55 protein-coding genes (2 of these 55 cut by a window edge) are annotated in these 56,341 nt (G+C 67.0%); 13 read left to right on the forward strand and 42 right to left on the reverse strand.

What is annotated here, in order from left to right; genetic code table 11:
* The 4 genes in view from G5B40_RS10070 to G5B40_RS10085 are tightly spaced (at most 53 nt apart) and all read right to left on the reverse strand, a layout consistent with a single transcriptional unit that may run on beyond the window.
* On the reverse strand, positions 1-275 hold the start of the coding sequence (locus G5B40_RS10070; protein WP_165098115.1) for a DNA recombination protein RmuC. 865 nt of this gene lie to the left of the window's left edge; 275 of the gene's 1,140 nt are visible here — the first part of the coding sequence; it begins with the start codon at positions 273-275; its stop codon lies off the left edge, out of view.
* Positions 272-2,152 carry a DNA mismatch repair endonuclease MutL gene (mutL, locus tag G5B40_RS10075; RefSeq protein WP_165098117.1) on the reverse strand — a complete coding sequence of 627 codons (1,881 nt, stop codon included), beginning with the start codon at positions 2,150-2,152 and terminating at the stop codon, positions 272-274. Before mutL ends, G5B40_RS10070 begins: the two co-directional genes overlap by 4 nt.
* Positions 2,153-2,205: 53 nt before the next feature.
* A complete protein-coding gene (locus tag G5B40_RS10080) occupies positions 2,206-3,345 on the reverse strand; it encodes a glycerophosphodiester phosphodiesterase family protein (RefSeq protein ID WP_165098118.1) in 1,140 nt (379 codons plus the stop codon).
* Positions 3,346-3,350: 5 nt separating this feature from the next.
* On the reverse strand, positions 3,351-3,815 hold the full coding sequence (locus tag G5B40_RS10085; protein WP_165098119.1) for an Lrp/AsnC family transcriptional regulator: 465 nt from the start codon (positions 3,813-3,815) through the stop codon (positions 3,351-3,353).
* 97 nt (positions 3,816-3,912) lie between these two features.
* On the opposite strand from G5B40_RS10085, the gene G5B40_RS10090 reads away from it, so the two are divergent.
* Positions 3,913-4,197, forward strand: coding sequence for a hypothetical protein (locus G5B40_RS10090; RefSeq protein WP_165098120.1), 285 nt, complete (start codon positions 3,913-3,915; stop codon positions 4,195-4,197).
* Positions 4,198-4,262: 65 nt separating this feature from the next.
* Here G5B40_RS10090 and dacB read toward each other — a convergent pair whose 3' ends face one another.
* Positions 4,263-5,795 carry a D-alanyl-D-alanine carboxypeptidase/D-alanyl-D-alanine endopeptidase gene (dacB, locus tag G5B40_RS10095; RefSeq protein WP_165098122.1) on the reverse strand — a complete coding sequence of 511 codons (1,533 nt, stop codon included), beginning with the start codon at positions 5,793-5,795 and terminating at the stop codon, positions 4,263-4,265.
* The gene (locus G5B40_RS10100; protein WP_165098124.1) at positions 5,792-6,388 is read right to left on the reverse strand and encodes a nicotinate-nucleotide adenylyltransferase; all 597 of its coding nucleotides are present in this window, start codon (positions 6,386-6,388) and stop codon (positions 5,792-5,794) included. The genes dacB and G5B40_RS10100 overlap by 4 nt, the downstream gene beginning before the upstream one ends.
* Positions 6,389-6,561: 173 nt before the next feature.
* Here G5B40_RS10100 and ettA point away from each other — a divergent pair, with 173 nt between their 5' ends.
* The 4 genes from ettA (at position 6,562) to G5B40_RS10120 (ending at position 11,813) form a co-directional block, all read left to right on the forward strand.
* The gene (gene ettA / locus G5B40_RS10105) at positions 6,562-8,217 is read left to right on the forward strand and encodes an energy-dependent translational throttle protein EttA (protein WP_165098126.1); all 1,656 of its coding nucleotides are present in this window, start codon (positions 6,562-6,564) and stop codon (positions 8,215-8,217) included.
* 102 nt (positions 8,218-8,319) lie between these two features.
* Positions 8,320-10,119 carry a translation elongation factor 4 gene (gene lepA, locus G5B40_RS10110; protein WP_165098128.1) on the forward strand — a complete coding sequence of 600 codons (1,800 nt, stop codon included), beginning with the start codon at positions 8,320-8,322 and terminating at the stop codon, positions 10,117-10,119.
* A 222-nt stretch (positions 10,120-10,341) separates the two neighbouring features.
* Complete coding sequence (locus G5B40_RS10115) at positions 10,342-11,196, forward strand: DUF3800 domain-containing protein (protein ID WP_165098130.1); 855 nt, start codon at positions 10,342-10,344, stop codon at positions 11,194-11,196.
* 458 nt (positions 11,197-11,654) lie between these two features.
* Positions 11,655-11,813 (forward strand): YqaE/Pmp3 family membrane protein, encoded by a 159-nt coding sequence (locus G5B40_RS10120; RefSeq protein WP_165098132.1) that lies wholly within the window; start codon positions 11,655-11,657, stop codon positions 11,811-11,813.
* Between the two features lie 182 nt (positions 11,814-11,995).
* On the opposite strand, the gene G5B40_RS10125 is transcribed toward G5B40_RS10120, so the two are convergent.
* On the reverse strand, positions 11,996-13,474 hold the full coding sequence (locus G5B40_RS10125; protein ID WP_165098134.1) for an MFS transporter: 1,479 nt from the start codon (positions 13,472-13,474) through the stop codon (positions 11,996-11,998).
* A gap of 257 nt (positions 13,475-13,731) precedes the next feature.
* Here G5B40_RS10125 and G5B40_RS10130 point away from each other — a divergent pair, with 257 nt between their 5' ends.
* Positions 13,732-14,103 (forward strand): DUF4112 domain-containing protein, encoded by a 372-nt coding sequence (locus G5B40_RS10130; RefSeq protein WP_246209796.1) that lies wholly within the window; start codon positions 13,732-13,734, stop codon positions 14,101-14,103.
* Here G5B40_RS10130 and G5B40_RS10135 read toward each other — a convergent pair.
* Both G5B40_RS10135 and G5B40_RS10140 read right to left on the reverse strand, forming a co-directional pair.
* Positions 14,087-14,503: a VOC family protein gene (locus tag G5B40_RS10135; RefSeq protein WP_165098136.1), complete on the reverse strand. Its 417-nt coding sequence runs from the start codon at positions 14,501-14,503 to the stop codon at positions 14,087-14,089. The two genes, G5B40_RS10130 and G5B40_RS10135, sit on opposite strands and share 17 nt — an antisense overlap.
* 103 nt (positions 14,504-14,606) lie before the next feature.
* The gene (locus G5B40_RS10140; protein ID WP_165098138.1) at positions 14,607-14,915 is read right to left on the reverse strand and encodes a DUF6280 family protein; all 309 of its coding nucleotides are present in this window, start codon (positions 14,913-14,915) and stop codon (positions 14,607-14,609) included.
* Between the two features lie 364 nt (positions 14,916-15,279).
* On the opposite strand from G5B40_RS10140, the gene G5B40_RS10145 reads away from it, so the two are divergent.
* Positions 15,280-16,998: a tetratricopeptide repeat protein gene (locus G5B40_RS10145; RefSeq protein WP_165098140.1), complete on the forward strand. Its 1,719-nt coding sequence runs from the start codon at positions 15,280-15,282 to the stop codon at positions 16,996-16,998.
* Positions 16,988-17,863, forward strand: coding sequence for a 4-(cytidine 5'-diphospho)-2-C-methyl-D-erythritol kinase (locus G5B40_RS10150; protein WP_165098142.1), 876 nt, complete (start codon positions 16,988-16,990; stop codon positions 17,861-17,863). The genes G5B40_RS10145 and G5B40_RS10150 overlap by 11 nt, the downstream gene beginning before the upstream one ends.
* 32 nt (positions 17,864-17,895) lie before the next feature.
* Here the strand turns inward: G5B40_RS10150 and trpA are convergent, their stop codons facing one another.
* From trpA to ihfB, 9 genes are all read right to left on the reverse strand, one after another.
* Positions 17,896-18,687 carry a tryptophan synthase subunit alpha gene (trpA, locus tag G5B40_RS10155; protein ID WP_165098146.1) on the reverse strand — a complete coding sequence of 264 codons (792 nt, stop codon included), beginning with the start codon at positions 18,685-18,687 and terminating at the stop codon, positions 17,896-17,898.
* A 45-nt stretch (positions 18,688-18,732) separates the two neighbouring features.
* Positions 18,733-19,077 (reverse strand): hypothetical protein, encoded by a 345-nt coding sequence (locus G5B40_RS10160; protein ID WP_165098149.1) that lies wholly within the window; start codon positions 19,075-19,077, stop codon positions 18,733-18,735.
* Positions 19,078-19,090: 13 nt separating this feature from the next.
* Positions 19,091-20,311 (reverse strand): tryptophan synthase subunit beta, encoded by a 1,221-nt coding sequence (gene trpB, locus G5B40_RS10165; RefSeq protein WP_165098151.1) that lies wholly within the window; start codon positions 20,309-20,311, stop codon positions 19,091-19,093.
* Positions 20,312-20,385: 74 nt separating this feature from the next.
* Entirely contained in the window at positions 20,386-20,625 is a 240-nt protein-coding gene (locus G5B40_RS10170) for a hypothetical protein (RefSeq protein ID WP_211907444.1), read from the reverse strand.
* A 30-nt stretch (positions 20,626-20,655) separates the two neighbouring features.
* Positions 20,656-21,816, reverse strand: coding sequence for a serine hydrolase domain-containing protein (locus tag G5B40_RS10175; RefSeq protein WP_165098153.1), 1,161 nt, complete (start codon positions 21,814-21,816; stop codon positions 20,656-20,658).
* 44 nt (positions 21,817-21,860) lie between these two features.
* Positions 21,861-22,313, reverse strand: coding sequence for a GNAT family N-acetyltransferase (locus tag G5B40_RS10180; RefSeq protein WP_165098155.1), 453 nt, complete (start codon positions 22,311-22,313; stop codon positions 21,861-21,863).
* Positions 22,310-22,939, reverse strand: coding sequence for a phosphoribosylanthranilate isomerase (locus G5B40_RS10185; RefSeq protein WP_165098157.1), 630 nt, complete (start codon positions 22,937-22,939; stop codon positions 22,310-22,312). The genes G5B40_RS10180 and G5B40_RS10185 overlap by 4 nt, the downstream gene beginning before the upstream one ends.
* Before the next feature lie 44 nt (positions 22,940-22,983).
* A complete protein-coding gene (locus tag G5B40_RS10190) occupies positions 22,984-23,319 on the reverse strand; it encodes a LapA family protein (RefSeq protein ID WP_165098159.1) in 336 nt (111 codons plus the stop codon).
* Between the two features lie 27 nt (positions 23,320-23,346).
* Positions 23,347-23,625, reverse strand: a complete 279-nt coding sequence (gene ihfB / locus G5B40_RS10195; RefSeq protein WP_165103504.1) for an integration host factor subunit beta — start codon at positions 23,623-23,625, stop codon at positions 23,347-23,349.
* Between the two features lie 219 nt (positions 23,626-23,844).
* Between ihfB and G5B40_RS10200 the strand changes: the two genes are divergently transcribed.
* Positions 23,845-25,404, forward strand: coding sequence for a peroxidase family protein (locus G5B40_RS10200; protein ID WP_165098161.1), 1,560 nt, complete (start codon positions 23,845-23,847; stop codon positions 25,402-25,404).
* Positions 25,405-25,422: 18 nt separating this feature from the next.
* On the opposite strand, the gene G5B40_RS10205 is transcribed toward G5B40_RS10200, so the two are convergent.
* A complete protein-coding gene (locus G5B40_RS10205) occupies positions 25,423-27,792 on the reverse strand; it encodes a transketolase (protein WP_165098163.1) in 2,370 nt (789 codons plus the stop codon).
* Positions 27,793-27,931: 139 nt separating this feature from the next.
* Here G5B40_RS10205 and G5B40_RS10210 point away from each other — a divergent pair, with 139 nt between their 5' ends.
* On the forward strand, positions 27,932-28,387 hold the full coding sequence (locus G5B40_RS10210) for an Lrp/AsnC family transcriptional regulator (protein WP_179961625.1): 456 nt from the start codon (positions 27,932-27,934) through the stop codon (positions 28,385-28,387).
* A 51-nt stretch (positions 28,388-28,438) separates the two neighbouring features.
* Here G5B40_RS10210 and G5B40_RS10215 read toward each other — a convergent pair whose 3' ends face one another.
* From G5B40_RS10215 to G5B40_RS10310, 20 genes are all read right to left on the reverse strand, one after another.
* Positions 28,439-30,007 carry an isochorismatase family protein gene (locus tag G5B40_RS10215; RefSeq protein ID WP_165098168.1) on the reverse strand — a complete coding sequence of 523 codons (1,569 nt, stop codon included), beginning with the start codon at positions 30,005-30,007 and terminating at the stop codon, positions 28,439-28,441.
* A gap of 22 nt (positions 30,008-30,029) precedes the next feature.
* Entirely contained in the window at positions 30,030-30,878 is an 849-nt protein-coding gene (locus tag G5B40_RS10220) for an N-acyl homoserine lactonase family protein (RefSeq protein WP_165098171.1), read from the reverse strand.
* A 28-nt stretch (positions 30,879-30,906) separates the two neighbouring features.
* Positions 30,907-31,782: an amidohydrolase family protein gene (locus G5B40_RS10225; protein WP_165098173.1), complete on the reverse strand. Its 876-nt coding sequence runs from the start codon at positions 31,780-31,782 to the stop codon at positions 30,907-30,909.
* A complete protein-coding gene (locus G5B40_RS10230) occupies positions 31,779-32,885 on the reverse strand; it encodes a VWA domain-containing protein (protein ID WP_165098175.1) in 1,107 nt (368 codons plus the stop codon). Before G5B40_RS10230 ends, G5B40_RS10225 begins: the two co-directional genes overlap by 4 nt.
* Positions 32,882-33,763: an AAA family ATPase gene (locus G5B40_RS10235; protein ID WP_165098177.1), complete on the reverse strand. Its 882-nt coding sequence runs from the start codon at positions 33,761-33,763 to the stop codon at positions 32,882-32,884. Before G5B40_RS10235 ends, G5B40_RS10230 begins: the two co-directional genes overlap by 4 nt.
* Complete coding sequence (locus tag G5B40_RS10240) at positions 33,764-34,786, reverse strand: xanthine dehydrogenase family protein molybdopterin-binding subunit (protein ID WP_165098179.1); 1,023 nt, start codon at positions 34,784-34,786, stop codon at positions 33,764-33,766.
* A gap of 1 nt (position 34,787) precedes the next feature.
* Positions 34,788-36,722 carry a xanthine dehydrogenase family protein molybdopterin-binding subunit gene (locus tag G5B40_RS10245; protein ID WP_165098181.1) on the reverse strand — a complete coding sequence of 645 codons (1,935 nt, stop codon included), beginning with the start codon at positions 36,720-36,722 and terminating at the stop codon, positions 34,788-34,790.
* Entirely contained in the window at positions 36,722-37,204 is a 483-nt protein-coding gene (locus G5B40_RS10250) for a (2Fe-2S)-binding protein (RefSeq protein ID WP_165098183.1), read from the reverse strand. The genes G5B40_RS10245 and G5B40_RS10250 overlap by 1 nt, the downstream gene beginning before the upstream one ends.
* On the reverse strand, positions 37,204-38,004 hold the full coding sequence (locus tag G5B40_RS10255) for an FAD binding domain-containing protein (protein WP_165098185.1): 801 nt from the start codon (positions 38,002-38,004) through the stop codon (positions 37,204-37,206). The genes G5B40_RS10250 and G5B40_RS10255 overlap by 1 nt, the downstream gene beginning before the upstream one ends.
* Positions 38,001-38,444, reverse strand: coding sequence for an SRPBCC family protein (locus G5B40_RS10260; protein ID WP_165098187.1), 444 nt, complete (start codon positions 38,442-38,444; stop codon positions 38,001-38,003). Before G5B40_RS10260 ends, G5B40_RS10255 begins: the two co-directional genes overlap by 4 nt.
* A 1-nt stretch (position 38,445) precedes the next feature.
* On the reverse strand, positions 38,446-38,883 hold the full coding sequence (locus tag G5B40_RS10265) for an SRPBCC family protein (protein ID WP_165098189.1): 438 nt from the start codon (positions 38,881-38,883) through the stop codon (positions 38,446-38,448).
* On the reverse strand, positions 38,884-42,384 hold the full coding sequence (locus tag G5B40_RS10270) for a flotillin family protein (protein ID WP_165098191.1): 3,501 nt from the start codon (positions 42,382-42,384) through the stop codon (positions 38,884-38,886).
* A 19-nt stretch (positions 42,385-42,403) separates the two neighbouring features.
* A complete protein-coding gene (locus G5B40_RS10275) occupies positions 42,404-43,228 on the reverse strand; it encodes a phosphoenolpyruvate hydrolase family protein (protein WP_165098193.1) in 825 nt (274 codons plus the stop codon).
* 1 nt (position 43,229) lies between these two features.
* On the reverse strand, positions 43,230-45,389 hold the full coding sequence (locus G5B40_RS10280) for an ABC transporter permease (protein WP_165098195.1): 2,160 nt from the start codon (positions 45,387-45,389) through the stop codon (positions 43,230-43,232).
* Positions 45,382-46,188, reverse strand: coding sequence for an ABC transporter ATP-binding protein (locus tag G5B40_RS10285; RefSeq protein ID WP_246209799.1), 807 nt, complete (start codon positions 46,186-46,188; stop codon positions 45,382-45,384). The genes G5B40_RS10280 and G5B40_RS10285 overlap by 8 nt, the downstream gene beginning before the upstream one ends.
* Entirely contained in the window at positions 46,185-47,237 is a 1,053-nt protein-coding gene (locus tag G5B40_RS10290; RefSeq protein WP_165098197.1) for a branched-chain amino acid ABC transporter permease, read from the reverse strand. Before G5B40_RS10290 ends, G5B40_RS10285 begins: the two co-directional genes overlap by 4 nt.
* Positions 47,238-48,248: a branched-chain amino acid ABC transporter permease gene (locus tag G5B40_RS10295; RefSeq protein WP_211907445.1), complete on the reverse strand. Its 1,011-nt coding sequence runs from the start codon at positions 48,246-48,248 to the stop codon at positions 47,238-47,240.
* A 197-nt stretch (positions 48,249-48,445) separates the two neighbouring features.
* Positions 48,446-49,270, reverse strand: coding sequence for a helix-turn-helix transcriptional regulator (locus G5B40_RS10300; protein ID WP_165098199.1), 825 nt, complete (start codon positions 49,268-49,270; stop codon positions 48,446-48,448).
* A gap of 169 nt (positions 49,271-49,439) precedes the next feature.
* The gene (locus G5B40_RS10305) at positions 49,440-50,579 is read right to left on the reverse strand and encodes an iron-containing alcohol dehydrogenase (RefSeq protein WP_165098201.1); all 1,140 of its coding nucleotides are present in this window, start codon (positions 50,577-50,579) and stop codon (positions 49,440-49,442) included.
* Between the two features lie 126 nt (positions 50,580-50,705).
* Positions 50,706-51,971, reverse strand: coding sequence for an ABC transporter substrate-binding protein (locus tag G5B40_RS10310; protein ID WP_165098203.1), 1,266 nt, complete (start codon positions 51,969-51,971; stop codon positions 50,706-50,708).
* A gap of 253 nt (positions 51,972-52,224) precedes the next feature.
* Between G5B40_RS10310 and G5B40_RS10315 the strand changes: the two genes are divergently transcribed.
* Positions 52,225-52,929 carry an SDR family oxidoreductase gene (locus G5B40_RS10315; RefSeq protein ID WP_165098205.1) on the forward strand — a complete coding sequence of 235 codons (705 nt, stop codon included), beginning with the start codon at positions 52,225-52,227 and terminating at the stop codon, positions 52,927-52,929.
* 60 nt (positions 52,930-52,989) lie between these two features.
* On the opposite strand, the gene G5B40_RS10320 is transcribed toward G5B40_RS10315, so the two are convergent.
* Complete coding sequence (locus tag G5B40_RS10320; RefSeq protein WP_165098207.1) at positions 52,990-53,367, reverse strand: DUF6152 family protein; 378 nt, start codon at positions 53,365-53,367, stop codon at positions 52,990-52,992.
* A 17-nt stretch (positions 53,368-53,384) separates the two neighbouring features.
* Complete coding sequence (locus G5B40_RS10325; protein ID WP_165098209.1) at positions 53,385-53,870, reverse strand: hypothetical protein; 486 nt, start codon at positions 53,868-53,870, stop codon at positions 53,385-53,387.
* Positions 53,871-54,011: 141 nt separating this feature from the next.
* Here G5B40_RS10325 and G5B40_RS10330 point away from each other — a divergent pair, with 141 nt between their 5' ends.
* Positions 54,012-55,421: a hypothetical protein gene (locus G5B40_RS10330; protein WP_165093510.1), complete on the forward strand. Its 1,410-nt coding sequence runs from the start codon at positions 54,012-54,014 to the stop codon at positions 55,419-55,421.
* A gap of 109 nt (positions 55,422-55,530) precedes the next feature.
* Positions 55,531-55,755, forward strand: a complete 225-nt coding sequence (locus G5B40_RS10335; protein WP_165098211.1) for a hypothetical protein — start codon at positions 55,531-55,533, stop codon at positions 55,753-55,755.
* 66 nt (positions 55,756-55,821) lie between these two features.
* On the opposite strand, the gene G5B40_RS10340 is transcribed toward G5B40_RS10335, so the two are convergent.
* A protein-coding gene (locus G5B40_RS10340) for a glycosyltransferase family 4 protein (protein ID WP_165098213.1) crosses the window boundary here: on the reverse strand, positions 55,822-56,341 show its 3' portion. It continues 488 nt past the right edge of the window; the window shows 520 of its 1,008 coding nt (coding positions 489-1,008); its start codon lies off the right edge, out of view; it ends in the stop codon at positions 55,822-55,824.

Consider the following 56,341-nt stretch of genomic DNA (forward strand, 5'->3'; position numbering starts at 1 on the left):
CGGCGCTCCATCGTCTCGATCATCCGGGCCTGCGCCGCCGCCTGCGCCTCCGAGACATGCTTCAGGCCGCCGGCGAGCTGATGCTGGCCCTGGTCGAGCGTCCTGACCGCGCCGCCGAGTTCGGCGATCGCCGCCGCCAGCGGCTCCGTCGCCTCGGCGCCGCGCCGCGCCGCGCGAATCGCGAAGATCAGCATCAGCAGGATGAGCAGCGTCAGCCCGGTCCCGATGACGAGGGCGAGCGCGAACGGGTCGTCGAGGGTGAGATTCGCAATCATCGCCGACCGAACAGCTTTTCGATCTCGGCGAGGCTGAGCTCGATATAGGTCGGGCGGCCATGATTGCACTGGCCGGAATGCGGCGTCGCCTCCATCTCGCGCAGGAGCGCGTTCATCTCGTCGCCGCTCAGCCGGCGGCCGGAGCGGACCGAGCCGTGACAGGCGATGCGCGACAGCACCGCCTCGATCCGGCTTCTGGCCGCGTCGCCCGCGCCGCCCTCGGCCAGCTCGTCCGCAATATCGCGCACCAGCCGCCCGGCGTCGCAGGTCCCGAGAATCGCCGGGGTCTCCCGCACGCAGATCGCGCCGCCGCCGAAGGGTTCCAGCACCAGCCCGAGCCGGGCGAGTTCCGGCGCGATGGCGAGCACCCGCTCCGCATCCTCCGGCGCGAGATCGACGATCTCGGGAAGGAGGAGCGCCTGCCCCGGACTCCCCTGCGCCGCGAGCGCGGTTTTCAGCCGCTCGTAGACCAAACGCTCATGCGCGGCGTGCTGATCGACGACAACCATGCCGGTCCGGGTCTGGGCGATGATGTAATTCTCATGCAACTGGGCGCGCGCTGCGCCGAGCGGATGCGCCTCCGCCGCCGCGTCCGTCTCCGCGGGGGCGTGCGCCGTCGGGGCGTCGAACCCCTCCGGCGCAGGGCCGTCCGGCCCCTGAAAGCGGAACCCGGCCTCCGCCAACGCGGGCGTCGCTCCTACTGAGACGGCGCGATAATCTCGCTGATAGGCGCTTGACGGCGCAGTGGGCCCGGCGCCCAGCGCGCCTGGCGCGAAAGCCCGGAGCGCGGCGGAGGAGACGGTGCTGGAGGCGCGATGCCCGGCTTCGGCGAGCGCATGGCGCAACGCCGAAACGACGAGCCCGCGCGCCAGCGCCGGCTCACGAAACCTCACTTCGGTCTTCGCCGGGTGGACGTTGACGTCGACCCGCTCCGGATCGGCGGCGAAGAAAAGCGCCGCCGCGGGGTGGCGATCGCGCGGGAGAAGATCGGCGTAGGCGGCGCGGAGCGCGCCGGTCATCAGCCGGTCGGTGACCGGACGGCCGTTGACGAAGAGGAACTGCTGGCGCGCCGAGCCGCGCGAATAGGTCGGCAGCGCCGCCCAGCCGGTCAGCCGCAGCCCCTCGCGCTCCGCGTCGATGGCGAGCGCGTTCTCCGCGAAACCCGGCCCAAGCACGCGACGGAGCCGGCCGAGGCGCGCGTCGAACAGATCGCCCGTTTCCGGCTCCGCGCGGAAAACCGCCCGCACATCGCCGGCGGAGGCGTCGTTCAACGTGAAGCCGACATCCGGCGCCGCCATGGCGAGGCGCTTGACCGCCTCGGTCACGGCCTGCGCTTCGGCCCGGTCGGTTCGGAGGAACTTGAGCCGGGCCGGCGTCACGTAGAAAAGGTCGCGAAGCTCGACCTCCGTGCCGACCGAGCGCGCGGCGGGGCGCGGGCTGGCGAGATCGCCGCCCCGCGCCTCGATCGACCAGGCTTCGGCGGCGCCCGACGCGCGGCTGGTCAGCTTCATCCGGCCGACCGCCGCCATCGAGGGGAGCGCCTCGCCGCGAAAGCCGAAAGTGCGGATCGCGAGCAGATCCGAGCCGTCGATCTTCGAGGTCGCGTGCCGCTCCAGCGCCAGCGGCAGCTCCGCCGCGCTCATGCCGTCGCCGTCGTCGCCGACCCGGATCAGCGTCTTGCCGCCATCCGCGATGTGGATGTCGATGCGCCGCGCCCCGGCGTCGAGCGCGTTCTCCACCAGCTCCTTCACCGCCGCCGCCGGCCGTTCGATCACCTCGCCGGCGGCGATCCGGTTCGCGGCGGCCTCGGAAAGCCGGCGGATGCGGGGCGGACGCGCCGCGAGGTCGGGCCGGATGTTGTGGTCAGGAGCGTTCATGGCGCAAGGGATAGCATGGCGCCGGGTGATTCCGCCATGCCCGGCGCCGCGTTTCAGTCGAGTTCCATGCAATTCGCGTAAGCGCTGACCGTCGCGGCCCAGTCCGAGAAAACCCCGATCACGCCCACCTCCCGCGCGAGCGCGTCGAGGGTCTTGTAGAGGGCGCCGGGTCGTTTCGCGGCTCCGGGAATCGAGCGATAATACCAGTTGTCCGCGCCGGGCGGCCCGCCGCGCTCCAGCGTCCAGGCGATGATCTTCAGCCCCGCCGCCTTCGCCGCCTCTGCATATGGCGCGGCGACGATGCGCCCGTCTCGCTCCGTCAGCAGCATCCAGATCGGCGGCGCGACGATGTTCACCCCCATCGACTTCAGCGCCGCCATCGAGGGGTGGAACGTCTCTGGCCGGAGCGGGTCGAGCCCGTCGCGATAGCGGCCGTCGAGATAGACCGCCTGACGGGCGAATTCGGGCGCGGCCGCGATCCAGTAGCGGATATCGTCGAGTTGGAAACTCTGCGGCCAGACGTCCCCGGGCGGAACGCCCGCCGCCCTGTATTCGTCGATCAGCGCCCCGGCCAGCGCCTGCCGCGCCGCGCCGACCACCCTCTCCGCCTTCAGCTCAGGCGTGAATTTCACGCCGAGCGGAGCGAGGAGGGCGATGCTGTCCGCATGGGTCATGAGCGCACCGCGCGCGCCGTCGTCCGCCATGTAGCCTTCGACCGTCGCCGCGCCTTTCACCACATGGGTCATCCGGCCCTTCAGGCTTCGGAACTCCGCCAGCGTCAGATCGGAGGTCCGGCATTCCGCCCCGCGCCCCGGCGCGAAGGGCCGCCGGCATTTCGCCGCGAGATCGGTCAAGAGGATGTCGGTCGTCGCCGGGAGATCGTCATCGGCGTGACGGCAGACCAGCGCGCCGTCGCGGGTGACGTTGACATCGCACTCGACGATCCCGGCCCCCATCCGGGCGGCGGCGCGATAGCCCTCGGCGCTGTGTTCGGGAAAGCTGCGCGGCGCGCCGCGATGGCCGATGGAGAAGAGCGTGCGGCGCGGCGGCTTCGCGGCGCAGGCTTCGAGCCGCGCCTTCAGCCGCCCCTCCGCCATCGCCGCGACGAGCCTCGCCGGGCGGTCGCCGAAATCGAGCGGCGCGGCGGCGGCGGGGGTCGACGCGAGAAGCAGGACGAGAAGAGCGACGCGCATCGCGCTCACTCCAGGGGCAGCGCCGTCGCGCCGAAGACCGTGCGGAGCGCGAAGCTCGAATGCATCTGCGCGACGCCCGGCAACCGGGTGAGGTGCCGGCGGTGGATCAGCGCGAAATCGTCGCTGTCGCGGGCGACCACCTTGATCAGATAGTCCGCCGTGCCCGCCATCAGATGACATTCCATGACATCGGGCACCTCGGCCACGGCCTTTTCGAACGCGTCCAGAATCTCCTCCGACTGGCCGGAAAGCGTAACCTCGACAAAGACGGTCGCCCGCCGGCCGACAGCGCGCGGATCGAGCATCGCCACATAGTCGCGGATCACGCCCGTCGCCTCCAGCCGCCTGACCCGCCGATGGCAGGCGGAAGCCGAGAGATTGACCCGAGAGGCCAATTCCGCGTTGGTCAACCGCCCCTCGCGCTGGAGAATTACGAGGATGCGCCGATCGATCGCGTCCATTTCGGCCATTGGCGGTTCCTTGCGTCCATGCGCTCATTCAGGAAACGATCTTTGATTTCTTACGCTCAGCGCAAGGAAAAACCGCGGATCTGGCCCGCGTCAGAGAATGAAGGCGGACCTTTCGAAACCGCCGGGCGGGGTGTCACCCACGCTGAACGGGGCCCACGCCGAGTTTGAAGACGACATCGGCCCCCCTCCGCTCTCCAAGGCCGACGATCCGGGCGACGTTGCCGAAATCGGAGGCCCGCCCATCGATCCGGTCGCGAACATGCTCGAAACCGGCGCCCCTGTCGCGCCGTGCCCTGCGCTCCGGAGCATCATCGCCCGGTTAGCAGAAGAGCCGGTCGCCGCCGCCGCGCCCGGGGATCAGGTCGCTCACGTCGCGACCTAAGATCGGATCGCCAGCGCTTCCACCGACAAGCGTCTCGCTGCGGTTCGCTCCACGCATGTCTCTCGTCACGGAGCGGCGAAACGGGTGATCCAGCTGCGGATCAGCGCGCGTTGCAGCGCCCGCGACCGCCCCGCCCAGGCCCGTGCGCCGGACGGAATCTCGATCTCCTTGTCAACGATGGCGTCGCGCGCCGCGAGATCGGCGGTGATGATCGCGAAGGCGAGCCGCCGGCCGTGATCGGGTTCGATATAACCAGCGAGCGCGCTGACGAAATTCAGCGTCCCGGTCTTGGCCCTGACGCTGGCCTCGACCGGAGGGGGCGTCGTTCCCTCATCCAGGTAGCGCCGCTGCGGCAAGAGCCCTTTCAGCTTCGCCGCCCGTCCGCCGTCGAGCGCCGGAAAGCCGCGCTTTTCCGCCGCAACCAGGAGTTCAACCAGGCGCCGCGCGCTCACCCGGCTGTCGGGCGAAAGCCCGGAAAAATTGACAAGCCTGAAGTCCGGGGCTCCCGGCGCAAACCCGGCGAAGCCCGCCGCCCAGGCGTTCATCGACGCGGCCGAGGCCGCCAGGGAGTCGGCGGAGCCTCCCACAGCCCTGGTCGCGGCCATCCCGACCGTCTCCGCGGTCAGATTGGTCGAATATTTCAGCATGTCGGCGAGAATATCGGCCAGCGACCGGCTCTCGACCCGCGCCAGAACGTCCGGGACGATCGGCGCGGCGCCCATTGTCGGCGGTGAAAGCGCGATCCCGGCCTCCGCCGCGCGCCCGCGCATCACCTCGCCCGCGTAGGGGCCGGGTCGGCGCACCGGCAGCCAGCGGCCGCCCGAGGCGCCGAGCGCCCCGCGCGCGACGCGCCAGATCTCCGGCCCGCCCGCATCCGCCGCGCCGAGATAGTCGAAAACGGCGCCGGAGGTGGTGGCGTCGACAATCTCGACCCGCACCGCCTCCGTGGGCGGGCTCAGCGTATTCGCGCGCGCCTCGACATTCATCACCTCGTTGCCGCCCTTGCGGCGCCATTCGGCGAAAACCCGGTTATAGTTCAGGTTCAGCGCGCCGACGGCGGGGTTATAGCCCGCAATCTCGGGCTGCGTCGCGTCGATCCGTTCGATGGCGGGGAGCAACTTGTCATCGACGAGAAATTGTCCCTCGACCTTTTTCAACCCGGCCTCGGCGGCGCGAAACGCAAGTAGATCCAGCGTATGGGTATCGGTTTCGGGATCGCCCCCGCCTTGAAGAACCAGGTCGCCATTCAGGACGCCGTTCTCGTCCAGCGGACCGAGCGCGACGAGGCGCGTCTCGAAGCGGTGATCCGGCCCGAGCGTATCGAGCGCGAAGAGCGCGGTCGCCACCTTGGCGACCGAGGCCGGCGGCAGCGGCAGGTCGATATCGCCGCCTTCGAGCGGCGCGCCCGTCTCCAGATCGACCACGATATAGGCGACCCTGCCGCTCAGCTCCGCCTCGGCGACAAGCGTCAGCGCGTCCGGCCCCGCGCGATCCGGGCGCGGCGCCGGCGGCGGGGCGACGTTCGGCGCGCCGGCGAAGCCCGGCGCCGCGAAGAGCGCCAGCAACGCCGCCAGAGCCGCGCGGCGAACAGCGCTCATGGCCAGTCGCCCCGCGCCCGGATCGCGGTGGAGGACGCCGCCGACATTGCCCCGGTCAGCAGCGCCCAGGCCGGCGCGCGGGCGTGGCTGAGCCGCCCCGCCTCCACCCGGTTGAGACGGAACCGCCTATAGCGCCGCGCCGCCGGGCAAAGCGCCGCCTTGGCCGCCGCGCCCGGGCGGGCGAGAACCCCCACCGGAAAGGTCTCCATGATCCAGCGCCAGTCCTCCCAAAGATGAAATTCCATCAGATTGTCCGCGCCCATCAGCCAACTGAAACGAACGCCGGGATGAAGCCGTTTCAACGCCGCCAGCGTCTCGGCGGTGTAGCGCGTGCCCAGATGGGCCTCAATGTCGGTCGCCTCGACCCGCGACATGTCGATCAGCGCCCGGCAGGCGTCCAGCCGCCTGTCCATATCCGCGGGACCGCGCGTCTTCAGCGGATTGCCGGGCGAGACGAGCCACCAGATCCGATTGAAGCGGAACCGCCGCAGCGCCCAGCGAGTGATGTGGAGATGGCCCTCATGCGGCGGATCGAACGAACCGCCGAGAAGCCCGATCCGAAACCCCGCGGGGGCGTCGGGCCCGATCTGCATACCGCCCCCCTCCCCGAGGTTGCGCTCTTTTCCGCACCACGCCTCGCCCGGCGCGCGAAGTCAACGGCGCGGCGCGCGAAAGACCGCGAGCGCCGCGCCGCGCGCCGATTGAACGGCGCCGCCGCTTCCGCTAACACCGCGCCGACACCCCATCACCCGGCGGAGCGATGACCATGGCCTCTTACCAGTATGTCTATCACATGGACGGCGTCTCCAAGACCTATCCGGGCGGCAAGAAATGTTTCGAGAACATCCGCCTCTCCTTTCTTCCCGGCGTGAAGATCGGCGTCGTCGGCGTCAACGGCTCGGGCAAGTCGACCCTGATGCGGATCATGGCCGGTCAGGACAAGGATTTCACCGGCGAAGCCTGGCTCGCCGAAGGCGCGCGCGTCGGCTACCTGCCGCAGGAGCCCACGCTCGACGAAGACAAGACCGTGCGTGAGAACGTAATGGAGGGCGTCACCGCGAAAAAGGCGATTCTCGACCGCTACAACGATCTGGCGATGAATTATTCCGACGAGACCGCCGACGAGATGGCGAAGCTTCAGGATGAGATCGACGCCCAGAACCTTTGGGATCTCGACAGCCAGGTCGATGTGGCGATGGAAGCCCTGCGCTGCCCGGCCGACGACAGCCCGGTGACCAATCTCTCGGGCGGCGAGCGCCGGCGCGTCGCGCTCTGCAAGCTGCTGCTGGACGCGCCCGACATGCTGCTGCTCGACGAGCCGACGAACCATCTCGACGCGGAGACGATCGCCTGGCTGCAAAAGCACCTGATCGACTACAAGGGCACGATCCTGATCGTCACCCATGACCGCTATTTCCTCGACGAGATCACCGGCTGGATCCTCGAACTCGATCGCGGAAGGGGTATTCCCTACGAGGGCAACTATTCCTCATGGATGGAACAGAAGGCCAAGCGCCTGGCGCAGGAAGCGCGCGAGGACAAGTCGAAGCAGAAGGCGATGGCGCGGGAACTGGAATGGGTTCGCCAGTCGGCCCGCGCGCGCCAGGCCAAGTCCAAGGCGCGTATCTCCGCCTATAACGAAATGGCGAGCCAGTCCGAGCGCGAGCAGGTCGGCAACGCCCAGATCATCATCCCGCACGGGCCGCGCCTCGGCCAGAAGGTGATCGAGGTCGAAGGCGTCTCGAAGGGCTATGGCGACAATTTGCTGATCTCCGATCTGACCTTCAGCCTGCCGCCCGGCGGCATCGTCGGCGTGATCGGGCCGAACGGCGCCGGCAAGTCCACCCTCTTCCGGATGATGACCGGGCAGGAAGCGCCTGACGCAGGAGAAATCACCTTCGGCGAGACAGTGAAGCTTTCCTATGTCGATCAGTCGCGCGACGCGCTCGACCCGAAAAAGACCGTCTGGGAGGAAATCTCCGACGGGCTCGATGTGGTGAAGCTGGGCGAGGCGGAGATGAACTCCCGCGCCTATTGCGGCGCCTTCAACTTCAAGGGCGGCGACCAGCAAAAGCCGGTCGGGCTGCTTTCGGGCGGCGAGCGCAACCGCGTCCACATGGCGAAACTCCTGAAGAGCGGCGGCAACGTCATCCTCCTCGACGAGCCGACCAACGATCTCGACGTGGAGACGCTGCGCGCCCTCGAGGACGCGCTCGACCGTTTCGCCGGCTGCGCCGTCATCATCTCCCATGACCGCTGGTTCCTCGACCGGCTCTGCACCCATATGCTCGCCTTCGAGGGCGACAGCCATGTCGAGTGGTTCGAGGGCAATTTCGAGGATTACGAAGCCGACAAGATCAAGCGCCTCGGCCCGGATTCGGTGGAGCCGAAGCGGATCAAGTACAAGAAGTTCACGCGTTGAGGGGCGCGGGGGGCCTCATGCCCGGCGCAGGGACGGCGACCGGAGACCTGCGCCGCATCGCGCCAGCTTGACCGCCCCCCGAAAGCCTAGCATATCCCCGCGATGACCGACCTCGCCCATATCCGCAATTTCTCCATCGTCGCCCATATCGACCATGGGAAATCGACGCTCGCCGACCGGCTGATCCATTCGACCGGCACGGTCACCGACCGCGAGATGAAGGAGCAGTTGCTCGACTCGATGGATATCGAGCGCGAGCGCGGCATCACCATCAAGGCGCAGACCGTCCGGCTGGAATACAAGGCGAAGGATGGCGAGACCTATATCCTCAACCTGATCGACACGCCCGGACATGTCGATTTCGCCTATGAGGTCTCGCGCTCCATGCGCGCCGTCGAAGGCTCGCTTCTCGTGGTGGACGCGAGCCAGGGCGTCGAGGCGCAGACCCTCGCCAATGTCTATCAGGCCATCGATGCGGACCATGAGATCGTGCCCGTTCTCAACAAGATCGACCTGCCCGCCGCCGAGCCGGACCGGGTGAAGGAGCAGATCGAGGACGTGATCGGCATCGACGCCGCGGACGCGGTGATGATCTCCGCCAAGACCGGCGTCGGCATTCCGGACGTGCTGGAGGCCATCGTCACCCGCCTCCCCGCCCCTTCGGGGAACCGCGACGCGCCGCTGAAAGCGATGCTGGTCGACAGCTGGTATGACGCCTATCTTGGCGTCGTGGTGCTGGTGCGGATCAAGGACGGCGTCCTGAAGAAGGGCGACCGGATCCGCATGATGGCGAACGGCACGGTGCATCATGTGGACCGAATCGGCGTCTTTCGCCCCGGCATGCTCACCGTCGATGAGCTTGGCCCCGGCGAGATCGGCTTCCTCACCGCCTCGATCAAACAGGTTCGCGACACGAGCGTCGGCGACACCATCACGCATGAGAAGAAGGGCTGCGAGGCGCCCCTGCCCGGCTTCAAACCCTCTCAGCCGGTGGTCTTCTGCGGGCTCTTCCCGGTGGATACCGCGGAGTTCGAGGACCTGCGCGACGCGATCGAGAAACTGGCGCTGAACGACGCCAGCTTCAGCCATGAGATGGAAACCTCCGCCGCGCTCGGCTTCGGCTTTCGTTGCGGCTTCCTCGGGCTTTTGCACCTCGAAGTGATCCGCGACCGGCTGGAGCGCGAATACGATATCGACCTGATCACCACCGCCCCCTCGGTGATCTACCAGATCCATCTGACCGACGGCACGACGATGGAGATGCACAACCCCGCCGACATGCCGGAAGCCGTCCGCGTCGATCACGTCGAGGAGCCGCGGATCAAGGCGACGATCCTCGTCCCCGACGATTATCTCGGCGATGTGCTGAAGCTTTGCCAGGACCGGCGGGGGATTCAACTCGACCTCACCTATGCCGGCTCACGCGCGCTCGTGGTCTACGACCTGCCGCTGAACGAGGTCGTCTTCGATTTCTACGACCGGCTGAAAAGCGTCACCAAGGGTTACGCCAGCTTCGACTACCAGATCACCGGCTACAGGACCGACAACCTGGTGAAGATGCAGATCCTGGTGAATGACGAGCCGGTGGACGCGCTCTCCACCATGGTCCACCGCGACCGGGCGGAGACGCGCGGCCGGGTGATGTGCGAGAAGCTGAAGGAGCTGATCCCGCAGCACATGTTCAAGGTGCCGATCCAGGCGGCGATCGGCGGGCGGATCATCGCCCGCGAGACGATCTCGGCGCTGAGAAAAGACGTGACCGCGAAATGCTATGGCGGCGATGTGAGCCGCAAGCGAAAACTTCTCGACAAGCAGAAGGCCGGCAAGAAGAAGATGCGCCAGTTCGGCAAGGTCGACATTCCGCAGGAAGCGTTCATTTCGGCGCTGAAGATGGATGGGTGAAGGGGAAGGCGCTCCGGACCCCTTATCGCGTGCGATAGAAGGGGTTATCCCATTGATAATATTCACTTATCTAAATTGATGCGTGCAATATCCTGAACTTCGGGCGGTGTTTGTCGCGCACCGACGACGTGCCAAGGAACTAGTCTGGATTTACGGGCATTCGTGATCGCGCGATGCTATGTGCGCGATGTGAGCCGGAATTAGAGGGCTCTCGATAAGCAAATGGCCGGCAAGAAGAGGATGCGACCATGTGCGGAGGTCTATATTCCGCAGCCGGTGTTTATCTCAGCGCTGAATGTGAGGTGGCCACGGAAGGAATTAATATTGTACTTGATGTACGTTGATGAAAGCGGAGATCCGGGACTGAATACAATTCAGTCTCGATATTTTATATTAACTGGCTTGGTTTTGCATGAAAGCAACTGGCACCAGCTTATCGATTCCATACTGAAATTTAGGAGAACCATGAAAGCTGTATATGGACTTCCGCTGCGCAGTGAGATTCATGCTATAGAAATGATAAGGAAGGACGTTTTCGGAATACAAAAATATCAGCGACTTGCAATCCTAAGAAATTTCCTTGATGAAATTGCCAAAATGAATTTCCTATCTATAACAAACATTGTTGTAGATAAGCTCGGAAAACCGGATGACTATGATGTATTCTCGGTCGCATGGCGAACTCTATTTCAACGGTTCGAAAACACTTTAGTGCACGGAAATTTTCCCGGCGGATACCAACGATCATATGGTCTGGTATTCACTGATTCTACATCAGGGAGAACTTTAAAGACGCTAATGCGCAAAATGGCGGTTTACAATCCTGTCCCAAATAGAAACGGCGCAGGATATCGGAATTTGCCAATCTTGCGGATTGTAGAGGACCCCTCTGAAAGAAATTCTGTGGATTCTTTTCCAGTTCAATCCTGCGACGTCGTCGCCTACTTCTTACAACAAAAGCTTAATCCGAATAGCTATGTTAGACGTCAGCGTGCGTCAAAATACTTCGATAGGGTCACTCCGGTGCTCAACAAACATGCATCAACCCGAAACCCTCTCGGTATTGTCCATATTTAGACAAAAAAGGGCGAGCGGTTTCCCGCTCGCCGGTACGATCCTACTACTAGGTTGTGCCTAGGTTCAGATCATACCCCCTATATAGGATGTCGGGACCTAAAAATCTATCAAAAATGCAAGGTGGATCGCATTGAGGATAACTCGACTCGCTCGGCAGGACTACGCTCGGTAAGCGTTCCGAAATCTGCGCCCTCGCGCTCGCGCACCTCGTAGATGATCCGCCAGTCGCGGAGGCGCATGGCGTCGTCCTGCCCGACCAGCCGCTTCGCACCTTCGGAGCGGGAATTCCCCCCGAAATCCTCCCAGTGTGTCCTCGATCCGACGCGGCAGCCTCCGGCCCCGGATCGCGCGAAGTTCTTTTCGCCGTGTCCAGAATATACCATTGATGCTCCGGATTGCGAGATTTCGGAACTTGGCTTTCGTTCGCGCGTTCCCATTCCTCACAAACAGGGGAACCCATGGACCTGCTCCGCATCATCATCGCCATCCTCCTGCCGCCGCTCGGCGTCTTTCTGCAGGAGGGCTTGGGGAAGCATTTCTGGTTCAACATCCTGCTCACACTCCTCGGCTACATCCCCGGGATCGTTCACGCCGTCTGGATCATCGCGAAGCGGTGAGCGCATACCAATCCCCCCGCCGCCCAGGTCACGCATGATCTGGCGCGGCCGGAGGCGCTCGCGCGACCGATAAACGCCCGGTTCAAGGTTCCGGCAACCCGCATCCGCCTCGACGCGCTGACCGGGCTTTCGCCCGGCGCGAATCCGCATCGGGAGGTGAGAGCGGCTGTCGCCGCCCGCTCTCAACGCAATGGGCCGGCTCTCCCCTGATTGCGCTCCCGCAGATCCTTGAGCGCGACGAGCAGCGCCAGCAGGATCACGAATGCGATCGACCCGAAGCCGACGATGATGGCGATCGACCATGACGACACCGCGAGCGTGGAGAACGTCGCCGCGGTGATGACCGCGATGCCGACCGCCGTGCCGATGCGCTGTCCGGTCTGCATGATGGCGCCTGAGCTTCCCGCATAATCCAATGGAACCTGCGCGAGCGTCAGCGTCTGGTTCGGGCTGATGACCGTCCCCTGCGCCAGGCCGAGGAACGAAAGCGAGATCATGAGCCACCAGACGCTCAGATGGCCCGCTTCGTGCATGATGACCACGGCGATGCTCAGCGCGAGTCCGAACACCGCGAGCAACAGGCCGCCGATGACCAGCTTGCGGCCTAACCGCGCGACCCGGCTTCCCGCCCAATAGGCGGCGTACGCCGAAAGCAGGGCGGCGGGGATGCCGAAGAAGCCGGATTCGAGCGCCGTCTTGCCGTCGCCTTCCTGGACGTAGAGCGCGACCAGCACCCAGATGCTGGTTATTCCCATGAAATAGAGGCTCATGATCGTGATGCCGTTGGTGTAGCTGCGCGTCGAGAATATCGACAAGTCGACCATGGGACTCAGGCCAAGACGGGCATAGCGCCGCTCCCATCCGACCCAGAGCCAGACCAGCAGAAGGCCGAAGGGCAGCAGAATCCAGAGGCGCGCGTCGCCGCTCCCCTCGACGAAGGGAAACAGGATCGCGAGCACGGCCAGACCCAGCAACAGCGCGCCCACCGGATCGAGCGAACGCAGGCCGCTACCCTTCCGGGGCAGCCGAATGATCAGCGGGCGCGGAAACCACATGAGCCCCAGAACGATGGCGATGACGCCGATCGGAACATTCACGAGGAATGTCAGACGCCAGCCCAGTTCGGGCCCGCCAAGCTGAATCAGGAACCCCCCCAAAACCGGCCCGACGGCGACCGAAAAACCGACAGCCGTGCCGAAATATCCGAACGCCTTTCCGCGCGCGTCGCCGCGGAAATAATGCTGGATCATGCCGAGACCCTGCGGATTGAGCAACCCGGAGCCAACCCCCTGCACGAAACGCGCGATATTGAGCCATCCGGCGTCGGGCGCCAGGCCCGCGGCGACAGATGCGGCGGTGAAGATGGCGGCGCCGATGAGGAACAGCCCGCCGCGCCCCATGATGTCGCCGGCCCGCCCGGCCGCGACCAGGACGACGCCGAAGGTCAGCGCATAGCCCGACAGGACCCATTGCAGATCCGACTCCGACGCGCCGAGACCCGTCCGGATCGACGGCAGCGCCACGTTGACGATGCTGACGCCGACCAGCGTCATGAAGATCGAGACCAGCAGCACGAAGAGGATGCGCCATCTTACCGGATTTGTCGTTGGATCGGCTTCCGACCGCGAGGAAGAGGCCGAATCTGTCTCCGGGGAAGTCATAAGCGATGCTTTCCATGCGCGCGGTCAATAAGGGTCGATTCCGTGGCGACGCGCGCCAGCGGGAAACAAACCGGATTTCAGCGTCGGCGCCAAGCTCTGCCGGAACAGCTTGACCGCCGCCGGGGGCGACGCCATCTCGGTGGAAAGAAATCCCATCGATCGTCGCGCCCCGCCGAATCCCCATCAAGTGGAGGCTTCATGAACCCGCCGCGCATCTCCATCGCCGCCATTCGCCCCGCCACGGCCGCGGTTCGGCGGTGAGCGCGCCCGAGTCGCTCTCCGGCTCAGTCACGGCCGAACTGGCGCGCCTCGAAAGCCTCGCGCGGCTGATGGACGCGCGTTTCCTCATCCCGGGAACCCGTATCCGCTTCGGCCTCGACGCGCTGATCGGGCTTGCGCCGGGTGTGGGCGACGCGATCGCGCTCGTTCCCGGGGCCTGGATCGTCGCCCGGGCCCATGCGCTCGGCGCGCGCCGGCGCACGCTCTTGCGCATGGTGGGGAATCTCGCCATCGACTGGTTCGCGGGCTCGGTCCCGTTGATCGGCGATATCTTCGATGTCGGCTTCCGCGCCAATCTCCGCAATGTCGCGCTCTTGCGCGCGGAGCCGAGCCTCAGACCCGTTGATTGATCTCCACGAGGTTTCCGTCCGGGTCCTCGACATAGATGTTCCAGAGGCCGGGAATCGCGAACACCCCGGCGTCGGAATAGGGAACGCCGGCCGCATCCAGCCGCTTCATCACCGCCTTCAGATCCTTGACCTCGATGGCGAAATGGCCGCCGAGGGAGGGGTTGTGCTTCAGATTGTTGCGCGCGGCGAAGTCTTCATCCGGGGCGATCAGATGCAGCCCGGTATGGCTGTCCCGGCCATCGGGAAAAAGCGCCAGCTTGTCGGGCGCGCCGGGGATGTAGCCGCGGCTCTCCGGAAAGGTCCAGGCGCCCTCCGCCATGCCGAGGACACGCGTGTAGAACGCGGCCGTGCGGCGCACGTCGCGGCTTTCCAGGTTCACATGATGGATCGACCAGCTCATCCGCTCTCCCTTCGCATTGAAGGGGATAAAAGCGGTCGCGCCCGGCCCGTGCAATGAAAAAGAACGCCCCTTGGGGGGCGTCCCTCTTCCGGCCCCGCGCGTCTTACGCGGCGACCTTGTCCTGATCGTCCTTCAGCGACAGCGCGTTGGAAACGCGCACGCCGCGTTTCACAAAGGCGACGAGACCGTCCACCGTGCGGCTGTTCACTTCGATCCCGGCGTTCATCAGCACTTCCATGCCATCGCGGGAGTTCGCCCACCGGGCGATTCCCTCCGCGCCTTTGCCGAGTCCGTAGGTTTTTTCATCCTTGATCGCGTCATCGAGCGCAGCAAGAACCACGGCCGCGAAAAGTTTCCGCGCGCGGCGTCCCTGCTCGTTCGTGAAGCTCAAAGCGTCGTCGTCGAGAGCCATCGGCTCCTCCACCGAGTCGTCATTTCGTTGTCATGTAAGGAAGCCGTATATGGCCCATCGCAGGTGCGAAATAAAGCCATTTTTTGCATGGCCGCCATGCGCGGACGCGACGTAAAGCGGTGCGCGGGGCCGAATTTCCGCCTTCCGGCGCGAAATTGGCCAGTCTTTGCAAGCGTCGGGCCGAATCCGGCGCCGCGCGGCCACCCGGCGCAAAAGTCGCAGGGCGCGCTCGGCCGGCCGCCGCGATCATCCGCGCGGCGAAGCGGGCGCCGCGAAACTGACGCGGCCCCTTGACGCGCAGGTTTTGCGGGATTTTCCGCCGCTTCACCCCTATATTGACGCCGAGCCAACGGAGAGAGCCCATATGACCTATCTGATCCGCGTCGCGAGCGGCGTCGCGTTCGCCGCCGCACTCGGTTTCGCCGGCGTCGGCGGCGCGATGGCCGGAAACACGCTCTCGGGCGCCTATCTCGCCGGCCTGCACGCCGCGAAGATCGGCGATCTCGACGCCGCGGCGAAATATTTCGGCCGCGCGCTGGACCGCGATCCGGGCGACCTCGCGCTGATGGAGCAGACGCTGCTCTACCAGGCCGCCGCCGGGCGGGTGGATCAGGCGATGGACCTCGCGGAGCGGCTCATCGTCTTCGACGCCAACAATCGCATCGCCACGCTCCTGCTCACCGCGCAAGAGCTGAAGACGGGCGAATACCGGGCCGCGCTCGACCGGATCGAGGCGGCGGGCGGCGGTTTTCATCCGCTGATCGGGTCCATGATCGGCGCCTGGGCGAAATTCGGCCTCGGCGACGCGGCCGGGGGCGAGGCGGCGCTCAACGGTCTGGGCGAGCGCCCGGTCTTTCGCGTCTTCACGCTTTATCACACCGGGTTGATGCGTCATGCGGACAACGATCCCGAAGGGGCGGTCGAAGCCTACGCCCAGCTCGGCGAGAAACTCTCGACCCCGACGGGCCGCGTCGCCAGCGCCTACGCCGCGGCGCTGATCGACGCCAGGAAAAGGGATGAAGCCCGCGCGGTCTACGAGGCCGCCGAAGCGCTCACCGTCGGCGATGGCGCGCTGGAAGCCGAGATTGCCGCTTTCGACGCCGGCGCGCAGCCGGCGCCGCTGGTGGAGACCCCGGCCGAGGGCGCGGCGGAAGCGCTCTTCGGTCTCGCGGCCGCGCTTGGCGACGATGGCGACACGCGGCTGACCCTGCTCTACGCCCGGCTTGCCACCTGGCTCCGTCCGGACCTCTACAACGCGACGCTTCTGGTCGCCGAACTGCTCGATTCCAACAACCAGAACGAGGCCGCGATCCGCGCCTACGAATCCATCCCGCCCGACAGCCCGCTCGCCCGCTCCGCCGAGATCGGCCGCGCCGAGGCGCTGCACCGGCTGGGGCGAAACGACGAGGCGGCCGAGGCGCTGAAATCGCTCACCAGGCGCGCGCCGGGCATGGCCGACGCGTTCATCGCGCTCGGCGATCTGCTGCGACGGGGAGAGAATTACAACGAGGCCGCGAAAGCCTACGCCTCGGCGATCGACCTGATGGAGGCCGCGGGCCGGCCGAACTGGGTTCTCTTTTATCAGCGCGGCATCGCCTATGAGCGCGCTGGCGAATGGGACGAGGCGGAGGCCGACTTCCTCACCGCGCTCGAGATGCAGCCCGATCAGCCGCTGGTGCTGAACTATCTCGGCTATAGCTGGCTCGAAAAGGGAATGAATATCGACGAGGCGATGGCGATGATCCGCAAGGCCGTCGATCAGCGTCCGGAAGACGGCTATATCGTCGACAGCCTCGGCTGGGGTCATTATCTCCTCGACGAATTCCCGGCCGCGGTGCGCGCGGTGGAGCTGCAACCCATCGATCCGGTCGTGAACGACCATTTCGGCGACGCGCTCTGGCGGGTCGGGCGACGGCTGGAGGCGGAATTCCAGTGGCGGCGCGCGCTGTCCTTCGATCCGGCGGAGAAGGATCGCGAGCGGATTCGCCGCAAGCTCGATATCGGGCTCGACGCGGTGCTGGAGGAGGAGGAGGCCGCCGCGGCCGCCAGGTCCGCGCCGGTCAGTTCCGCGAATGACGGCTGACGCCGGCGCCGTCGAGCCCGCACGCGCCAAGGTCAATCTTTTCCTGCATGTCGTGGGGCGGCGGGCGGATGGCTATCACGAACTGGAAAGCCTCGCGGTTTTTCCCGGCATCGGCGATCTCGTCAGGGCTGTTCCCGCTCCCCGGTTGACGCTCGACATCGAGGGGCCGTTCGCGGAGGGACTTTCCGCAGGCGAAGACAATCTCGTCCTTCGGGCCGCTTCGGCGCTCGGCGCCGCGACGCCGGGCCGGCCGGCGGCGGCGCTGAGACTGGTGAAACGCCTGCCGGTCGCCGCCGGACTCGGCGGCGGCTCGGCGGATTCGGGCGCCGTGCTGCGCGTTCTTGCGCGGATCTGGCCGGATGCGCCCGTCGCCGCCCTGCCGGAAATCGCCGCCCGGCTCGGCGCCGACGCGCCGGTCTGCCTCGCCTCGGAGCCCGCGCTGATGGCGGGCGCGGGCGAGCGGCTCACGCCAGCGCCCGGCTTTCGCGGCTTCTGGGTGGTCCTCGTCAACCCGATGCAGCCGCTCTCCACCGCCGAGGTCTTCGCGGGGCTGGAGCAGCGGGAGCGCCCCGATATGACGCCGCCGCCGGATCTCGCGGATTTCGACGCGCTGACCGGCTGGCTCGCCGGCCTTCGCAACGACCTGGAGGAACCGGCGCGCCGCCTCCGCCCGACCATCGGCGAGGCGCTGGCCGCGCTCTCCTCCGCTCCCGCCTGTCGGCTTGCGCGAATGTCAGGCTCCGGCGCCACCTGTTTCGGAATGTTCGAGACCGGAGCGCAGGCCGCCGTCGCGGCGAAACAGATCGGGGCGGCGCGGCGCGGATGGTGGGTCGTCGCCGCCCCGGTGGAACGCTGGAAAGGCTGAACGGCCGCCCTCGGAGCGCCCGCCAGGGCCGCTCAGGCGCCGTGCGCGGCGGCGGCGAGCGCGCCGACGAAACTCAGGACGCTCTCCGGGCTTTCGCCCTTCGCGATCCGCTCGACGATGGCGGTGCCGACGACGACGCCATCCGCGATCCGCCCGATCTCCGCCGCGCGCTCCGGCGTGCGGATGCCGAAGCCGACGCAGACCGGCAGCCCTGTCGCCGCGCGCACCCGCGCGACCTCGGGCGCGACCGCGGAGGCGTCCGCCTCGGCCGCGCCGGTGATGCCGGTGATCGAGACGTAATAGACAAAACCCGACGTATTGCGCGCCACCGCCGGCAAGCGCGCGTCATCCGTCGTCGGCGTCGCGAGGCGAATGAAATGAAGACCGGCTTCGGTGGCGGGAAGGCAAAGCTCGTCATCCTCCTCCGGCGGGAGGTCGACCACGATCAGCCCGTCGACGCCGGCCGCGACGGCATCGCGCAGGAACGCGTCGACCCCATGCGAGTAGATCGGATTGTAATAGCCCATCAGGACGATCGGCGTCTCCTGATCCGTCTCGCGGAACGACGCGACCATCGCCAGCACGCCCTTCAGCGTCTGCCCGGCGTCAAGCGCCCGTCCCGCCGCAAGCTGGATCGCGGGGCCGTCCGCCATCGGGTCGGTGAAGGGCAGGCCCAGCTCGATCACATCGACGCCGGCCTGCGGCAGCCCGCGCATGATCTCGAGGCTCGCCTCCGGCGAAGGGTCGCCCGCCATCGTATAAGAGACGAAGGCGGGGCGGTCCGCCGCCTTCAGGGCGGCGAAACGGTTTGTCAGTCGGCTCATCTCAATCCCTCTCGTTCGCCCCGCGCCGGGAAGGGCCGCTCACGCTCAGCTGTCCTTGCGGAAGAACTTCTTCTCGCGCGGCTTGCCGTCCCACCCGGTCTTTCCGCGCGGTTTGGACTCTCCGCCGTCCCGGTCGCCGCCGCGATAGGGCTTGCCGCCGCCTTCGCGGTCGCCGCGATAGGGCGGCTTTCCGCCCCGGTCGCCGCCGCGCGGGCCGCCATGATCTTCGCGGACCTCCCACTTCTTCAGAAGTTTCGCATCGAAGCTGTCGCGGCCGATCACGCCCTCGTTGCACCAGACGACCGAGACCCGGTCATCCTCCACCGATTCGACCGCCATGCGCATCGAGCCGGAGACGAGAACCACGAGGTCCCCAAGTTCATAAGCCATCGAATGGCCCTTTCTAGATTTCCTGGCCGAGCGCCTCGGCCACCGTGAAGATATCCTTGTCGCCGCGCCCGCACATGTTCATCACCAGGAGATGATCTTTCGGCAGGGTCGGCGCCAGCTTGGCCACATGCGCCAGCGCGTGCGCCGGTTCAAGGGCGGGAATGATTCCCTCCGTCTCGCACGAGAGCTGGAAAGCGGCGAGCGCCTCCCGGTCCGTCACCGAAACATATTCGACGCGCCCCATCTCATGCAGCCACGAATGCTCGGGGCCGATACCGGGATAGTCCAGCCCGGCGGAGATCGAGTGACCCTCGATGATCTGGCCGTCATCGTCCTGGAGAAGATAGGTGCGGTTGCCGTGAAGAACGCCGGGCCGCCCGCCGGTCAGGCTCGCGGCGTGCTCCATCCGCTCGTCGACGCCGTGGCCGCCGGCCTCCACACCGACGATCCGCACGTCCTTGTCGTCAAGGAACGGATGAAAGAGCCCCATCGCGTTCGAACCCCCGCCGATGCAGGCGACGAGGCTGTCGGGAAGACGCCCCTCGGCGGCATGCATCTGCTCGCGGACCTCTTTGCCGATGATGGACTGGAAATCGCGGACCATCGCCGGATAGGGGTGCGGGCCGGCGACCGTGCCGATGCAGTAGAACGTGTCGCGCACATTGGTCACCCAGTCGCGCAGCGCTTCGTTCATCGCGTCCTTCAGCGTCGCGCGCCCGGATTTCACGGGCACGACCTCCGCCCCGAGAAGCTTCATGCGAAAGACATTGGGCTTTTGTCGCTCGACATCGGTCGCGCCCATGAAGACGACGCATTTCAGGCCGAAGCGGGCGCAGACGGTGGCGGTAGCGACGCCATGCTGGCCAGCGCCGGTCTCGGCGATGATCCGCGTCTTGCCCATGCGGCGCGCGAGCAGGATTTGACCGAGGACGTTGTTGATCTTGTGCGCGCCGGTGTGATTGAGCTCGTCGCGCTTCAAATAGATCTTCGCGCCGCCAAGCCGTTCGGTCAGGCGCGGCGCGAAATAGAGCGGACTTGGCCGCCCGACATAATGCGTCCAGAGATCGTCCATCTCCGCCCAGAAGGCGGAGTCGTCCCTGGCGCGCTCGTATTCAGCCTCCAGCCCGAGGATGAGCGGCATCAGGGTCTCGGAGACGAAGCGCCCGCCGAACGCGCCAAATCGGCCACGCTCGTCCGGGCCGGTGCGATAGGAATTCAACATCTCTTGAGCCATGCGCGCCCCGCGCCTCCGAATGGTCAGGAAGCGGGTTGTTTACCCCCCCTCGCGGGGCGCGTCGATGGGCGATTTCAGCCCTTGAAGCCGAACTCCGTAGAAAGGATTCTCCAAAGGCTTCGCGCCGACTCTTCATCAAACTGAATCGTTTGGCTCAATTTGTTGGGGATTTGGCGATTTGCCGAGCCATATGTGTTGAGTTGGAGAACTTTGCGGCCGTCGCGTTCGCTGACAAGATAACGACAATCAACAATAGCAGGATGAACGCTCCTAAAGTCGCGCTCATCAGCAAGAATGGATTTCACCATCGCCATATTAACGCCTCTCCAATCCAGCCCGACCGCTCAGCCCAGCTCCGCGTAAACCGCCCGCTCCACCGCGTCATAGACTGCGAGGCAGTTGGCATCGACGAAGGGGAGATGCTGCATCATGATCACGCAGGCGACGCCGGCCTTCGGATCGAACCAGTAATGCGTGTTCAGCACCCCGGCCCAAGACTGGCTGCCTGCGCGGCGCTTGCCTTCGATATCCCCGGTGTTGACGAGACAGCCGAGCGAGAACTTGTTCTCCTGCTCGGGGAAGAAATCGACATCGGCCGAAAGCGGCGGCACGGTCGAGACCATCTTGCCGACCGAGAGCGCGCCGATCTGGTTGGCGGAGAACAGCGCCACGGTCTCCGGCTTCAGGATCAGCTCGCCGTCGAGCGAGCCGTTCATCAGCAGCATCCGCAGGAACCGCAGGTAATCCGGCCCGGTCGAATAGAGCGCGTGGCCCATGCCGTAGAACTCGGGATCCGACGGCGGCGCGATTTCATGCGGCCGCCAGCCGTCGGGCGTATGCATATGCGCCTGGACGAGCCGCGATCGCATGTGATCCTCGACCTCGAACCGCGTGTCGCCCATGCCGAGCGGATCGAAGATCTTCTCCTGGCAATAGACGTCGATCGTCTGGCCCGCCGCCGCCTCGATCATCTGGCCGAGCCAGTCGACGCCGACGCCGTAATCCCATCTGGTTCCCGGATCGAAGGCGAGGGGGTAGGAATGAAGCGCGGTCTTCAACCCCGAAAGGATGGTCGGCGCGCCGGTCGCCTCCATGTATTTCGCCTGGTTCGCGTTCCAGAACTCGTAGACGAGGCCGGACGTGTGCGTGGCGAGATGGCGCAGGGTCGCCCTGGTTTTCGGCGCCCGGAGTTGCGGCGCGCCATCGGCGTCGAACCCGTCGAGAACCTGCACCTCCTTCCATTCCGGCAGAACCTCTTCGACCGGCGTCTCCAGCGTCAGCAGCCCGTCCTCGATCGCCCGCGCGGCGGCGGCGGCGGCGACGGCCTTGGACATGGAGAAAGCGCGAAAAACCGAATCCACGGTCATCTTTTCGTCGCCGCCGAGCGCGCGCGCGCCGGCGGCGCCCTCGTAAACCACGCCGTCGCGGGTCGCGACGCCGACCATCACGCCGGGGGTGCGCCCCTCGGTCACGCTGGTTTCGAGAATCTTGTCCAAGGCTTTCATGGCGTCCTCCGATCCGGTTCGAAGGGAAGCTGCCCGAGGTCGGCTCAGGAGTCGAGCGTCCGCTTGAAGCCGAGATGCGTCGCCCGGTAGCCGAGCCGCGCGTAGAAGCCGTGCGCGCGCTCCCGGCTGGCGTCGGAGGTGAACTGGATCAGGGCGCAGCCGGCGGCGCGGGCCCGCGCCTCCGCCTCGGCCATCAGGAGCGCGCCGATTCCCTCGCCGCGCAGATGCGCCGCGACGCGCACCGCCTCAATCTGCGCGCGCCGCGCGCCGCCGCGGGAAAGCCCGGAGATCAGCGTGAGCTGGAGCGTGGCGACGATCTCCCCCTCCCGTTCGCCGACGATGATCGTGTTTCCCGGCTCCGCCGCCATAGCGTCGAACGCCGCGAGATAGGGGGCGAGCGCGGGCGACTCCCGGCCGCGCCCAAGCTCATCGGCGCTCAGAAGCGCGACGATGGCGGCGACATCCGCGCGCCTGGCTTCGCGAAAGCGCAGCGTCACCCCTTCGCCGCCCGGACGAAAGCGCGAATCTGCGCCTCGTCCTTCACGCCGGGCGCGGATTCGACGCCGGAAGAGACATCGACCTGCTTCGCGCCGGTAAGACGGATCGCAGCGGCGACGTTTTCAGGGGTCAGCCCGCCCGCCAGCATCCAGGGCCGCGCCCAGTCACGTCCGGCGATCAGCCGCCAGTCGAAAGAGAACCCGTTGCCGCCGGGAAGCGCGCCGTCCGCCGGCGGCTTCGCGTCAATCAGCAACTGGTCCGCGACGGCGGAATAGGCGTCGATCGCAGCGAGATCGGCCGCCGAGGCGACCCCGACCGCTTTCATCACCGGCAAGCCGGCGCGCGCGCGGACTTCACCGACGCGGGCCGGGCTTTCCTTCCCGTGAAGCTGGATCATGTCGATCGGAAGGGAGGCGATCGCGTCGAGCAGCGTGTCGTCCGGGTCGACCACAAGCGCGACTTTCATCAGCCCGGACGGCGCGGCCCCCGCCAGCGCGCCCGCCGCAGTCAGCGTCACGTTGCGCGGCGATTTCGGAAAGAAGACGAAGCCGAGATACCCGGCGCCGGCCTCCGCCGCGGCCGATACGGCCTCCGGCGTGCGCAGGCCGCAAATCTTGACGATCATGGCGCTGCTTTCATGGCGTCGCGGTCATCGCATCTCGGACGCGATCAGCGCGCGGAAAGCGCCGGCAGATCGTCATCGGTATCGTCGGAAAGCCGTTCCACCTTCATCTGCAATTGCGCCGCTTCGCGCCGCGCCTTGCGCCCCTCGCCACGCACCCGGCCTTCGCGCATCCATTCGCGCGCCGCGCCGAGCAGGAACCCGACCAGCCCGCACAGAAGACCGAAGGCGAAGAGCGGCAGCGCAATCTCCGGCGCATGGGCGACGCCATAATCCGAAAGATCGGGCCAGAGCCGGACCGTTATGTCGGCGCTATTGGCGACCGCAAGCACGCCAATGACGATGGCGACGAGCAGCGCCACGGCGAATTTCAAAGTACGCAAGAGCCTCTCCCGCCGGGGCGGCCCCGGTCAGCTATTCATCCGGTCCCGCAGGTCCTTGCCGGTCTTGAAGAAGGGCGCGCGCTTTTCCGGCACGCTCACCGCCTCTCCGGTGCGTGGGTTTCGGCCCATCCGCGCATCGCGATGCTTGACCGAGAACGCGCCGAAACCGCGCAACTCAACACGGTCGCCGCGCGCCAGCGCCTCGGTGATCTCGTCGAAAACGGAAGAGACGATGCGCTCCACGTCCCGCTGGAAGAGATGCGGGTTCTCGTCGGCGAGTTTCTGGATCAGTTCGGACTTGATCATGGTGGTTCCCGTCCGGAATCGTTCCGTAACTCCATGAGCATCGCACAAGGCGGCGGCTCCGGTCAACGCGCGGCGTCCGACGAGCGGGGTGGAAGCTGTCCAGAGACAATGTTCGAGAATGCGGCGGATTTCTGCTAGGTTCGCGAACAGACAATCAGCAGATAAATTCGCGGCGGCCGGCGCCATCGAGCCGCCCACGCTTTGTGACGGAGAATTCTCATGGCCTCCCCGATATCCGAACGGCTCATCAACTCCATTCTGAAACTGGTCGGGCGTTCGGAATGGCTCTCCGCGATCGTCAACAGGATCCTGATCGGGCGGATCATCGGGGTCGCGCGCCGGCGTCCGCACCCGTTCGGCACGGTGCATGATTACACCTCCTGGCGCTCACTGACCGACCGGACCTACAGCGCGCGCCACCTCGAATCCTATCTGCGCACGGACTATCCGCCTGTGGAGAATCTTCTCGAGCTATTCCGCCGGGGCGACGGACCGCAGCGGCACTGTCCGAAGTCCACCTGTCTTTTCCCGACCTTCGCGCAGTATCTCACCGACGGCTTCATCCGGACCGAAACCGACGAGACGATCCCCGACCGGCTGAAGCGCAACACCTCGAACCACGAGATCGACCTCTGTCCGCTCTACGGACGGACGCTGGCGCAGACCATGGCGCTCCGGCTTCGCGACGAAACGCCGGGCCGGCGCGGGCGTCTGAAAACGCAAGTCATAGACGGAGAGGAATACGCGCCCTTCCTCTTCGATGGCGACGAGATCGCGCCAGAGTTCGAGGCGCTCGACAAGCCGCTCGGCCTCTCCGACCTAACGGGCGAGCGGGCGGAGCGCCGCAAGACGCTATTCGCATTCGGCGGCGACCGGGCGAACTCGACGCCGCAGGTCGCGATGATGAACACGCTCTTCCTACGCGAACACAACCGCCTCGCGGCGATGCTGGAGGACGCGAACCCCCACTGGGACGACGACCGGGTTTTCGAAACCGCGCGCAACATCACCATCGTTGTCTTCATCAAGATCGTCGTCGAGGACTACATCAATCATATCGCGCCGTTGCCGTTCCGGCTCCGCGCCGACCCGGTCGTCGCCTGGAAGGCGCCCTGGAACCGCACGAACTGGATCACCACCGAGTTCAGCCTGCTCTATCGCTGGCATTCGCTGGTTCCCGACATGATTGAATGGAAGGGTGAGAAAACCCCGGTCGCCCGCACCTTCATGAACAACAGGTTTCTCATCGACGGCGGCCTGCGCCGCGGCTTCGCCGACATGAGCGGCCAGGCCGCCGGCGCGCTCGGCCCGTTCAACACCACCGCGGCGCTGCTTGACGTCGAAAAGGCGTCGATCCTGCAGGGGCGGGCGACGGCGCTGGCGGGCTACGCCGCCTATCGCGATTATGTCTCACTCTCGAAGCCGCGCCGTTTCGAGGATATCTCGACCAACCCCCGCGTCATCGAAATCCTGAAGCGGAACTACAAGAAACCCGAGGATATCGAGTTTTTCGTCGGCCTGTTCGCCGAGGACCGGGCGAAGAACGCGCCGCTCCCGCCGTTGATCCTGAAGATGGTGGCGCTGGACGCCTTCTCGCAGGCGATGACCAATCCGCTGCTCTCCGAGCATGTCTTCAACGACCGCACATTCAGCCGCGAGGGCATGAAGGTGATCGAGGAAACCGGCTCGCTCCGCGAACTCGTCCTGAGGAACACCCCGCCGGGCGACGATGATGTCTTTATCGGCATGACGCGCCCCGAATGGGTGTTCGAGACCTGACCCCCGGCCCCGGCCGCGCTAGGCCCGCACGACCGCCAGTTTCGGCCCCGCCGTCAGCGCGCCGATCTTCGCGACGATGCTTTCAGCGTCGATGCCGTATTCGCGGTAGAGATCGGCGATGGTTCCTGTCTGCCCGAAATGTTCGACTCCGAGCGGCAGCGTCCGGTGGCCGTGAACCGCGCCGAGCCAGGCGAGGGTCGCGGGATGGCCGTCGATCACCGTGACCAGCCGGCAATGCGGCGGCAGATCGGCGAGCAACGTCTCGATATGGCTCGTCGCGGCGGCGCCACGCGCGCGCGCGCGCTGCGCCGCGGTCCAGCCGGCGTTCAGCCGGTCGGCCGATGTCACCGCGAGAACGCCGACATCGCGCCGGCTTTCCCCGATCATCCCGGCGGCGCGGATCGCTTCCGGCGCGACGACGCCCTGATAGGCGATCACGACCTCCGCGTTCGGGCCGGGTTTCCTGAGCCAGTAGCCGCCATCGATGGCGCCCTGCCGGAAATCGTCGTCGCCGCGTTTGCCCGGCTGCTCGATCGGATTGGTGGAGAGCCGGAGATAGACCGAGCCCCCGGTCTCGTCCCTCAGCCATGTCCGCTCGTCAGGATCGTTTGAGCCATCTCGCTGCAGATAGTCGAACGCCCATTCCATGATGACCGCGAGTTCATCGACGAAGGCCGGCTCGAACGCCGCCAGCCCGTCCTGGCTCATCCCGATCAGCGGCGTGCCGATTGACTGATGCGCGCCGCCTTCCGGGGCGAGCGTGACGCCGGCGGGCGTGCCGGCGATGATGAAGCGCGCGTCCTGATAACAGGCGTAGTTCAACGCATCGAGACCGCGCGAGACGAACGGATCGTAGAGCGCCCCGATCGGAATCAACCGCTTGCCGAAGAGCGAATGCGAAAGCCCGGCGGCGCCGAGAAGGAGAAAGAGGTTCATCTCGGCGATGCCGAGTTCGATATGCTGGCCCTCGGGCGCGAAATCCCATTTCGCCGTGGAGGGGATGTTTTCGGCCCGGAAGGTGTCTTTCAACGCGATGCGCGCGAAAAGCTTTCGCCGGTTCACCCAGGGGCCGAGATTGGTGGTGCCGGTGACATCCGGCGAAGCGGTGACGATCCGCGCGGCGAGCGCGCCGTCGCCGCGCGCCAGCCCGTCGAGGATCTTGCCGAACCCCGCCTGGGTGGAGATTTCCCCCTCCTCCGGCGCGGCGATAGGGGGCGCCGGCAGCGCCGAGTCGCTTCGCCGCCGGCGGCCGCCCGCGAAGAATGGAACCTTGTCCAGAAAGCGCTGCAGCGCCGGAACGTCGTCGACCGTCGCGAAGCGCTCCCATTCCTCGCCCGGGGCGACGCCCATGTCGGCGCGCCATTGCTCCATCTGCGCCTTGGTCATCAGCCCGCCATGATTGTCCTTGTGCCCGGCGATCGGGGTTCCCCAGCCCTTGATCGTATAGGCGAGGAAACAGGTCGGGCGGTCATGGTCGATGGCGGCGAAGGCCTCCGCCATCGTCTCCACGCAATTGCCGCCGAGATTCTCCATCAGCGCCGCCAGCTCCTCGTCGCTGCGCCTTTCGATCAGCCTGGTCACGTCGCCCTGATCGCCGAGATCGTCCATCAGGCGCTTTCGCCAAACCGCGCCGCCCATATAGGTCAGCGCCGAATAAAGCTGGTTCGGGCATTCGTCGATCCAGTCGCGGAGGCGCCCGCCGCCCGGCTCCTCGAACGCCGCGCGCTGAAGCACGCCGTACTTGATCTTCACCACATCCCAGCGGAACGCCTCGAAGATCTGCTCGATCCGTCGCCAGAGCCCCTCGCGCACCACGCCGTCGAGCGACTGTCGGTTGTAGTCGATGATCCACCAGCAGTTCCTGAGATCGTTCTTCCAGCCCTCCTGCAGGCATTCGTAGACATTGCCCTCGTCCAGTTCGGCGTCGCCAACCAGCGCCACCATGCGGCCCATCGGCAGATCGCGCCCCCACTCCTTCGCTGCGATGAAATCCTGCACCAGCGAGGCGAAGGCGGTGATCGCGACGCCGAGCCCGACCGAGCCGGTGGAGAAATCCACGTCGTCCCCGTCCTTGGTGCGGCTCGGGTAGGACTGCGCGCCGCCGAAGCCGCGGAACGCCTCCAGCTTCTCACGGGTCTGGTTACCCATCAGATATTGCATGGCGTGAAAGACCGGCGAGGCGTGCGGCTTCACCGCCACCCGGTCCTCCGGGCGGAGCGCGGAGAAATAGAGCGCGGTCATGATCGAGACCATCGAAGCCGACGACGCCTGATGCCCGCCCACCTTGATACCGTCCACCTTCGGGCGGATGTGGTTCGCGTTGTGGATCATCCAGTGCGAAAGCCACAGAAGGCGCTGCTCGATCGTCTTGAGGTGCGTGGTTTGCATGGGCTGGTGGTCGCTCTCTACGTTCTTCGCACGGAGAATAGCAAAATCCGGCGTGGCGAGTCTCAGCTATGGACGCTCATCCCAGCCATGATATTAGGGAATAACTTCAAGATCAGGATACTTCTTGGCGGAGACCCCCATGATCGACCAGTTCGACAGGAAGATCGTGCAGGCGCTGCGGCGCGACGGCCGGATGTCGATCCTCGACCTGAGCGAAGCGGTCGGCCTCAGCCCGACGCCGGTTTCGCGCCGGGTGCGCAGGCTGGAGGAAAGCGGCGTCATCACCGGCTACGCCGCCCTGATCAACGAGACCGCGCTCGGCTTCGGCGTCTCCGTGTTCGTCTCGGTGAAACTCGACCGGCAGGTGGACGACGCGCTCGAGTCTTTCGAGTCCGCCGTCGCGACCTTTCCGGAGGTCGTGGATTGCTGGCTGATGACGGGCAATCGGGACTATCTTCTCCGCATCGCCACCGAAGGGCTTCGCGAGTTCGAGCAATTCCTCGTCGGACGCCTCACCAGGGTGCGCGGCGTCGCCTCGATCGAATCCTCGATTCCCCTCCGCAGGGTGAAGTCCGGCCTCTCGCGCACCGCCTGACATTCGCGCGGGCGGATGGGCGGGCGCCTGGCGGGCGCCCGTGCGCGGCGTCTATCCCGGCAGCATCCTCAGAACCTCGTCCACCGTCGTGATCGTCGCCACATTCGCCATCGCATAGTCGAGCGACGCCCGGTGCCAGTCGGCGTTCATCGAGGAGCAGGCGTCCTCCGGCACCAGCACCCGGAACCCCTTGTCGGCGGCGGTGCGGGCGGTGTGCTCGATGCTCATGTTGGTCCAGGCGCCGGTGTCGATGATCGTCTCGATCCCGCCATGACGAAGATAGGATTCAAGGCGACTGGTCTCCCACGCGCTCATCGACATCTTCTCGCAGACGAGGTCGGCGCCCTGCCGCTCCAGCCCCGGAACCGGCTGGACGCCCCATGTGCCGCGCACGAGAGCGTCGGCGTCGATCAGGCCCTCGAACAAGGGCGCGTTGCGCCGGATCGCGGGATGGCCCGGCTCGCAGACGAACCAGACATGGATCACCATGATCCCGGCCCGCCGGCAGGCTTGCGCCAGGCGTTTGGAGTTTTCGATCACGTTCTGCTGGCGGGCGTGGTCGGGCGCGCCGCTATCGGCGAAGGCGCCGCCGTCCATGATGACGTCGTTCTGCATGTCCTGGATCAGCAGCGCGGTGGTTTTCGGGTCAAGTCCGGATGCGACCGGCCTGGCGGCGGCCGGCGCCGCGGCGGGCGCGGCCCCTCCGGCCATGAACGGCTCCCGGCGCGGCCGCGCCTTCGTGCGGACGGTGTAGAGCGAGGTCGTCGCGCACATGAAGAGCGTGTCCCACCGCTCCCCGCCCCAGTGGAAATTCGCGACCTGCTCGGGGCAGGAGATCTCACCCAGCTTCACCCCGTCGAAGGAATAGACCCAGACTCCGCCGGGCGCCGTCACCCAGACATTGCCCTCGGTGTCGGAGCGCATGCCGTCTGGCCGTCCGGCGCGGGCGTTCTCGGCGATTCCCGTCGCGAAAAGCCGCCCGCCGGCCAGCCGCCCGTCATCGGCCACGTCAAAGACGCGGATATTCGCCTGCTCGGTGTCGTTCACCCACATGAACCGCTCGCAGGGGCTGAAGGTCAGCCCGTTCGGCTGCGAGAACATGTAGCGGTCGGACACCAGGACAGGCTCGTCTCCCGGCCGGTGCTGCGGCGGCAGCATGTAGACGCCCTGGAAGCTCAGCTCCTGTTCGCGCTTGACGCCGAATCCCTCCATCCGTCCATAGGTCGGGTCGGTGAAATAGATCGCGCCGTCGGATTTCACGCAGATGTCGTTCGGGGAGTTCAGCTCTTTTCCTTCGAAATGCGAGCAGAGCACCTCGCGCGTCCCGTCGGGCCGGATGCGGACGACGGAACTGGTGGAATGCTCGCAGACGAGGAGGTTCAGCTCCGCGTCATAGGTCATCCCGTTGCCCTTGTTGGACGGGCGCTGCACCTCCGCGACCACGCCATCGGGCGTCCAGCGCCGACGCACATCGCCGGGCATGTCGGAAAAGAGCAGGTTCTGCTCCACCGGGTTCCAGACCGGCCCCTCGGTGAACAGAAAGCCGCGCCCGACCCGGTCGACCGGCGCGAACTCGTCGATCAGGCCATGGAAGCGTGCGTCGATCACCTTATGCGGCATTTTCCCCTCCCCCGTTATTCGATCACGCCGGGAACCAGTCGCGTTTCGGCAACGTCTCGACCATCGGCCCCGGCACGGTCATGCCGGGCCGGCCGACGACCTGCCCATGCTCCACCCTCGCCGGACGGTCATGGACCGGCAGCAGGAAGGTGTAGTTGTTCAGCAGTTTCTTGATCGCCGCCTTCTCGGCCCGCTTGGTCGAGGAATGGTTGCCGGTGACCTGCGGCTCCATCCAGTTGTTGACCCGCACATGGTCGATGATCTGATCGTTGATGTCGTAGATCACGTCGCCGCAGATACAGGCGAGACCTTCCGCCGTCTCGACGATCACGTTCATCGAACCCTCTGTATGCGCGCCCGCCGGCTCGCACCAGACGCCGGGGATGATCTCCTCCGCCCCGGTCAGTTCGAGATCGAGAAAGCGCACCGCCTCCGGCTCGTAGATCCGCTCGACCAGGTGAATGATGTCGGGCTTGGGGTATTGCGGATACATGATGCCGGAGACGGAGAACTCCATCTCCCTCCGGTTCAGCACCACGGTCGTGTTCATCGGGAACTGGTCGTCCTTCCCGGCATGGTCGATGTGAAGATGGGTGTGCATGATGTAGCGGATGTCGCCCAGCTTCACCCCGTGCTTCGCCAGCTGGTTCTCGATCATGTTGTCGTGATACTGGAGCCCGCGCATGTTCAGGCTTTCCATGATCGCGTTGTCGCGATAGCCGGTGTCGACCAGCACCGGATAGGCGCCGCCGAGGATCAGGAAGCCGTAAACCGGCACCCGGCGCACTCGCCCGCAATTATGGCCGAGGACGAAGAAGCTCGCCTCCAGCTCGATATCGCCGTAGTCCAGCACATGTATCGTGAGGGCCATCTGTCTCTCCCTGTTCTGCGGCTTCCGGTCAGAGCCGGTAAACGCGCGCCGCCGTATCGTTGAAAATCGCGTCGCACGCCTTCTGGCCGAGGGGTTCCGCCCCGGCCCGGAACGCGGCGAATAGGTCTTCGTAGCGGCACCAGATCTTCTCGATCGGGAAGTTGGAGCCGAACATGCACCGCTCGGCGCCGAAGATGCCGGCGGTGGCCTGGATCATCTCGGCGACGAAAGCGGGATCGTTCCGGTGAATGAAGGTCCCGAAGGCGGAGAGCTTCGTCACCACGTTCGGCTCCGCCGCCAGCCGCTCCATGCCCGCGCGCCAGGCCCGGCGGCCCGCGTCGCTCACATCCTCCAGCATCCCGGCATGCTGCAACACGAAGGTCACGCCCGGACAGGCGGCGGCGAGGCTGGCTGCGCCCTCCATCTGGTCGGCGAAGACCTGCAGATCGAAGCTCCAGCCGTAATCCGCCAGCGCCGCGACATTGCGCTGGACGCGCGGGTCGGTCGCCAGATCGGGCCGGCTCGCGAACCGGTAGAGCGCGTTCTCATGCGAGTGAAGCTGCTGGCGGACGCCGCGCATCAGCGGGTATTTCGCCAGCCGGTCGAGTTGCGGGCGCACATCCTCGCGGGTGAAATCGGCATAGGCGACGATGGCGTGCGGCCAGCCCGCTTCATCGGCGACGGACTGGACCCAGGCGGCCTCGTCCTCGAACCTGTCGACCGCCCAGTTGGTCTGCACATAGACCGATTTCGTGATGCCGGTTCCCTTGAGGTCGTCGAGATATTCGTCGATCAGATAATCCCGCCGGATCGAGCCGTAGGGGCCGAAGATGCGCGGCTGCTCCGGCCCCATGAGCCACGGCAGGTCCCTTTGTCGCCAGATATGATGGTGCGCGTCGATCATGAGGCCCTCGCAATATTCAGAACATGGTCCGCGACCGCCTCCACCCGCCCGCCGGCGCCGAGCTGGTCGAGATAGGGAAGGATCGCGGAAAGCGCGCCGGTGCGCGGCGCAAAGTCCGCGTCGGCCTTGAGCGGCGTCAGCCAATCGAGCGTCCATGCGGCGCGGGAAAGGCGGCGCACCGCGTCCACCATCTCCGCCGGGTCGCCGCGCTCCAGCCCGTCGGAGAGCACGATGACGGCGGCGCCGCGGGCGAACCCGGCGTAGCGCGGCACCGCGAGGAACGCCTGAAGCGCGTCGCCGATCCGCGTGCCGCCGTCGATATCGGCGATCAGGGACGCGGCGCGGGCCAGCGCCTGTTCGCGCCCGGCGGGCGCCAGCGCCGGGGTGATCCGCGTCAGCCTCGTGCCGAGGGTGAAGATCTCGACGCGATCCGCGGCCTGCGCGAGCGCGTGCGCGAAACGGAGCGCGGCGTCCGTCTCCGCCTTCATCGAGGCGGAAACGTCGATCAGCAGAACAATGCGCCGCTGGCGCTCCTTCCGTCGGCGGCGCGGCAGGACCATGATCTCTCCGTCCCGGCGCGCGGCGGCGCGGATGGCGCGGCGGATGTCCGGCTGATCGCCCTTGCGCGCCCGCGCCCTTCGATAGGACCGACGGCGCGGCAGACGCTCAGGCGCGAGGCGGGCGAAGCGGGCCAGCGCCTCGTCCTCGGCGCCGACGATCTCGCGGTGCGAAAGACGTTCGACCACGGTCGCCTCCGCGCCCGCCTCCTCTTCGTCCTCCTCGGCCTCGATCTCGATCTCGCCGCCCGGCTCATGCGCCTCCGTCTCGCCTTCGTCGTCATCCTCGGAGGGCGCTGGCGCCGCAATGGTCTGGCCGAAGAAGATCGCGCGAAAGAGCGCGTCGAACTCCGCCTCCCGCTCCGGCGGAATGGCGAAGAGGGCGCGGGCGGCGCTTCTCACGTCCTCGATGGAGCGGGGGCCGAGCAGGCCGACGCCCTCGATGAAATCGATGGTCTGATCGGGCGATACGGCGAAGCGATGCTCGCGCAGCACCGCCGCGAACTGGACGAAGGGCCGGATGGCCGGGGGAAGCGCCCCGGTCACGCCGCTTCGCCCGGCAGAACGGCGTCGAAGCGCTGCGCCATGTAGGTCAGATCGTCCTGATCCTTCAGCGCGACGCCGATGGCGCGGCGAAAGGCGGCGGGCCAGGCTGCGCCCTGGGAGTTCAGCAGCGTCGCCGCCTCGGCCCATTCGATCGTCTCGGCGACGCCGGGCGGCTTCGCCAGCGGCTCCGCACGCAAGAGATTGACCGAGGCGACCACCGCATCGGCGGTCGATCGCGCGACCGTGCTGGCGCGGGCCATCACGATCTCCGCCTCCAGCGCGGGATCGGGATAATCGATCCAGTGATAGACGCAGCGCCGGCGCAGCGCCTCATGGAGATCCCGCGTGCGGTTCGAGGTCAGCACCACGACCGGCGCGCGGGCGGCGCGGATCGTGCCCGTCTCCGGGATCGAGATCTGGAAGTCGGAGAGGAACTCCAGCAGGAACGCCTCGAACTCATGGTCCGAGCGGTCGATCTCGTCGATCAACAAGAGGCAATCGTCGGGCGCGCGCAGCGCCTCCAGCAAGGGCCGCTCCAGAAGGAATTCGTCGGCGTAGAGGTTCAGATGCCCCTCGCCCGCCTGCCGGATCGCGAGCATCTGGCGCGGGTAGTTCCACTCGTAAAGCGCCGCCGCCGCGTCGATGCCTTCGTAGCACTGAAGCCGCACGATGCGGCGCGAAAGAACGGCGCCGAGCGCGACGGCCGCCTCGGTCTTGCCGACGCCGGGCGCGCCTTCCAGCAGCAAGGGTTTGCCGAGCGCGAGCGCGAGATACGCCGCCGTCGCCAGCGGCTCGCTGGCGAGGTATTGCGCGCCGGCGAGCGCCTGGCCGAGCGCATCGGGGCTTCCGACGCCGGATATGACCGGGCGGACCGGCACCTAGGCCCGTCCCTGCGGCCGCGCGCCGCCATTGGCGCGGATGCCGCGCAGCACTTTCTCGGGCGTGATCGGCAGCGTGTCGCACTCCACCCCGACCGCGTCGAAGACCGCGTTGGCCACGGCGGGGAGCAGCGGGTTGGCGCACATCTCCCCGGGCCCCTTGCCGCCATAGGGGCCGTCCTCGGCCGGCCGTTCCAGCACCGCGATATGATGCGGGGCGACATCGCCCGGCCCCGGCATCAGGTACTGGTTGAAATCGGTCGGGCCATGTTCGCGGTCGGGATAATAGGGCTCCGTCGTCTCGTAGAGCGCGTGGCTAAGCCCCATCCACGCGCCGCCGATCAACTGCTGCTCCACCAGTTTCGGGTTCAGCGCGCGGCCGAGTTCATAGGCCGAGTTCACCTCCGTCACCGTCACCTCGCCGGTCTCGTCGTCGACCTCCAGATCGACGACCAGCGCGGCGTGCGCGAAGCAGGAGACAGGCGTCATTTCCCCGGTCTCCGAATCCACATCGGAAAGCGGGATCAGGAAAATTCCGCGCCCGGCCAGCGTCCGCCCCTGTTTGAACTGCGCGGCCTGCGATGTCTCCATCACGGTGATCGAGCGGCCCGGCGCGCCCTTCACATGAATATTGCCGGCCCCGTCCGTCTCCAGATCGGAGGCGTTGACCTCCAGCTCCTCGGCCGCCGCCTCCAGCATCGCCTTTCGCGCCTCGGTCGCGGCGCGGATCACCGCATTGCCCATCCGGTGCGTCCCACGCGACGCGAAACTGCCCATGTCGTGCGGGCCGGTGTCGCTGTCGGCCGTATCGACATAGACATCCGCAATGGGAACGCCGAGCGTCTCCGCCGCGATCTGGCGGGTGACGGATTTCATTCCCTGCCCGAGATCGATAGCGCTCAGCGTCACCATGAACTTGCCGTCGGGAGTCGCGTGAACGAGCGCTTGAGAGGGGTCGCCGCCGAGATTCATTCCGATCGGATAGTTGATCGAGGCGAAGCCGCGGCCCTTGTGAACGGTCATCTCAACGCCTCCTGACGCCGGAGAGGAAGCGCGGCGCGCCGGGGCGGGTTACGCCGCGCTGGAAGGGTTTTTCGGGCTCATACGGCGCCGTCGGTTGCCCCGCCGGCGGCTGGGTCGACTGCGGCGCAGGCTGACGCGGCTGCGGCTGGGGCGCGGGCGGGGTCTGATAGCTCGGGCGCTGCGGCTGCGGCTGATACGCGGGCGGCGCTGCGGCGGCGGGCGGCGCTGCGGCGGGGCGCTGCGCCTGACCCGGCGGCGCGGCCGGCGCCGGTCGGTAGGGTTGCGGCGCGGGCGCCGCCTGTTGCGGCCTCGGCTGCGAGGAGGACGGCAACACGGTCTGCGCCTCCGAGATCCGATGGCCGATCCGCTCCGCCTCCAGGATCATATCCTCGTCCTGCGGCGGCGCGGCCTGGATCGCTCGCCCGTGAACCCCGGCCGCGATGCGGCCCTTCGGCCCGCCCGCCGCGCCGGGCGCCGTTGGAAGGTCGCGCTGGCGTCGCTCGCCGATCCTGCCTTCCTGATCGGTCACCGTCTCCGGTATCTCGGCCCGCCAGCCTTCGCCGCCGCCGGACAGGCTGGACTGGGCGGCGGCCTCGGCGCTGATCGCGATTCCGGCCTTTTGCGCCGCGACCTGACAGCATTCGATCAGCGCGCAGTTCTTGGCGATGCGCCGGTGCGCCTTCATGTCGCCGTCGCGATAGGCGTTGAGGATGCGGAACTCGACCGGGTTCATCCCCACCGCGCGGGCGTTCTTGTCCATCTGCCGTTCGATGGCGAAATCGACGGCGGTGACGCCGAAGCCGCGCATCGCGGTGGCCGGGGTGCGGTTGGTGTAGACGCAGTAGACATTCGCCGCGACGTTCCGGATCGCGTAGGGCCCTGGCATATGCCCGACGGCCTTGACGATGGCGTAGCTCGAAAGCCGCGTGTAGGCGCCGGCGTCGAAAAACCCCGTGAACTCCCGCGCCAGAAGCCGCCCGTCGGCGGAAAGCCCGTCCTTGATGCGCCAGCGCTCGGCCCCGCGCGGGGCCCCCACCTGCATCTCCTCCTCCCGGTCCCAGCAATACTTGACCGGACGCCCGGTCAACATGGCGCCCAGAACCGCCAGCGGCTCATGCATGCTGTCGACCTTGCCGCCGAAGCCGCCGCCCACCGTGCCGCCGATGAAATGCAGCCGCGAGGACGCCATGTCGAGCACCTTCGCCGCGGTGCCGAGCGAGAAGAACAGCGCCTGCGTCGAGGTGTGGCAGACATAGCGGTCGTTCGTCTCCGGGGCCGCGATGGCGCCGCAAGTCTCCGTCGGGGCCTGCTCGATGGGCGACATCTGGTATTCGCCCTCGACGATATGCGTCGCTTCGGCGAAACCCCTGGCGACGTCGCCGAAGCGCATTTTCTGATGGTCGTAGCGGTCGTAATAATCGAACGTGTTGTTCGGGTACTCCTCGTTCACCACCGGCGCGTTCGGCTTCAGCGCCTCCTCGGGGTCGAGGACGTGCGGCAGAACCTCCCAGTCCACGCGCACGGCGGCGACCGCGTCACGCGCCTGCCGCTCGGTATCGGCGATGATCGCCAGCACCGGCTCTCCCCTATAGGCGACCTTCTTCGTCTGGAGCACCATCTCGTCGTCGCGCCCGAAACCGATCAGCGAGAGGAGCGTGTTCATGTTGCGCGGCACATCCTCGCCCCGCACGATCCGCCTGACGCCGGGCATCCGCTCCGCCGCGCTCGCGTCGATCGACCGGATGCGGGCGTGATGGTGCGGCGAGCGCACGCAGCGCATGTGCAGGAGCCCGTCGAAGAGGTGATCGTCGAAATAAGCCGAGCGTCCGGTGACATGGCCGAGAATGTCCTGCCGGCGCGTCGGCTTGCCGATCTCCGCGAGATCGTCGTCGCGCTCGTCCTTGAAATATTCCTTCCGGAATTCGATCGATGACATCAGGCGGCCCTCCCGCGCATGCGTTCCGCCGCGGCGAGAATGGCGTCGATGATCGGCTCGTAGCCGGTGCAGCGGCAGATATTGCCGGCGATCCCCTCGGCGACCTCTTCGCGTGTCGGGGTGGGGTTCTCCGCCAGCAGCGCTTTCGCCGCCATCAGCATGCCCGGCGTGCAATAGCCGCACTGGGCGGCGAAACCCTCCATGAAGGCGTCCTGCAGGGGGTGAAGGTCCGGCCCCTCCGCGAGGCTGGCGGCCGTCTCGACGGAGCGGCCCGCGACCGCCTCCGCCAGCGTCAGGCAGCTGAGTTGCGGGCGCCCGTCGATGAGCACCGTGCAGGTCCCGCAGGCCCCCTGTCCGCAGCCGTATTTCGGCGTGAGATCGCCCAGCCCGCGCCGCAGCGCGTCCAGGAGATTCTCGCCGCCCTCGACGAACAGATCGGCGGTCGAGCCGTTCAATGTGAAACTGATTGGCGTTCTGGCCATCACCGCCTCCCGTCTTCGAGCAACAATCTCCGCAGATGCACCGGCGCGACCTCGCGCCGGTACCAGGCGGAGGCGAGCGGATCGTCAGGCGGATCCAGCCCCTCCGTCGCCGCGGCCAGCGCCCGCGCGATCCCGCTCTCGTCCAGCGCCGCGCCCTCCAGCGCCCGCTCGACGGCGCGCGCCCGCGCCGGCGCCGGCCCCATCGCGCCGAACGCGACGCGCGCGCCCGCGATCCGCCCCGGCGCCCCCGGCAGCCACGCGGCGATCGCCATGACCGAGACACCCTTCGGTTTCACCCGGCTGACTTTCCGGAACCGGAACTCCCCGTCGCGCGGCCGGGCGATGGAGACGGAGGCGACAAGCCCCGCGCCATCGCGCCGCGCCAGCAATTCCTCCAGCGGCGTCTCGCGCCCGTCCGCCATCCGCGCCTTGCCGTCGAGCGCCAGCAGCGCGGTCGCGAAATCGCCATAGGGATGCGCCGCGAAAAGATTTCCGCCGACCGTCGCCATCTGTCGCACCGCCGGCCCGCCGATTGCGCGGGCGACCGGCTCCAGAAACGCCAGATCGCGGGACGCCATCACATCGGCCATGGTCGCGCCGGCGCCGATCTCGATCCGGTCGCCCGCGGCCGCGATGCGCCGCAGCCCCTGGTCGCGGACCCGGATGATCCGCCGGAAACTCTGATCGCCGTAATTCGCGGCGCGCATCACCAGCGTCCCGCCGCCGAGATAGCGCCCGTCGCCGCCGATGGCGCGGGCGGCCTCGGCGAGCGTATCGAAGGTTTCGACAATGATGCTCATGCGGCGGCTCCCAGATGCTCGCGTATGGCTTCGAAACCGGCGCTGTAAATCCCGTCGCCGACCTGCGCCGCCAGTTCTTCCTCGCGTCCCGCGGGGGTGTCGAAGCGGCTTTCCCATTCCCAGAACGTGGCGTTCCCGTCGGTGACCGGGGTCAGACGGCAATGGGCGACATAGTTGAAAAGCGGAATCGGCGTATCCAGAAGGCAATAGGAGAACGCCATCTCGAGGTCGGAAAGCGTCAGCAACTGCTCACGCAGGTTCGAGCCGTCCGCCAGCCTGAAATTTCTGACGCAGCCGATCCTGTCGACGGGCTCTCCGCGCTCGACATGGCTTTCCGCGACAGCGGGGTGCCAGCGGTCATGCCCGTTGAAATCGCGGATCGCGTCCCAGACCGTCTCGACCGGCGCATCGATCACCGTGCTGCGGACGACCCTGACCATTTCAGCCTCCGAAATGCCGTTTCAGCGCGTCAAAGCCGCCCTGAAAGACATTCCCGCCGATTCCGGCGACCAGATCCGACTCGTCGTTCGGGGCGCATGCGAATTCCGCCGACCATTCGGCGAAACAGCGGTCGCCGTCGGTGATCGGCGTCAGGCGCAGCGTCGCGACGTAATCCGAAAGCGGCATCGGCCCGTCCAGCATCGAGTAGGTGCAGAAGTGATCGTAATCTGAAAGGCCGAGAAGCTGCTCACGGATATTGTCGCCGTTCTGAAGATTGAAATTGCGGATGCAACCGACCTTGTCGCCGGGCAGGCCGTCCTCGATCCGGCTGTCGCGGATGCGCGGATGCCATTTCGGCAGGGCGTTGAAGTCGCGGATGCGCTTCCAGACCTCCCCGGCCCCGGCGCCGATCACGCTTGAGACATAGACCCGCGCCATCTATTTCGCCCCTTTCCCGCCATCTCCGCCGGCGCCGGAATCCTCGCCGCCCGCCTTGTCCTTCGCCGCCTTGAGCCGCAACGCCTCGTTCCCGGCGCGGCCCATGTCGGAGGCGTCGCGCAGGATGCTCGACTTCGCTATATTGGCGCCGTCGACGCCGATATCCTTCAGCAGCGAGTCGACGAAGGGCGCCTGCACCCGGTAGCGAAGCGCGGAGTTCATCACATCGTCGGTGGGCGAGCTTCCTCCGCCCCCGCCGCCGCCGGAGCCGCCGCCGCCATTCGACCAGTCGAGCCCCTGCGTGCCGGAGCCGCCGAGCTGCATGATCTTGATGTCGTTGATCTTCTCCAGCGGCTTGACCGAGGCGGCGACGATGCCCTCGACATGCTCCAGCATCTTCCGTTTGAAGAGCGACTGGCGCGCGGCGTCGGTGAGGACGTTCTCCGCTTCGTTGATGAGCTTTTGCGCCTCGGCCTCGACGGCGGCGCGGATCTGCTCCGCCTCGGCGGCGATGCGCTTCTCCTGCGCCGCCTTCTCCGCCATCACCACGTCGATCGAGCGGCGACGGGAGGCTTCCTCGGTCTCCTTCGCGGTGGTGACCTTCTCGGCCGCCTCCGCCGCGCGGGCGCGGGCGATGTCGGCCTTTTCCGCCGCCGCGCTTTCCTCGAGCGATTTCACGTAGAGCGCGATGGCCTTCTCCATCGACGCCTCTTCAGTCGCGCGCTCGCGCTCGATCTCCAGCTTGCGCCGCTCGGTCTGGTGGCCGATGCGGGCGTCGTCCAGCCCGCGTTCGGAGGCGATGCGGGCGCGCTCCACCTCCTCCTGGCTGGCGATCTCGGCCTCGCGGAGCGCCTGCGTCCGGGCGATCTCCAGTCGCTCCAGCGCCTTCTTCCTCTCGATCTTCTTCGCGTCCAGCTCCTGTTCGGCGAGGATGCGCTCCGCGTCGACCGTCTTCTCCTTGGCGACGCGCGCCGCCTCGATTGCCTCGTCGGCGGCGATCTGCGCGGCGTCGAGCGCCTTGTTGCGCGCGATCTCCAGGTTCCGCACCCTCTCGTCGCGGGCGATCTTCTCGGCCGTCGTTTCCTGCTCCTTCTCGATGCGCAGCTGCTCGATCAGGCGGCGCGAAGAAATCTCTGCGCTTTCCACGCCCTCCGCCTTCTCGATCTCGCGCGAGCGAATCTCGCCTTCCTTCTGAATCTCGGCGGCGCGGGTCCGGAGCTGTTCGCCGATCCGGGCGGCGTTGATCTCCTCCTCGGCTGCGATGGCCGCGTGATCGACCGCCTTGTTGCGCGCAACCTCGCGCTCGCGAAGGTCCTGCTCATAGGCGATGCGCTCGGCGGCGACCGCCTTCTCCTTGGCGAAGCGGGCGGCCTCCACCGCCTCCTCCTTCGCGATCTCCGCCGCCTCGATGGCGCGGGCGCGGGCGACGTCGCGCTCGCGGGTCTTCTCCTCGCTCTCGATCCGCCGGACGGAAAGCTTCGCCTCGCGGGCGATGCGCGCCGCCTCGACCGCTTCGCTCGCCGCGACCTCGGCCTCGTCCACCGCCTGATTGCGGGCGATCTCCAGCTCGCGTGTCGCCTTCTCGAAGGCGATCCGTTCGGCGGCGACGGCCTTCTCCTTGGCGATCTTCGCCGCGTCGATGGCTTCGGACCGGGCGATCTCCGCGGCTTCGATGGCGCGACCGCGCGCGACCTCGCGCTCCTCCGTCGCCTCCTGGCTGGCGATGCGCTCGAAGGCCAGTTCCTTGTCCTGCGCGATGCGGGCTTTCTCCACCGCCTCGCGGGCGGCGATCTCGGCCTCGTCCACCGCCCGGTTGCGGGCGATCTCCAGCGCGCGCACGCGCTCCTCCTGCGCGATACGGGTCGAATCCGTAGCCTCGCGCGCCGCGATCTGCGCCTCGTCCAGCACCCGCTGGCGCTCGATCTCCAGCCCCCGCGTCGCCTGCTCGGAGGCGATGCGCTCCGCCGCCAGCGCCTTTTCGCGGGCGATGCGCGCCGCTTCGGTCGCCTGTTCGGAGGCGATCTCCGCCTCCTCCAGCACCTTCTGGCGCTCGATCTCCAACTCCCGCGTCGCGCGGTCGGAGGTGATGCGCTCCGCGCTCACCGTCCGCTCCTGCGCGATGCGCAGCTTGTCGGCGGCTTCGCGGGCGGCGATCTCCGCCTCCTCGACCGCCAGGTTGCGGGCGATCTCCTTCTCGCGCGTCGACTGGTCGAGGGCGATCCGCGCCTCGGTGATCTCGCGCTCCTGCGAAATGCGGGCCTTCTCCACCACCTCGCGGGCGGAGATGTCGGCCTCGTCGACAATGCGCTGGCGCTCGATCTCCTGGCTGCGATTTTCCTGATCCTTGGCGATGCGCGCTTCGGTGACGGCGCGCTCCTGCGCGATGCGCGCCTTCTCGATGGCTTCCGCGGCCGCGATTTCCGCGGCGTCGGTTTCCTGCCTGGTCTTGATCCGCTCTTCCGAGACGCTCTTCTCCTGCCGGATGCGCGCTTTCTCGATCGCCTCGCGGGTGGCGATTTCGGCCTCGTCGATCACCCGCTGGCGCTCGATCTCCCAGCTTCTGACCTCGCGCTCGGATTTGATCCGGGCTTCGGAGATCTGGCGATCATTGGCGATCCGCGCCGTTTCGATCGCCTCGCGGCTCAGGAGGCTCGCCTCCTCGCCTTCGCGCTCGCGTTCGGCGCGCTCGCGCACCAGTTCGGCGCGTTGCTGGGCGCGGCGAAACTCGATCTCGCGCTCCTGCTCCAGCCTTGCATGCTCGCTGTCGCGTTCGATCTCCAGCGACTGGCGCTCGGCCTCAAGGTTGCGCGCCCGGATACGGATCATCGTCTCCTGCTCGATGTCGTTCCTGAGCTTCCGGCGCTCCTCCACAGCCTGGATGACGGAGGTCAGACCCTCGGCGTCGAACCGGTTCGAAGGGTTGAAATACTCGATATCGGTCTGATCGATATCGGTGATCGCGACGCTTTCCAGCTCAAGCCCGTTCTTCTCCAGCCCCATCTGCGCGGCGTTCAAGACCCGGGCGACATAGTCGTTCCGGTTCTCGTGCAGTTCCTCCAAGGTCATTTCGGAGGCGATGGTGCGCAGACCCGAGATGAACTTGCCCGACAGGAGCCCGTGCAGCCGCTCCGCCTCGAGCGAGCGGCGGCCCAGCGTCGATGCGGCGAGGCTGACCGCCTCTTTCGAGTTCTTCACCCGGACGTAGAACTCCGCATCGACGTCGATCCGCATCCGGTCCTTGGTGATCAGCGCCTCCTCCTTCTCGCGCGTCACCGCAAGCTGGAGCGTGTTCATGTTGACCGGCGTGATGTCGTGGATGATCGGCCAGACGAAGGCGCCGCCGTCGATCACCACCTTCTCGCCGAGGAAACCCGTCCTTACGAACGCGATCTCCTTTGTCGAACGGCGATAGAGCCATCGCATCACCCAATAGGCGATGAAGATGACGATGACTGCGAAAATCAGCCAGAGGATCAGTTGTCCGATCAGCTCTCCGGTCATGGTGGCCTCCCTCTCCGCGTCAGGGGCGGATGCTCTTGAATTTCTTGGTCTGTTCGGTCAGCGCGATCTCCGTCGGCAGCCGCTCCATGGAGGAGGCGCCGTAGAAACCGTGGCAATGCTTCGTGTTCTTCAGAACGAATTCTGCGTCGCCGGGCATGGCGACCGGCCCGCCGTGGACCAGCACGAGCGCATCGGGGTTCACGGCCAGCGCCGCCGCAGCCCACTTGTCGGTCAGCGCGGGCGCGTCCTCCAGCGCGACGCCGGTCTCCGCGCCGATGGAGCCGCCCGCCGTCAGCCCCAGATGGGCCACGATGATGTCGGCTCCCGCGCCGGCCATCGCCGCCGCGTCCGCTTCGGAAAAGACATAGGGCGTCGTCAACAGGTCACGCTCGCGCGCGAGGCGGATCATCTCCACCTCCTGCGCATAGGACATGCCTGTCTCCTCCAGATTGGCGCGGAACGTCCCGTCGATCAGCCCCACGGTGGGAAAGTTCTGCACCCCGGCGAAGCCCATCGCCTTCAGCTGGTCCAGGAAGTGCGGCATCAAGCGGAAGGGGTCGGTGGCGCAGACCCCGGCCAGCACCGGCGTATGCTTCACCACCGGCAGCACCTCCGCCGCCATCTCCGTCACGATGGCGTTGGCGTCGCCATAGGGCATCAGCCCGGCGAGGCTGCCGCGCCCGGCCATCCGGTAGCGGCCGGAATTGTAGATGACGATGAGATCGATCCCGCCGGCCTCCTCGCATTTTGCGGAAAGCCCGGTGCCTGCCCCGCCGCCGATGATCGGCTCGCCCGTCGCCGCCATCGCGCGGAATTTCGTCATCAGCTCGCTTCTGCTCTGCATATTAGGCTCCCGCGGCGCGGCGCGCGCCGCCGCCGTGCAATTCGCGGAACGTCGCCACGGCAAGCGCGGCGAATTCCGGGTCGTTGATGTTGTGAGGCGTGCGGATCAGACGGCGCTGCATCGTCTGGCTCACGGTTCCCTCCAGCGTAGAGAATAGCGCCTCATCGGCCTGCGGATCTCGAAAGGGCTGGCCGTCGGCGTCCAGCGCGGAGACTCCGCCCTCGGGCAGAAAGAACCGCACCGGCCCGGTCATCCGGTTCAACCGCGCACCGATGAACCGGGCGATCCGCTCGTTCTCCTCCACCGAGGTCCGCATCAGCGTGATCTGCGGGTTATGCTCATAGAGAAGCCGCCCGCGATACCGCTCCGGCACGGTCTCCGGCGCGTTGAAATTCACCATGTCGAGCGCGCCGCAGGCCCCGATATAGGGAAGGCCCGACCGGATCGCGGCGCCGAAACGATCCTCCGTCGCCGGAAAGACGCCGCCCGCCACCATGTCGCAGACCTCGGTCGTGGTCAGGTCGATCACTCCGGCCAGCATGCCCGAATCGAGCAGGTTCTCCATCGCTCTTCCGCCGGTCCCGGTGGCGTGGAAGACGAGGCAGTCGTACTCCCCCTCCAGTTCGGCCGCGACCTGCCGGACGGCGGTGGTGGTGACGCCGAACATGGTGAGGCCGATCGCCGGCTTTGACGGCGCGGCCGGCGCCGGCGCCCGCCGCGCCTTCGCCATGCCCGCAAGCGCATGCGCGCCGTTCGCCAGCACCTGCCGGGTGATCGAGTTCAACCCCTGCACGTCGGCGACGGAGTGCAGCATGAAAATGTCGGACGGCCCGACATATTGCTCGGTGTTGCCGCTGGCGACGGTGGAGACGATCACCTTCGGCACCCCGACCGGCAGGGCGCGAAAAGCCGGCGCGACCAGCGCCGTGCCGCCGGAGCCGCCCGCGCCGATCACGCCGGCGACATTGTCCTGCGCCTGCATCCAGCGTTCGAAGGCGACGGTCATTCCGGCGACCGCCGATCCCCGATCGCCGGTGAAGACGCCGCTCGCGCCGCGCGGATGGAACCCGGCGACGGCGTGCGGCGGCACATCGGCGCCCGAGGGTTTGCCGCTGGTGGAGAGGTCGACCATCCGCACCCTCACCCCCTCGCCCTTGAGGATGTCGCGGATGAACCGCAGCTCGGCCGACTTGGTGTCCAGCGTTCCCGCCACCAGGACGTCGCCGGGCGCCCCCGACGCGCGCGCGCGCATCGGCCGGGCCTTTCGAGCCGACGAAGCCTCGGCCGCCGTCACCGTGCGCGCCGATCCTTCAATCACCCGCACCGGAACCGACTGCGACCAGCGCGTCGGCGTTTTCGGATTGGAGAGGTAGATCTTCGTCGGCCCCGCCGCGCGCTCTGTCGGCGCATGCGCGACGGCGGTGTCCGGCGTTTCGTCATGCGCGTGGCGCCCGACGCCCAGCAAAGCCTGCTGCAGGTCGCGATCGGCCGCGAGGCGCGCCGCATCCATCACCCGGTCGATCTTGCCATTGACCATGATCGCGACGTTTTCGGAGACCGCGCAGGCGACGCCGATATTCTGCTCGATGACAAGAACGTCGATATCGCCCTCGCGCCCGAGCCGGAGCAACATCTCTTCGACCTGGCTGACGATCACCGGGGCGAGCCCCTCGGTCGGCTCGTCCATCACCAGAAGCCGCGGATTCAGGAGGAGCGCGCGGCCGATGGCGAGCATCTGCTGCTCGCCGCCCGAAAGCTGCGCGCCGAGATTGTCGCGCCGCTCCGCGAGACGTGGAAATGTCGAATAGATGCGCTCGACCGACCAGGCGCCGCCCTTCACCGCCACCAGCTTCAGATGCTCGTCGACGCTGAGCGAACGCCAGAGCCGGCGTCCCTGCGGCACATAGCCGACGCCAAGCCGGGCGATGTCGGAGGGCGTCATGCCGGTCAGCGCCTGGCCATGAAGCGCGACCGCGCCCGAGGCGGCCCGCTCCAGCCCCATGATCGTCTTGCAGAGCGTGGTCTTGCCCATGCCGTTCCGCCCGACGACGGATAGAACGCCTCGATCGAGCGTCAGGTTCACGCCCTGCAGGGCGTGCGACTGGCCGTAGAACACGTTCAGGTCGCGTATCGCGAGAGAGGGGACGCCGCGTTCAGCCATCCTCGCCCCCGCCGAGATAGAGCGCCTGCACCTCGGGATCGTTCTCGATCTCGGCCGGTTTCCCTTCTTTGAAGATGCGCCCATTATGCATCATCGTCACAGATTCCGCGACGCGGAGCGCGACATCCATGTCGTGCTCGATGATGATGAAGCCCATATGGCCCGGAAGGCCGGTCAGGATCTCCACCAGATCGCGCCGCTCGGTGGGCGAAAGCCCCGCCGCCGGCTCGTCGAAGAGAATGAAACGCGGCGCGCCCGAAAGCGCCATCGCGATCTCGAGCTGGCGCTGCTGGCCGTAAGAGAGATTGGCGACGATAGTGTCCTTGGCGTCCTCCATATGGACGACGCGCACCAGGTTCTCCGCGCTCGCCATCAGCGCGTCGTCCCGGCGCGGGCGGCGAAAGGAGAACCGCCCGCGCGAGACTCCGCAACTGGCGAGATAGACATTGTCGAGCACGCTCAACCCGGAGAAGAGCAGCGAGATCTGGTAGGTGCGGCGCAGCCCCCGCCTGATCCGCTCATGCGGCGGAAACGCGGTGATGTCCTCGCCGAAGAAACGGATAGAACCGGTGGTCGGCGGAAAATCCCCGGTCACGCAGTTGAAGAGCGTGGTCTTGCCGGCGCCGTTCGAGCCGAGGACCGCCCGGCGCTCGCCCGGGCGCACGGTCATGTCGATATCGGCGAGCGCAGAGAGCGCCCCGAACATCTTGCCGACGCCGCGAAGCTCCAGCGCGTTCGCGGTGCCGGTCGAACTCAACCGCTCCGATATCGTCGCCGTCATGTCCACCGGGGCGTTCAAAATTTCGCCTCGTCACGGTCCAGAAGCGGGTCGCGCCCCCGGCTCGCCTTCCATTTCTCCCAAAGCCCGAGGATGCCGTCCGGCGACCAGAAGACGATGGCGAGAAAGCCGATTCCGATCAGAAGCTGGAAGCGTTCCCCGGCGAGGCCGAGGCCGACCAGCGCATCGGTCGCGAAGGTCTTGAGGATGACATAGATCAGCGCGCCGATGAACGGCCCGATCGGATGGCGGACGCCGCCGATCACCGCAATGATCAGGATATCGATCACCGGCCCGACGCCGACCGTGCCCGGGGAGACCTGCGCCGACTGCCAGGTCAGGAGAATCCCGCCGATCCCGGCGATCAGCGCGGCGAAAGCGTAGGCGGCGACGCGGTGTGCGTTGACGTTGTAGCCGAGCGCCGCCATCCGGCGCGGATTGTCCCGTACGCCCTGCAGCGCCAGCCCGAACGGCGCGCGGGAAAGGTAGAGCACGGCGAAATAGGCGAGGGCGGCCCAGAACAGCGTCAGGTAATAGAACGCCGTCGGCCCGCGCCAGTCGACGCCGAAAAGCGGCGGCGGCAGGATGCCGTTCAGGCCGTTGAAACCGTTGAAAACGACATAATTCTGCCTGACGAAATAGAAGAAGGCCGAGGCGATCGCGAGGGTGATCATGATCGTGTAGATCCCCTCCGTCCTGACCGCGAGCCAACCGGTCAGCGTTCCGAAGACCATCGCGACGATCAGCGCCAGCGGGATCGCCAGATACCAGGGCCAGCCCTGCGAAATGTCGGTGATGGCGCTGGTTCCGAAGATCGCGACCATGTAGCCGGCCAGCCCCGCCACCGTCATCTGCACGAGGCTGACCATGCCGCCATAGCCGGCGAGAAACATCAGGCTGAGCGCGATCATGCCGAGAATGAAGGTCCAGCCGAAAATCTGGTAGAGCGCATAGTCCCCCGCGATCGCCGGCATGACGATCAGGATCGCGCCGACAAGCCAGTAGGCGAGCGGAATCCGGCTCTCGCGCACCGCCGCGATCTCCGCCGGTCTTTCCTCCGTCAGCGCCATTCAGGCCCTCCCCATAAGGCCCTGCGGCCGGAAGGCCAGCACGACGACCATGATCAGGAAGGTGAGAACGACCGCATAGGTCGGGAAATAGACCGAGCCGAACTGCTCCGCGAGGCCGATCAGCAGCGCGCCGAGCGCGGCGCCGGGAATCGAACCCATCCCGCCGACGATCACCACGACGAGCGAGGCGAGAAGAAAGCGGATGTCCTCGCCCGGCGCGACCGACTGGAAGGTGCCGCCGACGACGCCGGCCATGCCGGCGAGCCCGGCGCCGAAAGCGAAGACGCCGACGAAAACGAGCTGGATGCGCGCGCCCGTCGCCGAGAGCATGTCGCGGTCATCGACCCCGGCGCGGATCAGCATGCCCACCCGCGTCCGGTTGAGAAGCAGCCACATCGCGACCCCGACCGCCACGGAAGCCAGGAAAATCACGATCCGCACCACCGGATATTTCATGTAGACGATGTCGCCCGATCTTTTCTGCGCGGTGGAGAGGAATGTCTCCACCGGCCCGCTCAGCCAGCCCGGCGGCGAGATGTTGTAATAGTCGCCCCCCCAGATCCAGAGCATCAGGTCCGCCAGAACGATGGAAATACCGATGGTCACCAACGTCTGGCGCAGATCCTCCCCCTCCATCCGACGGAAGACGAAGATCTGCAAAAGCACGCCGAGCGCGGCGACGACGACGAAGGCGGCCGGAAATGCGAGCAGCCAGTAGCCGGTCCAGTCCGCCGCCAGAAACCCGACATAGCCGCCGAGAAGATAGAGCGAGCCATGCGCGAGATTGACGTTGCGCATCAACCCGAAGATCAGCGTGAAGCCCGAGGCGACAAGGAAATACAGCCCGCCCAGCGTCACCCCGTTGAAGAGCGCGTTGAGGAAGATCTTCTTGCGCCCGATGGCGTCCGTCAGCCAGTCCGGCCAGAGTGCGAAGATCATCCACAGAAGGATCGCGACGAGAATCGCGATGATCCCGCTCCAGACCGGGTGACGGCTGTAAAACCCTCTCACCGGCGTCCTCCGTCGCTGGCGGGGCGCGCGTGGCCTCTCGATGCCGGCATGGTCCGGCTTCCTTCCCTTGGTCGCGCGGTCATTCGCATGCCGCTCCGCTCTTTGGTCATACCTATCCGCCCGTCAGCTCCGGGCGCATACCCGACAGTCTCTCCGGGTCGCCCCTGATCGGCAAAACCGGGCGCCCCGGCGGCGCCTCAGCTTACATGCGCGACACGTCGATAATCGCTCGGCGGGATGCCGACATTGGACGAGAAGAACCGCGTGAAGCTGGCCTGGCTGGAGAAACCGAGATCGAAGCTGATCTCCGTCACCGATTTCACCGAGTGCATCAGGTCGTCGATCGCCTGTTCGGCCCGGAGCGTGTTGAGGTAGAGATTCGGCGTGATCCCCATCTGCTTGCGAAAGAGCTTGAAGAAATGCGGCCGGCTCAGCCCGGCTTCGCGCGCCAGCCAGTCCATCTCCATGTCCTCGGTGAAATTCTCCTGCATCAGGCGGAGCGAACGGCGCACGCGATAGTCGGAGAACCGTCCCTTCCCGATCGAGAGCGCGTCGCGTTCCCCCAGCCCGCGCCAGGACTGCTCGAAACAGAGGCTCGCCATCTCGAAGAGATAGCCGTCGAAAAGGCTCGGGCTTTCCGCGTCGAGCAGGAGACCGGTCAACCGTTTCACCGCAAGCTCGATCTGCCGGGTGCGGCGGATCGACGGGCGCCCGAAACTCAGCGCGAATTCCGCCGAGCGGCTCGTCTCCAGGAACCACATCGGCTTGATGTAGAGGACGAGATTGAGACAGGCGCCCGAGCCGACGAGATCGAAGCTGTGCGGCTCCCACGGGCTGATCGCGGCGCCCGTCGCGTCGTCGCTGATGACGCGCGCGTCGCCGATGGCGAGATCGCCATGCGCGCCGCCGAGATGGAAGATCAGGTGCCCTTCGCGGTGGGCGTGCATGACCATCGGCTTGTCGATCCGGTAGAGCGCCGCGCGGCCAAAATCCCCGTGAAGGACCGCTAGGGCCTCGCTCATGGCTGTTCCTCCCATACGGCTTGGCCGACGCTTCGATCTCGCCAGCCCGGTTTTCTTTCATTGGAGGCCGCGAATCGGCCGGCATGCAAGAGGAAAGGGGAAAAAAGATGGGACCGGCCGTTACGTCATGCGCCCCGGACCCGTCGCGCCGGGGCCGCGCAACGCCCGGTCAATGCACCGCCCTGAGAAGCGAACGCAGCTCCTCCCCCCTCGCCGGCGTCGCGTTCCGCGCGGCCGCGAGATCGCGCGCCGCCTCCTCCGCGGCGCGCCCGATCTCGGCCAGGCTGACGCCCATTTCCGACAGGCTCGCCGGCAGCGGCAGCGGCGCCATGAAGCGCCGCACCCCCTCCGCTAGGTCGGCGCCGGCGTCGAGCCCGAGCAGCGCGCGCACCGTCTCGCCGCGCTGCGCGCCGGCGCGGTGCTCCGGATCGGCTCCGATCATCCGCAGGACGCCCGGCAGCACCAGCCGGCTGACCGCACCGCTGTCGGGCGCGGCGCTGGAGACGGCGCAAAGCGCGTTGACCAGCGCATAGGCGAGCCCCGGGCCCTTCTGCTGAGCGAGCGCGCCGTTGAGGCTGGCGGCGGACAACTCGCGCCGGTCGGCGAGCGCGCCGCTCCTGAGGGCGTTGTGAAGGCTTCTGACCGCGCGGCGCAGCCCGTCGAGCGCGATGCCTTCGGCCGGCGGGTTGTAGCCCCGCGCGAGATAGGCCTCGACACAGGCCGCGAACGCCTCGGCGCCCGCGCTCGCGCTCTCACCCGCGTCGGCGTCGAGCGTCAGCGTCGGGTCGCAGATCGCCACCGAGGGGATGAGAAGCCGCGTCGCCAGCAGCGCGCGCCGCTCGTCCAGCGTCACCACCGAAGCGAAGGCGCTGACCGAGGCGCCGTAGCCGCGGATCGTTGGGATCGCGATCAGGTCGGGTGCCGCGTCCGCGAGCTTCGGCTCGCCGCCCCGCGCCAGATCGGCGAGCGGCCGCCCGTCCGCCGCCGCCAGCCGCGCGATCTTGGCGAAATTGATCGCCGCGCGGTCGCCGAAGGCGATCAGGGAGTCGCGCTCCGTCGCGCTGTATTCCGCCGCCAGCCGCCGCGCGGCGGCCTCGTGCGGGAACCGGGGGCAGCCGCTGAAGAACGCCGCGTCGGTCTTGATCGGCAGCGCCGCCAGCAACCGCTCCATGGCATCGCACGCGGGGCCCTTGGGGCCGGCGACGATAAGCGGGCGGCGCCTTCCGCGTTCGCTCATCTCGCCCCAGAGCGCCTCTTCCAGCACACCGTCGGCGAAATGGACGCGCGTCAGGTAATTGATCAGGGTCATGCCGCTATCCGCACGCCCCGCGCCGGCATGGCGCTGTTCCGCGGGCCTGGAGGTGGAGCCGGGCGGACGAACGCGCCGCCCGGCTCCTTCACAGGGAGAGTCCCCTCACCCCGATTGCGACCGTCCTCAGTAGGACTGCTTGCACGGCGGGTTGTCGCGGCTCGGCAGCCCGATCTCGGCGAACTTCTCCGCCGAGAAGCCGAGCAGCTGATCGACATTCTCGATCACCTTGACGACCTGGGTCGCGAGCGTCCCGTCGTCCTTCTCGATCACCTCGTAGATGAAGTTGGTGCCGATCGCCTGGCGGTTGTCGTCGAGCGTGATATGGCCGTTCGGCGCGTCAAGCTCGATATCCTTCAGACACTGCCGGAGCGCGGCCTGGTTCTCGTCGCCGGCGATCTCCGCATTCAGCTCATCAAGGCAGGTCAGCGCAGCCGTGGTTGCGTTGTAATAATTGGTGGCGAGCAGCGACGGCGAAGGGAACCGCTCCTCCGGCGGGAAGGTGTCCTGATAATCCTTCACGAATTTCTGCCAGCCCTCATCCTCCCAGGTGTCGGCCATGCCGCCCGCGGCGGGCACGCCGATCAGCGCGTCCTTGGCGGAGCCCTTGGAGTTAAGCACCGTGCCGTCGATCATGATCGTGCCGCCGACCAGGTTCGCGTCGCCGCCAGCCTGCTGGTACTGGTTGAGGAAGTTGACCGCGTCGCCGCCGCCAAGCCCGAGGTAGATCGCGTCGACATCATCCGGCAGCGCCGCGATGATCGAACCGAAATCCTTGGTGCCGAGCGGGACCCAGAGCCGCTCGGTGATCTCGCCGCCGGCCTGGCAGTAGTCGAGCGCGAGGCCCATGACCTGCGTGTAGACGAAGGAGTAATCCTCGCCGACCGTCGCGATCGTCTCGTAGCCCTTCTCATTGTAGATGTAGTCGCCAAGGCCCTGATGCCACTGGGCGCCGTTCATGTTGTAGCGGAAGTAGTTTTCCGACGGCGTGATATAGGTCGTCTCCAGCGCGCCGGAGGCGGCGTCGATGAACGTCGTCTGCGGCTGGGTCTTGGAATAGTCGCGGATCGCGATGCCCTCGGAACCCGAGAGCGGGCCGATCACCAGACTGACGCCCTCCTGCTCCACCAACTTGCGGGCCCCGCGCACGGCGCTGTCGGGCGAGGCGTCGGTCGGCTGGATGATCAGGTTGATCTTCTTGCCGCCGGCCATGCCGTCATGCAGGCGCAGCGCGGTCTTGAGGCCGCGCACGCCATCCTCGCCGAGCACGGTGTAGGTGCCTTCGAGCGGCGCGAGCACGCCGACATCGAGCGTGTCCTGCGCCGCCGCGCCGCCTGCGGCGCCGGCGACGAGGGCGGCCACGGCCGCGGTCGTGAAATCTCTGAGTTTCATGCTTTCCTCCCGGGTTCTTTGTCTCGCCCCCGAAGCGAAACGCGCCGCAGGGTCGCCTGCATAGTGCGGCGGCCAGCGACCGGGGCCGATGTCGGATCGTATCGGCCCCGTAACGCTCAGTATCTTTTTTGCGCGCTCGCCGGCGCCGGCCGCGCGCATCGCTCGATTGACGCCGGGGCGCTCGCGCTGTCTAGATGCCGCCCGTCAACAGGAAGCGGGCCCGGGCGGGCGCCGAAAATCGAGAGGAAAGACCATGGATGTATCAGGCAAGACGGCGCTCGTCTTCGGCGGAACCTCGGGCATTGGGCTCGCCGCCGCCAAGCGGCTGGCCGCTGGCGGCGCGAAGGTGGTCGCGATCAGCCGCAACCCGGATCGCGCCGGCGAGGTTCCGGCGGGCGTGACGCTCGCCCAGTGCGACGTTCGCGACCCGGAGGCGCTTCGGGCGCTTTTCGCCGAGTATGCGCCGTTCGACATCCTGATCAGCGCCGCGACCGGCGGCGACCGCGCGATCGGCCCGTTCCTCAAGATGGATATGGACGGCTTCAAATCCTCCTTCGACAAGCTCTGGGGCTACGCCAATGTCGTCCGCTTCGGCGCCGAACACATGAGCGAAACGGGGTCCATCGTGCTCGTCAGCGGCGCGCCGGCGCGCAAGACGAAACCCGGCCAGGTCGCGATCGGCTCCGTTGGCGGCGCGGTGGAGGCGCTGGTTCGCGCCGTCGCGCCCGAGATCGCGCCCCGGCGCCTCAATGTGGTTTCGCCTGGCCAGATCGACACGCCGATGGTGGCGCTCTCCGGCGAGGAGCGCGTGGCGCATTACAAGAAGACCACCGCCGGACATGTCATCCCGCGGGCCGGCACGGCCGACGAAGTGGCGCACGCCATCCTCTTCATGGTCGAGAACGATTTTGTCACCGGCACGACGATCGACGTGGATGGCGGCTGGCTGCTTTCCTGACGCCAACCCATCGCCTGTTTCGCCCCGCGTCATCGCGGGGCGAATGCGGGGCGTCTCCGCTCAGCCCTTGACCGTGATATCGTGCGGCACGCCGTCCTCGAGCGTGATCCGCGAGGGAAGGATCCGGCGGATCGAGCGGTCGACCGGCCGCACGCCCTCGACGATGACATTGTCGCGCATCTTGAACTCCTTGCCGGAGCTGCTGAATCCGGCTCGCTCCAGCGTGTACTGGTCGCCGATATCGACCTCCCAGTCCTCACCGTCGACGCGCATCCAGAACTCCCAATGCGGAAACCCGTCCATCTCCTTCGAGATCCAGCCTTCGAGGACGATCGGGTTCTCGGTGTCCCAGGCCATGTAGCCATGATGCGCGACGGCGGGCCGGATGAGCGCGGCGGCGCCGAGAAGGCCGAGAAAGCCGCGTCGGTGAAAGTACATTGTCGTCTCCAGTCTCACTATGGCCAGTTGGGAAAATAGGCGATCATCCGCCCGGCGACCAGCGCGCCGAGCCAGCAGCAAAGCGACGCGGCCCCATGCAGCGCCGCCTGACGGTCCGTCGCGCTCTCCAGCCAGAGCCCGGCGCGCACATGAAAGAGCAGCGCCAGCACCGTCCCCAGCGTGATCAGGCAGAGCTTCCAGTAAAAGATCGTGACGCCGACATAATGCCCGGCCCGCACGGAAAAGAGCACCAGCCCGGCGGAGACCGCCAACAGGAGCCCGAAAGCGGCGATCGGAACCAGCACCCGCGCCAGTTCTTCGCGCCCGACGCCGCGCCAGAGCCCGAGAAGCCGCAGATCCATCGGCAGGATCGCCCCGACGAGCAGCGCGACGCCGAGCACATGCGCGGTGTTCGCGAGCGAATACCAGAGCGGCGAGAATTTCATCGCATGCACGAAACCCGTCGCCTCGATGGCGGCGGCGAAACTGGCGAGCGTGTCCATGGGCGGCGTTCCTTGCGTTTGCTCGCCCGTTGATAGCCGGGCGGAAACGCCCCCGCCAGTGCGCCGAATCGCCGGCGCGCGTCGCCAATTGCGCGCCGGAGCCCGCGAAAGCGTCGATCGCATCGACGAGGGGGACTATCGGTGGGCTGGCTGACCGATCTCATTGGCGCCCTGTTCGGGTGGGGCGCGGTGTTCGGAGCCGCGGTCGCGTGGTTCAGCTATTCGCTCGCCAACATCTGGAAGAAGGATAACACGGCCCGCGAACGCTGGATCAGGCGCCTTCGCAATACCGACTGGTCCGAATCCTACGGCCGGATAGTCAACGCGGCGCTCGACTGGCTGGACCGGCGCTTCAGCCCGGAAATCGCCGAAGACCCGCCGCCATTCGCGCCGGGCTCGCCCCGCGCTGCGTGGAGCGCGCCGCTCCTTTCCTTCCTCCTCGCGGTCGCGCTGGCCTATCCGCTGCTCGGGCTGATCGCGCAATGGGCGGCGACCGGCGGCGATGCGGCGGTCGGCGGGTTGGTGATCGTCCCGGCGGAACCTGTGGTGGGAATCAGGATCGCGACGCTATGCGGGATTGCCCTTGTGGCGTTCGCCATGTGGGAATGTCGAACAGCAACCAGAACCGGCTACGCAGTGTTCTGGTTGCTGTTCGCAGGCGCAGTCGCATTCGCAGTCGCATTCGCAGTCGCAGGCGCAGTCGCAGTCGCAGTCGCATTCGCAGTCGCATTCGCAGTCGCAGGCGCAGTCGCAGTCGCATTCGCAGTCGCAGTCGCATTCGCAGTCGCATTCGCAGTCGCAGGCGCAGTCGCAATCGCAGTCGAAATTCTCGGCCGAAGAACCGGCCGTCCGGCGCTGATGCTTTTTCTCTGGACGCTGCTCGCCAGCGGGCTGATCCACATTGCGGTGAGCGCGACGCCGAGAATCCCCGAAGGAAATCGCGGCGTCATCCTCTTCGTCAGCATCCTGCCGCTTCTGAACGGCCTTACCGATTTTCTCTCGGTCGGCGCCTCGCGCTGGCTTTTGCGAACCGCCGCACCCACCGACGCGCAGCGCCGCCCGCGCCTGCTGCACTGGCGCTGGGACGCGGCGGCGGCGCTGGCGACTCTCGCTTTGCTCGCCGTCGGGTTCATAGCCTTCGTCACCTTCTCGGTTCCGCAGGACGGCGTGCCGCTGATCGACCTGATGGCGACTTTCACGGATATCCGCGTGCACCCGGAAAACTACTGGTGGCTCGGCTTCATGGTCTTCACCACGCTGCTGCCGTCGCTCCTCCACCTCCTCCTCGCCGCCTACAGCGCCTTCCTGCTCGTCCCGACCGGGCTTCGCCGTTGGATCGCGGACAGGCTGGAGGCCGGCGCTTCGGGCGACGAGGAGCGCGGCAAATACGCCGCCGCCGCGCTGATCCTCCTCTGCGCCTCCTCGCTCTCCCTTCCATTGATCGTGATGGCGGAGGGCGCGCTCCAGCTCTGGTCGGGCCGCGCCGATCTGCGCGACGGGACGCTTCGGCTTTGCGAATGGTTCACGCTCTGGCTCGGCCAATTCGCCTGAATCGGGCCGCCCGAACCGTGCGCCGGGTGGACGCTGAAAATGCCGGATTCGCCCTTGAGGCCGCGTCGCGCGCGCATTAACCCCCGCGAAAGGAAACGGGAGCCGCGCCATGACAGCCGCCAACATTCTCATCGGGATCGGCCTCGTCGCCGCGATCGCCGGACTCGCCGGCGTCGTCTGGTGCATCCGCCTCGCCCGCCGGGTGCAGGCCGGAAAAGTGCCCGAGGACCAGCTTCAGTCCGCCTTCGCGCGCCTCTCCGCCGTCAACATGGCCGCCATCGGCGGCGCGATGATGGGGCTGGCGATGCTGCTCGTCGGGCTGCTGATCCGCTAGAGCGTTTTCGGATCAATCCGGATCAAAACCAATCGCCATTCGGCCGCCCTTCAGGCGAATGGCGATTCAATCCGATCCGAAAACGCCCTGGGCGCCGTCGTCGATCTCCAGCAATTCGGCCCAGAGCCGGCGCTGCGCCTCGGCGTCGTTCAGCCGCGCTGCGAGCGCGGCGCCGGCCTTCGCCATTTCCCGCGTTTCCAACGGGTTGGCCGCCAGCCGGTCCAGCGCTGCGCGCCATTCGGCCGGATCTGGGCCAAGCGCGAGACCCGCCCCCGCCTCCACCGCCAGCGCCGCGCCGGGCCAGGCGCGCGCGTATAGCCCGGCCGCCCCGGCGACCGCGTGCTCGATCAGCTTGTTCAGCGAACGCGCGGCGTTGAACGGCGTCTCCGCCAGCGGATAGAGCGCGACATGCGGCTGGAGCGCGGGAAGCGCCGCCCGCCAGTCGCGCCAGCCCATCGCGCCGAGATCGCGCGCCCGCGCGTGCCCCACCTGCCCGCCATGCCCACCGCCGACGATCAGTTCGGCTTCGGGCCAGTCGTCCAGAAACCCGCGCAGCATCGTCGCGAGCGGCGCGAAATCCGGCCCG

It is taken from the genome of Pikeienuella piscinae, from assembly GCF_011044155.1.
In the GTDB taxonomy this organism is placed as follows: domain Bacteria; phylum Pseudomonadota; class Alphaproteobacteria; order Rhodobacterales; family Rhodobacteraceae; genus Pikeienuella; species Pikeienuella piscinae.

Coding starts and splice junctions, on each gene's coding strand:
- mutL (WP_165098117.1), bottom strand. CDS start 2,152: ATGAACGCTCCTGACCACAACATCCGGCCCGACCTCGCGGCGCGTCCG.
- G5B40_RS10080 (WP_165098118.1), bottom strand. CDS start 3,345: ATGCGCGTCGCTCTTCTCGTCCTGCTTCTCGCGTCGACCCCCGCCGCC.
- G5B40_RS10085 (WP_165098119.1), bottom strand. CDS start 3,815: ATGGCCGAAATGGACGCGATCGATCGGCGCATCCTCGTAATTCTCCAG.
- G5B40_RS10090 (WP_165098120.1), top strand. CDS start 3,913: ATGAAGGCGGACCTTTCGAAACCGCCGGGCGGGGTGTCACCCACGCTG.
- dacB (WP_165098122.1), bottom strand. CDS start 5,795: ATGAGCGCTGTTCGCCGCGCGGCTCTGGCGGCGTTGCTGGCGCTCTTC.
- G5B40_RS10100 (WP_165098124.1), bottom strand. CDS start 6,388: ATGCAGATCGGGCCCGACGCCCCCGCGGGGTTTCGGATCGGGCTTCTC.
- ettA (WP_165098126.1), top strand. CDS start 6,562: ATGGCCTCTTACCAGTATGTCTATCACATGGACGGCGTCTCCAAGACC.
- lepA (WP_165098128.1), top strand. CDS start 8,320: ATGACCGACCTCGCCCATATCCGCAATTTCTCCATCGTCGCCCATATC.
- G5B40_RS10115 (WP_165098130.1), top strand. CDS start 10,342: ATGGCCGGCAAGAAGAGGATGCGACCATGTGCGGAGGTCTATATTCCG.
- G5B40_RS10120 (WP_165098132.1), top strand. CDS start 11,655: ATGGACCTGCTCCGCATCATCATCGCCATCCTCCTGCCGCCGCTCGGC.
- G5B40_RS10125 (WP_165098134.1), bottom strand. CDS start 13,474: ATGACTTCCCCGGAGACAGATTCGGCCTCTTCCTCGCGGTCGGAAGCC.
- G5B40_RS10135 (WP_165098136.1), bottom strand. CDS start 14,503: ATGAGCTGGTCGATCCATCATGTGAACCTGGAAAGCCGCGACGTGCGC.
- G5B40_RS10140 (WP_165098138.1), bottom strand. CDS start 14,915: ATGGCTCTCGACGACGACGCTTTGAGCTTCACGAACGAGCAGGGACGC.
- G5B40_RS10145 (WP_165098140.1), top strand. CDS start 15,280: ATGACCTATCTGATCCGCGTCGCGAGCGGCGTCGCGTTCGCCGCCGCA.
- G5B40_RS10150 (WP_165098142.1), top strand. CDS start 16,988: ATGACGGCTGACGCCGGCGCCGTCGAGCCCGCACGCGCCAAGGTCAAT.
- trpA (WP_165098146.1), bottom strand. CDS start 18,687: ATGAGCCGACTGACAAACCGTTTCGCCGCCCTGAAGGCGGCGGACCGC.
- G5B40_RS10160 (WP_165098149.1), bottom strand. CDS start 19,077: ATGGCTTATGAACTTGGGGACCTCGTGGTTCTCGTCTCCGGCTCGATG.
- trpB (WP_165098151.1), bottom strand. CDS start 20,311: ATGGCTCAAGAGATGTTGAATTCCTATCGCACCGGCCCGGACGAGCGT.
- G5B40_RS10170 (WP_211907444.1), bottom strand. CDS start 20,625: ATGGCGATGGTGAAATCCATTCTTGCTGATGAGCGCGACTTTAGGAGC.
- G5B40_RS10175 (WP_165098153.1), bottom strand. CDS start 21,816: ATGAAAGCCTTGGACAAGATTCTCGAAACCAGCGTGACCGAGGGGCGC.
- G5B40_RS10185 (WP_165098157.1), bottom strand. CDS start 22,939: ATGATCGTCAAGATTTGCGGCCTGCGCACGCCGGAGGCCGTATCGGCC.
- ihfB (WP_165103504.1), bottom strand. CDS start 23,625: ATGATCAAGTCCGAACTGATCCAGAAACTCGCCGACGAGAACCCGCAT.
- G5B40_RS10200 (WP_165098161.1), top strand. CDS start 23,845: ATGGCCTCCCCGATATCCGAACGGCTCATCAACTCCATTCTGAAACTG.
- G5B40_RS10205 (WP_165098163.1), bottom strand. CDS start 27,792: ATGCAAACCACGCACCTCAAGACGATCGAGCAGCGCCTTCTGTGGCTT.
- G5B40_RS10210 (WP_179961625.1), top strand. CDS start 27,932: ATGATCGACCAGTTCGACAGGAAGATCGTGCAGGCGCTGCGGCGCGAC.
- G5B40_RS10215 (WP_165098168.1), bottom strand. CDS start 30,007: ATGCCGCATAAGGTGATCGACGCACGCTTCCATGGCCTGATCGACGAG.
- G5B40_RS10220 (WP_165098171.1), bottom strand. CDS start 30,878: ATGGCCCTCACGATACATGTGCTGGACTACGGCGATATCGAGCTGGAG.
- G5B40_RS10225 (WP_165098173.1), bottom strand. CDS start 31,782: ATGATCGACGCGCACCATCATATCTGGCGACAAAGGGACCTGCCGTGG.
- G5B40_RS10240 (WP_165098179.1), bottom strand. CDS start 34,786: ATGACCGTTCACAAGGGCCGCGGCTTCGCCTCGATCAACTATCCGATC.
- G5B40_RS10245 (WP_165098181.1), bottom strand. CDS start 36,722: ATGTCATCGATCGAATTCCGGAAGGAATATTTCAAGGACGAGCGCGAC.
- G5B40_RS10250 (WP_165098183.1), bottom strand. CDS start 37,204: ATGGCCAGAACGCCAATCAGTTTCACATTGAACGGCTCGACCGCCGAT.
- G5B40_RS10255 (WP_165098185.1), bottom strand. CDS start 38,004: ATGAGCATCATTGTCGAAACCTTCGATACGCTCGCCGAGGCCGCCCGC.
- G5B40_RS10260 (WP_165098187.1), bottom strand. CDS start 38,444: ATGGTCAGGGTCGTCCGCAGCACGGTGATCGATGCGCCGGTCGAGACG.
- G5B40_RS10265 (WP_165098189.1), bottom strand. CDS start 38,883: ATGGCGCGGGTCTATGTCTCAAGCGTGATCGGCGCCGGGGCCGGGGAG.
- G5B40_RS10270 (WP_165098191.1), bottom strand. CDS start 42,384: ATGACCGGAGAGCTGATCGGACAACTGATCCTCTGGCTGATTTTCGCA.
- G5B40_RS10275 (WP_165098193.1), bottom strand. CDS start 43,228: ATGCAGAGCAGAAGCGAGCTGATGACGAAATTCCGCGCGATGGCGGCG.
- G5B40_RS10280 (WP_165098195.1), bottom strand. CDS start 45,389: ATGGCTGAACGCGGCGTCCCCTCTCTCGCGATACGCGACCTGAACGTG.
- G5B40_RS10290 (WP_165098197.1), bottom strand. CDS start 47,237: ATGGCGCTGACGGAGGAAAGACCGGCGGAGATCGCGGCGGTGCGCGAG.
- G5B40_RS10300 (WP_165098199.1), bottom strand. CDS start 49,270: ATGAGCGAGGCCCTAGCGGTCCTTCACGGGGATTTTGGCCGCGCGGCG.
- G5B40_RS10305 (WP_165098201.1), bottom strand. CDS start 50,579: ATGACCCTGATCAATTACCTGACGCGCGTCCATTTCGCCGACGGTGTG.
- G5B40_RS10310 (WP_165098203.1), bottom strand. CDS start 51,971: ATGAAACTCAGAGATTTCACGACCGCGGCCGTGGCCGCCCTCGTCGCC.
- G5B40_RS10315 (WP_165098205.1), top strand. CDS start 52,225: ATGGATGTATCAGGCAAGACGGCGCTCGTCTTCGGCGGAACCTCGGGC.
- G5B40_RS10320 (WP_165098207.1), bottom strand. CDS start 53,367: ATGTACTTTCACCGACGCGGCTTTCTCGGCCTTCTCGGCGCCGCCGCG.
- G5B40_RS10325 (WP_165098209.1), bottom strand. CDS start 53,870: ATGGACACGCTCGCCAGTTTCGCCGCCGCCATCGAGGCGACGGGTTTC.
- G5B40_RS10335 (WP_165098211.1), top strand. CDS start 55,531: ATGACAGCCGCCAACATTCTCATCGGGATCGGCCTCGTCGCCGCGATC.